Genomic DNA, 56,511 nt, shown 5'->3' on the forward strand with positions numbered 1-56,511 from the left:
CGGGCATCGACGTCGCGATTGTGCATCGCGTCGGCAGGCTGCTGCCGCTCGACCAGATCGTGATGGTCGCGACGGTCGCGTCGCACCGCGGCGATGCGTTCGCGTCATGCGAGTTCGTGATGGACTATCTGAAGACCGAAGCGCCGTTCTGGAAGAAGGAAACGACGCCGGACGGCGAGCGTTGGGTCGATGCGCGCAGTACCGACGACGCCGCGCTCGCGCGCTGGGGCGTCGAGTCGGGCAATACGCGGCGCTGAGTGCGGCGCGCGGACGATGCGGCGATGTACCGCAGGTGCGGCGTCGTCGCGCGTGACGGGTATTACGCGTCCGGGTCGACGCCGCGCCCGATGATCTTCGTCGGAAACGGCTCGCCGCGAGCGCGCGACGGCAACGCGTGCGGATCGTCGCCCGTGTCGCGACGGCGCGGCGCGACCGCGTCGAGCAGCGCCTGCTGTTCGGGCGGAATCCGGTAGTCCCAGCCGAACCGGCTCAACTGCAGGCTCTGCGCGATCCGCAGCGCGGGCTCCATGAAACGGATCGCTGCGGCCGGCGCGTAACGCGCTTCGACGGTGTTCAGGAACAGCGACAGCCAGCGGCTGAAATGGGCCGGCTCGATGCCGTCGAGCGGCTGGTGCGCCTGCTGCACGTTGCCGCGATAGCCCTTGGTGCCGAGCACGAGGCTCGACCAGAACATCACCATCTTCGGCAGATGATCGTCCCAGCGGCCGGCGAGCTTCGCGTCGAACACGGGCCCGAGCAGCGGATCGGCGCGCACGCGGTCGTAAAACGCGTAGACGAGAGCGCGGATGTTGTCTTCGGTCGGCTCGGCGTCGCGGGGGCGGGCCGGTACGGGTTCGGGCGAGGCAGGCAGGGCAGTCATGACAAAAAGGGCCGGTGGAGCAGGGCAGCGACAGGGCGCCGGCGCAGGCAACGAGCAGGACGCCGGCCGGATTTTGACGCAAAATAGCGTCCTGTAACCCCTGGAAAACGTGCGGATATCACGCATCTTATTGCGCGCACGCGATCCCGGCAACCCGGGGCCGCGCCGCGGGATCCTCGATCGGCCTTGCACGCGTCGCGATCGGCCCGGCTCACGTCGTTGGGGCACGATCGATCTTTTCCGTATTCGCTCATGAGACTCACCGACTACACCGACTATTCGCTGCGCGTGATGCTGTACCTCGCCGTGCGCGGCGAGGGACTCGCGACGATCCAGGAGATCTCGGACGCCTACGGCATCTCGAAGAACCATCTGATGAAAGTCGTCCAGCAGCTCGGCGAGCTGGGCTGGGTCGACACCGTTCGCGGCCGCAACGGCGGGCTGCGGCTGTTCGCCGATTCGCTGCAACTGACGGTCGGCCAGGTCGTGCGGGCGACCGAAAACGACTTCGCGCTGGTTGGCTGCTTTTCGTCGGATGGCGGCGAGTCGCGCGGCTGCGCGATCGAGCCGCAGTGCCGGCTGAAGGGCGTGCTGGCGGCCGCACGCGATGCGTTCTTCGCGGAACTCGATCGTCACACGCTCGGCGAACTGGCCGAGCCCGCGTCGCCGCTCGCGGCGCTGCTCGGCATCCGTCCGGTCGCGCTCGTGCGCGCCGCGCCGACGCCGGACGAAGCGCCGACGGCCGCCGAGCCGTCGTCCAACGCCCACTGACACGCGGGCGCCGCGGGCCCCTGCGTCCATCCGATCACACCGCCGGGTCGTTTTAAGGGTGTCCGGCATTTTTTGCGCTGAATCAACCCGAATTTCGCTTGAAAGCCGCATAACCATCCTCATCTTGGTGTTAATCGAAAATTGGAGGTCTCAACCAAATGAGAATCGACAAGCTCACCACCAAGTTCCAGGAAGCACTCGCGGACGCGCAAAGCCTCGCGGCCGGCCGCGACAATCAATACATCGAACCCGTTCACGTGCTCGCGGCACTGGTCGCGCAGCAGGACGGATCGGCCCGCTCGCTGATGTCGCGTGCGGGCGTGCACGTGCAGGCGCTGCAAGGCGCGCTGAACGAAGCCATTTCGCGCCTGCCGCAAGTGACGGGCACGGGCGGCGAGATCCAGATCGGCCGTGAGTTGGCCGGGCTGCTGAACCAGGCCGACAAGGAAGCGCAGAAGCTCAACGACACGTTCATCGCGAGCGAGATGTTCCTGCTCGCCGTGTCCGACGACAAGGGCGACGCCGGCAAGCTCGCGCGTCAGCACGGCCTCACGCGCAAGGCGCTCGAAGCCGCGATCGCCGCGGTGCGCGGCGGCTCGCAGGTGCACAGCCAGGACGCGGAAAGCCAGCGCGAGGCACTGAAGAAATACACGGTCGACCTGACCGAGCGCGCCCGTGCGGGCAAGCTCGATCCGGTGATCGGCCGCGACGACGAAATCCGCCGTTCGATCCAGATCCTGCAGCGCCGCACCAAGAACAACCCGGTGCTGATCGGCGAGCCGGGCGTCGGCAAGACCGCGATCGTCGAAGGGCTCGCGCAGCGGATCGTCAACGGCGAGGTGCCCGAGACGCTGAAGGGCAAGCGCGTGCTGTCGCTCGACATGGCCGCGCTGCTCGCCGGCGCGAAGTACCGCGGCGAGTTCGAGGAACGCCTGAAGGCGGTGCTCAACGACATCGCGAAGGACGAAGGCCGGACGATCGTCTTCATCGACGAGATCCACACGATGGTCGGCGCGGGCAAGGCCGAAGGCGCGATGGATGCGGGCAACATGCTGAAGCCGGCGCTGTCGCGCGGCGAGCTGCACTGCATCGGCGCGACCACGCTCGACGAATACCGCAAGTACATCGAGAAGGACGCCGCGCTCGAACGCCGCTTCCAGAAGGTGCTCGTCGACGAGCCGAGCGTCGAGGCGACGATCGCGATCCTGCGCGGGCTGCAGGAGAAGTACGAACTGCACCACGGTGTCGACATCACCGACCCGGCGATCGTCGCCGCGGCCGAGCTGTCGCATCGCTACATCACCGACCGCTTCCTGCCGGACAAGGCGATCGACCTGATCGACGAAGCCGCTTCGAAGATCAAGATGGAAATCGATTCGAAGCCCGAAGAGATGGACAAGCTCGACCGTCGTCTGATCCAGCTGAAGATCGAGCGCGAAGCCGTGAAGAAGGAGCAGGACGAAGCGTCGCAGAAGCGCCTGCAGCTGATCGAGGAAGAGATCGACCGCCTCGGCCGCGAGTATGCGGACCTGGAAGAGATCTGGACCGCCGAGAAGGCCGCGGTGCAGGGCAGCGCGCAACTGAAGGAAGAGATCGAGAAGGTGCGGGCGGATATCGCGCGCCTGCAGCGTGAAGGCAAGCTCGAGAAGGTCGCCGAGCTGCAGTACGGCAAGCTGCCGCAGCTCGAGTCACAGCTCAAGCAGGTCACGCAGGCCGAAGAGCAGGAGCAGCACAACCCGACGCGCCCGCGCCTGCTGCGCACGCAGGTCGGCGCCGAGGAAATCGCGGAAGTCGTGTCGCGTTCGACCGGGATTCCGGTGTCGCGGATGATGCAGGGCGAACGCGAGAAGCTGCTGCACATCGAGGAAAAGCTGCACGAGCGCGTGGTTGGCCAGGATGAGGCGATCAGTGCGGTGGCCGACGCGATCCGTCGTTCGCGCGCGGGTCTCGCCGATCCGAACCGTCCGTACGGCTCGTTCCTGTTCCTCGGCCCCACGGGGGTCGGCAAGACCGAGCTGTGCAAGGCGCTGGCGTCGTTCCTGTTCGATTCGGAAGAGCATCTGATCCGCATCGACATGAGCGAGTTCATGGAGAAGCACAGCGTCGCGCGGCTGATCGGCGCGCCGCCGGGCTATGTCGGCTACGAGGAAGGCGGCTATCTGACGGAAGCCGTGCGCCGCAAGCCGTACAGCGTGATCCTGCTCGACGAGATCGAGAAGGCGCATCCGGACGTATTCAACGTGCTGCTGCAGGTGCTCGACGACGGCCGCATGACCGACGGGCAGGGGCGCACGGTCGACTTCAAGAACACGGTGATCGTGATGACGTCGAACCTCGGCTCGCAGGTGATCCAGGCGATGACGGGCGCGCCGCAGGACGAGATCAAGGACGCGGTGTGGCTCGAGGTGAAGCAGCATTTCCGCCCCGAGTTCCTGAACCGGATCGACGACGTCGTCGTGTTCCATGCGCTCGACCGCAGCAACATCGAGTCGATCGCGAAGATCCAGCTCGCCCGCCTGCACGACCGGCTCGCGAAACTCGACATGGCGCTCGACGTGTCGCCGTCGGCGCTCGAGCAGATCGCGAAGGTCGGCTACGATCCGGTGTTCGGCGCGCGGCCGCTGAAGCGCGCGATCCAGCAGGAGATCGAGAACCCGGTCGCGAAGCTGATCCTCGCCGGCCGCTTCGGTCCGAAGGACGTGATCCCGGTCGACGTCAACGACGGCCAGTTCGTGTTCGACCGCGTCGTGCACTGATCGCCGGTAATCGGCGGTGCGCCCGGTTCGCACCGCCGGGCGCGCAAAAGCAAACACCCCGCTCAGGCGGGGTGTTTGCTTATGGAGCGGCCGAAACGTTCGAAGCGGCCGCCCGGGCTGTCAGGCGTGCGGGCTCAGGCCTTGTTGCCGCCGAACATGCCGGCGAGCTGCGTGAGCGTGCCGAGCACGTTCGACGTGTCGAGCTGGCCGCTGGCCGGCACTTCGCCGTTCGGCGTCGCGCCGTTGACGACGTGCGGCAGCACCTGCGCGAGGATCGACGACGCTTGCGACGGATCGATGCCGACCTTGCTCGCGAGCGAGCCGACGACGTCCGAGCCGAGCACGTTTTGCAGCGTATCCGGCGAGATCGGCTGGTTTTCGCCGGTGCCGACCCACGAACCGATGATCTCGCCGGCGCCGCCGGCCTTGAACTTCTCGATCAGCCCGTTCAGGCCGCCCGGCTGGTTGTTGATGAATTCGAGCGCGGTCGCGATGAGCGCGCTTTGCGAGTTGCCGCCGGCCTGGCCGCCGATCAGACCGCCAACGATGTCGAGGAGACCCATGGTTCTTCACCTTCACTGAAAAGGGCGCCGTGACGACGGCGCCCGTTGAACGAATGCCGCGCGCACGCCGTCGCGCGCGCGGCGCACATCAGGCGCCCGACGCCGCGGCGGCGGAGGCGGCCTTGTCCTTCTTGCTCTTCTTCTTCGAACCCTTCGTCGCCTTCGCGGACGACGCGGCGGCCGGTGCGCTCGCGCCGGCGTCGGCGGATGCCGCGGCAGCGGCTGCCGCTTTTTCCTTCTTCGACGCGCGCTTGGTCTTGGCCGGCTTGCTCGCCGCTTCCGGTGCGCTCGCCGACGGCGCGGGCACCGCGGTCGTCGTGCCGGCCGTCGCGGTCGTGGACGTCGAGGCGGTGCCCGCCGACGTCGTGGTCGACGTGCCCGCCGACGTCGTCGCGGCCGGCTTCGACAGCTTCACGCCCTTCGGCGGCGTCGACGCGCCGCCGATCGTCAGGCCGTTTTCCTCGAGATGCCCGACCGACTTCGTGCCGAGGCCCTTCACGCGGTTCGCGAGATCGTCGGCGTCCTTGAACGGGCCGTTCTTGGTGCGTTCGTCGATGATCGCCTTCGACTTCACGGGTCCGAGCCCCTTCACGGATTCGAGCGCGGCCTGGTCGGCCGTGTTGACTTCGACGGCCGCGGCAAGGCCGGCGGCGAGCGACAGCGACAGCGCGACAAACAGCATCAGCAGCTTTTTCAGCATGGCAAGGGCTCCCTGGTTCTGACGGATGAATGGCTGTTGCAACGGACGACGACGCGCGAGCTCGCCGGGCGTCGCCGTTAAGCATAGGACAAATGCGTGCCCTTTTTGAGACAGGCTGACCGAATCTTGCTGAAGGCTTGCGGCGCTGTAAAGGCCGAAACCGCTGCGGGGCGCCGATTTTGACCATTCTTTACGGTGTCGCCGGGTATCGCGAGCGTATCGCGGGTGAACGCCCCACTGGCCGTCAGACAATGCTTGACTTAGAGTGAACTCTAACTCCTAACCTTGTTCCTGCCATGTCGAAAACCGTATCCCAACCCTCCGCCGCCGGTCCGCTGACGATCGGGCAAGTCGCCGAACTGACGGGCGTGTCGACGCACACGCTGCGGTATTACGAGCAGGCCGGGCTGCTGCGCGCGATTTCGCGCACGGCGGCCGGGCACCGGCTCTATGCGCCGGCCGACCTTGACTGGCTGGCCTTTGTGATGCGCCTGAAGGCGACCGGCATGCCGATCGCGCAGATGCAGGCGTTCGCGGTGCTGCGCGAGCAGGGCGCGTCGACGTTCGGCGCGCGGCGCGACTTGCTGGTCGCGCATCGCGACGCGGTGCGTGCGCATATCGCGGAGTTGCAGGCGAGCCTCGACGCGATTGGCGACAAGATCGCGTACTACGAGGCGCAGGAACGGGAAACGGAACGACGGGCGAAACCTTCTCACTCTTTATCGGAACAGGACGGACACGATGGAACGACTCGTTGAGGATCGCTACACGCGCGGCTGGAACAAACTGAAGGAAATCGACGGCGAAGCGGGCGAACGCGTGATCGCGGCGCTTGCGCCGATTGCGCCGGACTTCGCGCGGCTCCTGGTCGAATTCAGCTTCGGCGACATCTACAGCCGGCCGCAGCTCGACCTGAAGGCGCGCGAAATCGCGACGATCGCGGCGCTGGCCGCGCTCGGCAACGCGCAGCCGCAACTGAAGGTGCATATCGAGGCCGCGCTGAACGTCGGCTGCACGCGCGACGAGATCGTCGAGGTGTTCATGCAGATGGCCGTGTATGCGGGGATGCCGGCCGCGCTGAACGCGCTGTTCGCCGCGCGCGAGGTGTTCGCGCGGCGCGACGAGGCGGCCGGCGTGACGGACGACGCGAACGAAGCGGCCGGACAGCCCGCATGACGGGGCGTGCGCCCGTGCGTCACGCGCGGTGCGGCGCGACGATCCGGTACTTCGCGATGCGCCGGTACAGCGTCGCGCGCGACATGCCGAGCGCCCGAGCGGTCGCGTCGGGCCGCCAGCGATGCGCGGTGAGCGCGGCGACGATGCGGCCGCGTTCGTCGTCGGGCAGCGCGCCCGGCGGCGCGCCGCCGAGTTGCGCGGCGAGGTCGGCCGGAAGGTCGCGGCGCGTCACGCGCGCGGCGTCGCACACCGCGCACGCATAGCGCAGCACGTTGCGCAGTTGCCGCACGTTGCCCGGCCATGCATACGCGGCGAGCTGTTCGGCGAGCGTCGCGTCGAGCGTGAGCACGTGGCCGGTCGCCTGCGCTTCCTCGGCGAACACGGCGGCGATCACGTCGCGCACGTCCGCGCGTTCGCGCAGCGGCGGCAGGTCGAACGTCGCGCCGCTCAACCGGTAGTACAGATCCTCGCGGAACGTGCCGTCGGCGACCATCCGCGCGAGATCGCGGTGCGTCGCGCAGATCACGTCGAGATCGACGCGCACGGGCGTATCGCTGCCGAGCGGCACGACCTCGCCGTCGGCGAGCACGCGCAACAGGCGCGTCTGTAGCGCGAGCGGCATGTCGCCGATTTCATCGAGAAACAGCGTGCCGCCGTCGGCGAGCGCGATCTTGCCGCGCGCGCCGTGCTTGCGTGCGCCGGTGAACGCGCCGGCCGCATAACCGAACAGTTCGCTCTCGATCAGCGCTTCCGGCAGCGCGCCGCAGTTGACGGCGACGAACGGCCGCGCGCGCCGCGCGCCGGCGTCGTGGATCGCGCGGGCGAACACTTCCTTGCCTGCGCCGGTTTCGCCGAGCACGAGGATCGGCAGCCGCTTGCTCGCGACGCGCAGCGCGAGTTCCGCTTGTTGCGCGATGCGCGCATCGCTGCTGTGCAGGAACGGCGTCAGCGCGCCGACGTGACGCGGCGCAGCGGTGCCCGGGCGGCGCGACGCCGCGCCGGGGTCGCGGCCGGCGCGTCGTAGCGGCGCACGCAGCCGCGCGTAGAGCGGGGCGCCGGTCGCGCGCACGCGCAGCGCGACGATCGTGTCGAGCCGCGCGGCGTCGCGCAGCGGCATCTCGGTCGCATCGAAGATCTCGTCGATATGGCGCGGCTCGCGCAGCGCCGGCAGCGCGTCGCGCGCCTGCCGGTTCGCGGCGACGATGTTGCCGCATTCGTCGAATGCGATCAGCCACTCGGGCTGCGCCTCGACGTAGTGACGGTTCGGATGCCCGAACAATATCCAGTGCTGCGCGGTGCTGTGCACGAAGTAGCCGTCCTCGATCAGCGCCGCGCTCTGCCGCACGAGCTGGTAGACGAGACGCTGGCTGTCGCGGCCGTCGGGCGAATGCACGGCCGACGCGTCGAGCACGCCGATCAGTTCGCCGCCCGGCGAGAAGATCGGCGCCGCGCTGCACGTGAGCGTCGTGAACGCCGCGCGAAAGTGATCGGTCTTGTGCACGGTGATCGGCGCGAGATCGGTCAGCACGCTCGCGACGCCGCACGTTCCTTCCTCGCTTTCCGACCAGCACGAGCCGATGTGCAGCCCCGCATGGCGGAAGTCGTTGCGGCGTTCGCGGTCGATCCGGTAGTCGATCGTCACGCCGTGCGCGTCGGTCAGCATCACGCAGTAGTCGGCGACACGAATCATGTCGTGCAGCCGCGTCAGGCACTGGCCCGACGCGCGCAGGAAGGCTTCCTCCTTGTCGCGCACCTCGCGCAGCTCCGCCGCGGTCAGCACGCGCGGGCCGATCGACGAAGCGGGGTCGAGACGGTAGCGCTCCAGCGACCGTTGCCACGACGACACGAGGCGCGCGGAATCCGCCGGCGCGGGCAGGCGTCCGGCGAGCGCGCCGAGTACACGGTCGGCGTGCTGGGCCTGGGGGACGGCGTAGGGCATGGTCGGCTCCGGTTCCGTACGGCGGGGATGTCGCTGTTCTTGTAGCACATCCGGTTCGGCGAATCACATTGCATCGCAGCACGCGGCGCGCATGAGACGGTCGTCTCACCGGTATCGCGCCGTGTCTCGCGCAGTTGAGACGGCCGCATGCGCGGCGCGCGGCGGCCGTGCGGCGGGGCGTCGCGTGCGCGGCGCGGCGCGAACGCAGGGTTGGCGGGCGGAACGCCGCGCATGCACGGGCGCCGCGGCAATCGCGTCGCCGTATCGGCGACGTGAGACGTCTGCGCGGATTCGACGCGCGCTGCGTCGTCACGGCCGCGCATCCGGAACCCGCGCATGCCCGCCGCGCCAGCGTCCACGCGGGTTTCGCGGCGATCGCACGCACGATGGCACGCCGCTTGCATTAATGACGGGCAAGCCGCCGCGATCGCGTCGGCGACGACGATCCGCCGCCCGTCGATGGCTGCGGACGAAACAGGCGGAGCCGGCGCGCGTCAATGCGCCGGCTCCGTCGACTGGATGGAGACAAACCCGTGACGACGCCCGTTACCGTCGGCGTGATCGCGAACCCCGCATCGGGGCGCGACATCCGCCGCCTTACGACGCATGCATCCGTGTTTCCGACCGCGGAGAAGGCGAACATGATCGTGCGCCTGCTGGCCGGCCTCGGCGCGATGGGCGTCGAGCGCGTGCTGACGCTGCGCGACCGCACGGGCATCGCGACGCTGCTGCTGCGCGCGATCGACACGCATCGCGCGGTCGCGCCGCACGAGCGCTGGCCCCAGGTCGAATTCGTCGACCTGCCGATCACCGACAGCGTCGCCGACACGCAGGCGGGCGCTGCCTATCTGCATCGGATGGAAGTGTCGCTGATCGTCGTGCTCGGCGGCGATGGCACCCATCGCGCGGTTGCCGCGCATTGCGGCGCGACGCCGCTCGTCGCGCTGTCCACCGGCACCAACAACGCGTTTCCCGAACATCGCGAGGCAACCGTCGCCGGCGTCGCCGCGGGGCTCGCCGCGACCGGCGCCGTGCCGGCCGAGGTCGCGTTCGTGCGCAACAAGCGGCTCGTCGTGCGCTGCGTCGCGGGCGCGCAGCCGGGGCGCGAGGAGATTGCGCTCGTCGACGTGTGCGCCGCGCGGCAGCGCTTCATCGGCGCGCGCGCGATTTCCGGCTCCGACGACATCGACTCGCTCTACCTGACGTTCGCGGAACCGGACGGTATCGGCCTGTCCGCGCTCGGCGGCGCGTGGGCGCCGCTCGAGCGCAGCGCGCCGCACGGGCTCTCGATGCGCTTCGCGCAAGCCGGCAACGCGGCCGGCACGCCGCTCGTCGCGCCGATCGCGCCGGGGCGCGTCGATCGTGTCGTGATGCGCAGTTGCGAGCGGCTCGAACCCGGCACGTGGCACGCGATTCCGTTCGAGCGCGGCACGCTCGCGTTCGACGGCGAGCGCGAGATCGAGGTCGCGCGCGGCGATCGCTACGAGATCGCGCTCGACTGGCGCGGGCCGTTGACGGTCGACGTCGGTCGCACGCTGCGCTACGCATCGTCGCGGCAGCTGCTGCGCGACGCCGGCGCGTGGCGCGACTGATACCCCGGTTTGACGAAGACGCTTCGCCATCCATAACGATCATCAAGGAGACATCGCATGACAGCCCCTCTCGAAGGACAGGTCGCCATCGTCACGGGCGGCGCGCGCGGCATCGGCCGCGGCATCGCGCTGACGCTTGCCGGCGCCGGCGCGGACATCCTGCTGGCCGACCTGCTCGACGACGCGCTCGACGCCACCGCGCGCGAGGTCCGCGCGCTCGGCCGCCGGGCCGCGATCGCGAAGGTCGACGTCACGCAGGCCGCGCAGGTCGACGCGATGGTCGCGCAGGCGCTCGCCGAACTCGGCCGGCTCGACATCCTCGTGAATTGCGCGGGCGTGATCAACATTCATCCGGTCGCCGAACTGACCGAGCGCGACTGGGATTTCGTGATGGACGTGAACGCGAAGGGCACGTTCCTCGGCTGCCGGGCGGCACTGGCCCACCTGAAGGCGCAGGGCCGCGGCCGGATCATCAACGTCGCGTCGATCGCGGGCAAGGAAGGCTTTCCGAATCTCGCGCATTACAGCGCATCGAAATTCGCGGTCGTCGGCTTCACCAATGCGCTGGCGAAGGAACTCGCGCGCGACGGCGTGACCGTCAACGCGATCTGTCCCGGCATCGTCCGCACTTACATGTGGGACCGGCTGTCCGACGAATGGAGGACCGATGGCGAATCGGTCGAGCAATCGTGGCAGCGGCACCAGTTGACGCTGATTCCGCAGGGCCGGGCGCAGACGCCGGAAGACATGGGCCGGCTCGCGCTGTTCTTCGCGACGATGGACAACGTGACGGGCCAGGCCGTGAACGTCGACGGCGGCTTCACGTTCCACTGACGGCCGCGAGGCCGTGCAATCCGCCGCCACGGCACGGCCGGGGCGGCATTCGCAGTCAGACCTAACCAGGAGACACACATGACCGCTTCGACACAGCTCGGCAGGGACAAGCTGCTGGACGCCTATCGGCTGATGCGCACGATCCGCGAATTCGAGGAACGCCTGCACGTCGAATTCGCGACCGGCGAGATTCCCGGCTTCGTTCACCTGTACGCGGGCGAGGAGGCGTCCGCCGTCGGCACGATCCTGCACCTCGGCCTCGACGACTACGTGGCCACCACGCACCGCGGCCACGGCCACTGCATTGCGAAGGGCGTCGACGTGCACGGGATGATGGCCGAGATCTACGGCAAGAAGACGGGCGTCTGCCGCGGCAAGGGCGGCTCGATGCACATCGCCGACCTGTCGATGGGGATGCTCGGCGCGAACGGGATCGTCGGCGCGGGCGGCCCGCTCGTGTGCGGCGCGGCGCTCGCGGCCAAGCACAAGAAGACGGGCGGCGTCGGCGTGTGCTTCTTCGGCGACGGCGCGTCGAACCAGGGCGTGATCTTCGAATCGATGAACCTCGCGTCGGTGTGGCGGCTGCCCGCGATCTTCGTCGCCGAAAACAACGGCTATGCGGAAGCGACGTCGTCGAGCTGGTCGGTCGCGACCGACAACATCGCCGATCGCGCGAACGGGTTCGGGATGCCGGGCGTGATCGTCGACGGCTTCGACTTCTTCGCGGTGCACGAGGCGCTCGGCGAGGCCGTCGAACGCGCGCGTAACGGCGGCGGCCCGACGCTCGTCGAGGTGAAGTTCACGCGCTATTTCGGCCACTTCGAGGGCGATGCGCAAACCTACCGCGCGCCGGGCGAGGTGCAGAAGCTGCGCGACGAGAAGGACTGCCTGAAGCATTTCGAAACGCGCGTCGTGCGCGCCGAGGCGCTGACGACCGACGACCTGCGCGCGATCGACGCGCAAGTGAAGGCGTTGATCGACGACGCGGTCGCGCAGGCGAAGGCCGCGCCGCTGCCGGATGCCGCCGACCTGCTGGCCGACGTCTACGTGTCGTATCCGTGAGCGCGGGCTGACCCGGCAGCCGGCACGGCAACCCAATATTCCAGGAGACAGACATGGCAAGGAAGATCACTTATTCGCAGGCGATCAACGAGGCGCTCGCGCAGGAAATGGCGCGCGACGACAGCGTGATCGTGATGGGCGAGGACAACGCGGGCGGCGCGGGTGCGCCGGGCGAGGACGACGCATGGGGCGGCGTGCTCGGCGTGACGAAGGGGCTGTTCCACAAGTTTCCGGGCCGCGTGCTCGATACGCCGCTGTCGGAGGGCGGCTACATCGGTGCGGCGGTCGGCGCGGCCGCGTGCGGGATGCGGCCCGTCGCGGAACTGATGTTCATCGATTTCATGGGCGTGTGTTTCGACCAGATCTTCAACCAGGCCGCGAAATTCCGCTACATGTTCGGCGGCAAGGCCGTGACGCCGGTCGTGATTCGCGCGATGTACGGCGCGGGCCTGCGCGCGGCTGCGCAGCACTCGCAGATGCTCACGTCGCTGTTCACGCACATCCCGGGGCTGAAGGTCGTGTGCCCGTCGACGCCGTACGACGCGAAGGGGCTCCTGATCCAGGCGATCCGCGACAACGATCCTGTGATCTTTCTCGAACACAAGCTGCTCTATACGCGCGAGGGCGACGTACCGGAGGAGTCCTATGCGATTCCGTTCGGCGAGGCGAGCGTGCTGCGCGACGGCGACGACGCGACGATCGTCACGTACGGCCGGATGGTGCATCTCGCGATGGACGCGGCCGCGACGCTCGCGAAGGACGGCATCCAGTGCGACGTGATCGACCTGCGCACGACGTCGCCGCTCGACGAGGAAACGATCCTCGAAAGCGCGGAACGCACCGGGCGCCTGGTGGTCGTCGACGAAGCGAACCCGCGCTGCTCGATCGCGACCGACATCGCCGCGCTCGTCGCGCAGCGTGCGTTCCATTCGCTGAAGGCGCCGATCGAGCTCGTGACCGCGCCGCATACGCCCGCGCCGTTCGCCGGCGTATTGGAAGACCTGTATATCCCGTCCGCCGATGCGATCGCGCAGGCGGTACTCAAGACGAGGAGCTGACACGATGTCGATTCACATGATCACGATGCCCAAGTGGGGGCTGTCGATGGAGCAGGGGCAGGTCAACGGCTGGCTGAAGGCGATCGGCGAACGCGTGGCGAAGGGCGACGAGGTGCTCGACGTCGAGACCGACAAGATCTCGTCGGGCGTCGAATGCGCGTTCGACGGCACGCTGCGCCGGCAGGTCGCGCAGGAGGGCGAGACGCTGCCCGTCGGCGCGCTGCTCGGCGTCGTCGCGGCGGCCGATGCGAGCGACGCCGACATCGACGCGGCGATCGCCGAGTTCCAGCGCGATTTCGTGCCGAGCGCGGCGTCCGACGAGGCGGCCGGCCCGCAGCCGGAGAAGGCGCAGATCGGCGGACGCACGATCCGTTTCCTGAAGCTCGGTGACGGTTCGGGCACGCCGGCCGTGCTGATCCACGGCTTCGGCGGCGACCTGAACAACTGGCTGTTCAATCACGCGGAGCTCGCCGCGCACCGGCCGGTGTGGGCGCTCGATCTGCCCGGCCACGGCGAATCGGGCAAGGCGGTCGAGAGCGGCACTCTCGACGAACTGGCCGACGCGGTGCTCGCGCTGCTCGATGCGCAGCACATCGAGCGCGCGCACCTGATCGGCCATTCGATGGGCGGCGCAGTGGCGATGACGTTGGCCGACAGCGCGCCGGCGCGCGTGGCGTCGCTCACGCTGATCGCGAGCGCCGGGCTCGGCGCCGACATCAACCGAGCGTACATCGACGGCTTCGTCGCCGGCAACAGCCGCAACACGCTGAAGCCGCACCTCGGCGCGCTGTTCGCGGACGACGCGCTGGTCACGCGGCAACTGGTCGACGATCTCGTCAAGTACAAGCGGCTCGAAGGCGTGCAGGCCGCGCTGGAGAAGATCGCGCATGCCGCGTTCGACGGCGCCGCGCAGCGGCGCGTGTTCCGCGACCGGCTCGCGTCGCTGGCGCCGCGCACGCTCGTGATCTGGGGCGAGCGCGACCAGGTGATTCCGGCGCAGCATGCGCAGGACTTGCCGGGCGGCGTGCGCGCCGAGGTGATCGCCGGCAGCGGGCACATGGTGCAGATGGAGTCGGCCGCCGACGTGAACCGCCTGATCGTCGCATTCCTCGGAGACTGACGATGGCCGCCGCGCTCGAACGACCCAGCCTCACGGCGCTCGGCCAGCCCGGCGCGAGAAGTCGCGACAAGCTTGCGCGCATTCCGGTGCGCATCGAGCCCGCGGCCGCCGCGGCGTTGCCGAAGCCGCCGTGGCTGCGCGCGCGGCCGATGATGAGCGCGGCGGTGGCCGACATGGCCGCCGTGCTGCGCGAGCATCGGCTGCATTCCGTATGCGAGGAGGCGATGTGTCCGAACATCGGCGAATGCTTCGCGCAGCGCACCGCGACCTTCATGATCATGGGCGGGCTGTGTACGCGGCGCTGTCCGTTCTGCGACGTCGCGCACGGCCGTCCCGAGCCGCTCGATCCCGCCGAGCCCGCGCGGCTGGCCGACGCGGCGGCGGCGCTCGGATTGCGCTACGTCGTGATCACGTCGGTCGACCGCGACGATCTGCGCGACGGCGGCGCCGCGCATTTCGCCGCTTGCATCGCGGCGGTGCGCGCGAGCGTGCCGGGCATCGGCGTCGAGGTGCTGACGCCGGACTTCCGCGGCCGCGCGGCGCGTGCGCTCGACGCGCTGTCGTCGGCGTGGCCCGACGTGTTCAACCACAACATCGAGACGGTGCCGTCGCTGTACCGGGCGGCGCGGCCGGGCGCCGACTATCGCGGCTCGCTCGAACTGCTCGCGCAGGCGAAGGCCGCGCGGCCGACGCTCGTGACGAAATCGGGATTGATGCTCGGGCTCGGCGAACGCGACGACGAGGTGCGCGACACGTTGCGCGACCTGCGCGCGCACGAGGTCGACGTGCTGACGCTCGGCCAGTATCTCGCGCCGTCGGCGCACCATTTGCCGGTGCGGCGCTACGTGAGCCCGGACGCGTTCGCCGCGTGGCGCGACGAGGCGCTCGCGCTCGGTTTCAGGGAAGTCGTCGCCGGCCCGCTCGTGCGGTCGTCATATCACGCAGCCGACGTGCTGGAGGACGCGTAGCGCACCCGCGCGTCAGGCGGCGGCCACGGCGGCGTGCGCGCGACTGATGCGGCGCAGGTACAGCACGAGCCCCGCGCCCGCCAGCATCAGGCTGACCGTGTTCGCGAACCAGAAGCCGCGCGCGCCCGTCAGCCACGCGGGCGCGATGCCGCCGACGTCGAAGCCGAGCACGTAGCCGCCGCTGAGGCCGACGCCCCACAGCGCGACCGCGTAGATCACGGTCGGCACGACCGCCACCTTGTACGCGCGCAGCACGAACGCCGACGTGACCTGCAGCGCATCGAACACGTGGTAGCACGCGACGATCGCGACGAGCGGCATCGCGGCCGCGGCGACGGCCGGGTTCGGCGTATAGCCGCCGATGATCAGCGGGCGCAGCGCGAACACGAGCACGCCGTACGCGGCGGCAACCCCGCACGCGAACATCACGCTGTGCCGGCCGAGCAGCCGGGCTTCGTCCGCGCGTCCGGCGCCGAGCGCGCGTGCGACCAGCGTCGACGCCGCTACGCCGATCGACAGCGGCGTCATGTACAGCACCGCGCCGATGTTGCCGGCGATCTGGTGGCCGGCGAGCGTCGTCGTGCCGAACTGCGCGATGAACAGCGCCATGCACGTGTACGACGTCACCTCGATCAGATACGACAGGCCCATCGGCACGCCGAGCTTCAGGATGGCCTTCTGCCGTTCCCACACGGGCCAGCAGAAGCGCGAGAAGATCGCGAGCGGCGCGAATACGTCGAGCTTCGCGAGCAGCGTGTAGCCGATCAGCGCGAGCGCCCAGTTGATCAGCGTGCTCGCGAGCCCGCAGCCGGGGCCGCCGAGCGCCGGTACGCCGAAGCCGCCGAAGATGAACCACACGTTCAGCGGAAACTTGAGCAGCAGCGCGCCGATCTGCAGGATCATCGCGAGCCGCGGCTTGCCGGCCGCGTTGGTCAGCGCGTTGTAGATCCGGAATACGAGGCTGGCGGGCAGCCCGTACGACAGGATGCGCAGGTAGTCGACGGTGCGCTCGTGCAGCGCGGCGGGTGCGTGCGCGACGCGCAGCAGCGGTTCCGGAAAATGCAGCAGCAGGAAGCCCGGAATCGAGAGCAGCAGCGCAAGCCACAGCGCCTGGCGCACTTCCTCGCCGATCTCCGCATAGCGCCGCGCGCCGTACAGTTGCCCGGTGATCGGCTGCAGCGCGGACAGGATGCCGGTCAGGCCGATATAGATCGATACGTAGATCGACGAGCCGAGCCCGAGCGCGGCGAGATCGACGGCCGAGTAGCGGCCGACCATCGCGGTGTCGATCACGCCGAACGCGATGATCGCGAGCTGGCCGACCAGCACCGGCCACGCGAGACCGACGATCCGGCGGATGTCGCCGAACATCGTCAATCGGCCGCCTGGCGGCGCGGCGGACGTCGCTTGACGGGCGTCTTCGGCCGTTCGATGCGCTCGTACAGGCGGAAGCGCTCGTCGCGGTCGGCGACGCGGCGGCCTTCCCAGACGAGACGCCACACGTATTGCGACATCGAACTCGGCTCGCCGAAGTCCGCGCGGTCCTGACGCAGGATCACGTCGCAGTCGCCGGAGAAATCGAAGTGCATGTTGCCGAAGTATGCGAAGGTCGCGATCTGCGCGTCGCCGAGCCGCACCGGCGAGATGCACTCGTAGTCGGACGGCAGGTGCACGGCGATCTGTTGCGCGACGTCGCGATAGGTCCGGCCGTAGTTGACGATCGGCAGCCACAGCGTCATCAGCAGCACCCACATCAGCGTGGTGCCCGCGCCCGACAGCACGACGCTGCGCCACAGCACCTTCGGCTGTCGCGACACGCGCCAGCGCACGATGAAGCACCAGCACACGGTGACGATCACCGCGCAGATGAACGACAGGATCTTGAAATGCGGCTCGTAGCCGGGCACGAGGCGCGCGAGGTTGCGCGCGAGCGGATGCGGGAAGCCGGTGAGCGACGCGAGCCACACCAGCCACACGAAGGTGCCGAGGATCGTGAAGCTCAGCACCGCGAACCAGTCGATCGCGTTGATCGCGCCGCGCTTGAGGGTCGGCAGCGCGAACGTCGCGAGCACCGCGAGCGGCGGCAGCAGCAGCATGTACATACGGTTCGACTGCTGGCTTTGCAGGATCACGAGCGCGACGAGCGGCACGGCGACCGACAGCGGAATCGCGATGTGCGCACGGCGGCGCATGCCGGCCCAGCTCCACCACGCCCAGATCGCGAGCGGCCACGCGGGCCACGTAAACAGCGGCAGGTTCTTCGCCGCATAGCCGAGCACGGCCGTCGGCGGGCCCGAAAAGCGCATCAGGCTGCCGTGGATCCACTGGTTGAAGAACCACGCGGCGTCGTCGGGCGCCGCGACGTACGCGGCGAGCGGCCACAGCGCGGAGATCGCGGCCGCGAGCGGCAGGCCGACCAGCGGCAGGCGCAGGTTGCGCATCTCGGGCGTGACGAGCCACAGCGCGGCCGTGCCGGCGAGCAGCGCGACGACCAGCACCGGATTGCCGGACAGCGCGACGAGGCCCATCGCGAGGCCCCACCACAGTGCGCCCTGCAGCGGCTTGTCGATGCCGCGCACGATCCCGTACACGAGCATCGCGATCCACGCGAACTGCGCGAGCTGCGGCGTCGTTTCGTGCCCGCGTTCCGCGAGACCGAAGCAGGCGACGAGCACCAGCAGCGCGCCGTCCGCGAGCGTGCGGCCGTAGTCGCGCGGCTCGGGTTCGCCGCCGAATGCGTATTTGAACGGTTGAACCTCGGCGCGCCGGCCGAGCAGGTAGGCCGCGTACCAGACGAACGCGCACGCGACGCAGAACAGCACGCCGGTATCGACGCGCGACGCGTTGCTCGCGTCGACCCACGGGCCGAGGCCGCGGATCGACAGCGCGCCGAGCCAGTAGCCGAGCGGCCCGTCGGTCGTGATGAACTTGCCGACCAGGTTCGGCAGCAGCCAGTCGTGCCAGCCGCCCTTGGCCATCGTCCACATCACGCCGAAGCCCGCCGCGTCCTCGTTTTTCCACGGGTCGCGGCCGAACAGGCCGAACGCCGCGTAGACGAAGCAGAGCGTGAGCAGCAGCCAGCGCGGCAGCGCACGCGTGGCGGAGGCGGTGAGACGGACGACAGGCTTCATGCAGATGAGCGATTTGTTATGGGCGGGCAGCCGGCGCGATCGCGCGCGGCCGAGCCGGTTTCGAGCATCCGGCATTGTAGTCGCGCCCGCTGTTGTGCGTCAGGTCGTTTCCCGGGCGCCGGCCGGTGTCTTCCGGGCGAGCAGAGACAAAAAAGGGCAGCCTGGGCTGCCCTTTCGTGCGGTACCGGTGCGTTGCCGCCGCCGGATCGGTGCAAGGCTTACTTTGCTGCAGCCTTGCCGTTGGCGCGTGCGCCGAACTTGTTCTTGAACTTCTCGACACGGCCTGCCGTGTCCATGATCTTTTGCTGACCCGTGTAGAACGAGTGCGATTCCGACGACACTTCGATCTTGGCGAGCGGGTAGGTCTTGCCGTCGAGTTCGATGTTTTCGCGCGTCTGGATCGTCGAGCGCGTGATGAACTTGAAGCCGTTCGACATGTCTTGGAAGACGACTTCGCGGTAATTCGGGTGGATGCCTTCTTTCATGGTCTTTCCTTGGTGAGAGCGGTAGCCAACCCGCCGCTTGCCGTGCCGGGTACGCCCATTTGCGTATCACCAGACGACGCCAAGCCCGGCGCGAGCCACTTGCCTAAGGTCGAAAAACGGCGATTATGCCAGAAAATCAGACGGTTGACGAATAATTTTCACGGTGCATCGAGCGCGCCGGTGCCGGCCGGATCCTGCCGATAGTAGCGCGCGAGCAGCCGGTACAGCTCCGGAAATTCGGACTCGAACGCCTTCGGCCGCACGAACAGCGCCTCGCTGCACACCGCGAAGAATTCCGACGGGTGATCGGCCGCATAGGGATCGATCAGCGAATCCCGCTCGAAGCGCGCCCACGCGCGGTCCGGCACCGCGTCGACGCGCGCGCAGAACCGGTCGTAGGCGGGTTCGAACACGTCGGCCCACGCCTGTGCGTCCAGGTGCGGCGCATGCCAGCGGCGAAAAAGGGGGGGATAGCCGTCGGCCGCGCCGTTGACCATGTCGATCTTGTGCGCGAACTCGTGGATCACGACGTTGTACGCGTCGCGGCCGTCCGTCATCTGCGCGTCTTCCCACGACAGGATCACCGGGCCGCCTTCCCATGCCTCGCCGCTCGCGTCCTGCTCGACTTCGTGGACGACGCCGTCCTCGTCCTGCACGGTCTTGCGGATCAAGAATTCGCCCGGATACACGACGACGCCGACCCAGCCGTCGTACAGCGACAGGTCGAGATTCAGCACGGGCAGGCAGGCCTGCGCGGCGATCGCGACGATCATCGCGTCGGTCAGCTCGAGCCCGTGCGCGGTCGAAAACGATTTTTTCGCGACGAACAGGCTCGTCAGTTCGCGCAGCCGGCCGAGCGCGTCGGGCGGCAGGGCGGCGAGGAACGGCAGGCGCTCGACGGTTTCTTGCCACAGCGCGTCCGGAATCGGATGGCTGCGCAGCGCGCGGTCGCGGCGGCGGTCGTCGAACCAGCGGGTCAGTTTCGAGAGCATGGAGGCTTCGGACGAAAATCCAAAGCCTGTCTTTTAACTCAATCGATCTGTTTTTGCCATGCCGCGAAGAGGCCGCCGACGAGCGCGACGCCCGCGAGGAAGTAAAAACCGTCGAGCGATGCGAGGAACGACGCCTGTTGCGCGACCATCCGCGCGATCGACGCGATCGCGAGGCCATGCGCGTCGTTCAGCGCGTGGCCCGCAGCCGCATAGCCGCGCGTCAGTGCGTCGGCGGTCTGCTGGAACAGCGGATCGAACACGTTCGCGCGCTCGACGAGCCGCGTCTGATGCATGGCCAGCCGGTGCTGCTCGACGATGATCACCGAGGACGTCGCGAACGAGATCGTCAGTTGCCGCACGATGTTCTTCACCCGATAGCCATGCGAGTATTCGTCGATCGCGAAGATCCGGAACGTGAGGTTCGCGACCGGCAGCACGATGAACAGCAGCAACAATCCGCGCAGCAGCAGCGGGACGACCAGCGCCGCTTCGCCGACCTGCGGCGTCATCCGCGTCATCGATAGCGCGGCCGTGACGGCGATCGCGAACCCCGGTACGACGAACCACTTCTTGTGCGTGACGAATTTCGCGTAGCGCAGGTAGGCGAACAGCGCGGTGGCCGAAAGCAGCGACGTCGTGCCGACCAGGCGCCCGGCATTCTCGACCGGATAGCCGAGGCCGCCCTCGAGCAACCGCGCCGTCAGGTAGCTGAAGCCCGTCGTCTCGTAGTAATAGAACATGTAGAGCAGCAGCCCGACCTGGAACGTCCGCTCGCGAAACGCATGCAGCCGCACGAGCGGCGTCGGATGATGCCATTGGTGATACGCGAACCATGCGAGCGCGCCGAGCCCCGCGATCGTCAGCACGATCAGCATCGGCGAGCCGCTGTAGAGCTGGTAATGCACCTGCTGCAGCACGATCTGCAGCGCGCCTTGCGCGAGTGCGAACACGACGTACGGCCAGAAATGGCCGGAGCCGCGTTCGTCGTCCGGCGTGCGGCCCGAATCGGGCAGCGTGAGCAACGCGAGGATCGCGAACGCGATGCCGGCCGGCGCCGTGCACGCGAACAGTGCGCGCCACGTCGAATGCGCGACCAGCAGCCCGCCGACGATCGGCGCGAGCGCGCTGCCGAGCAGGATCATGATCAGGAACGCGCGCGTCGCGGGCGGCCGTGCCGGCGGCTTGAAGCTGATCTGGATCAGGATCCGGCACGCGCCCATCATCGGGCCGATGAAATAGCCCTGGAAGCCGCGCGCGAACGCCAGCGTCAGCGACGTGTCGGCCAGTGCCGCCGCGATCGCGCCGAACGAGAACATCAGCATGCAGCCCGCGACGTAGCGGCGATGGCCGAGCCGGTCGACCCACCATTGCTGCTGCAGGATGCCGAGCACGGCCGTGACCGCGTAGGCGCTCGACGACCACACGAGTTCGTCGGGCGACGCGTTGATGCCGCCCGCGATGTAGCTCGCGAAGAACGAGAAGACGGCGTTGTCGAAGTAGTCGATGCCGGTGACGAGCGCGAGCGCCCATGGAAACAGGTCCGCGCGCAGGTTCGCGCGGCTCCACAGCGGCCGGCCCGGCACCGTGTTCATTCGTGATCCTTGCGTGCGCGCCGCGTGCCGGCCTCGGCCCGCCGCTGCGCGATCAGCGCATCGGCGTTCTCGCCGGCGAGGCGCCGCTCGACGTAGTCGATATCGTGCTGCAGTTCCTTGCGCAGCGAAACGGCTTCCTTCAGCTCGCGCTGGACGGCCGCGATCCGCCGATCGAGCGTGTCGATCTGCTCGGCGAGGCCGGCGCGGATGTCGCGCAGCGACGCATCCGAATAGCGGCGCCGGCCGTCGCCGGTTTCTTCCAGCGGGCGCTTGAGCATTTCGGTGATGCCGTGCAGCGAGAAGCCGAGCGCGCGCAGCCGCAGGATTCGCGCGAAGCGCTCGAGGTCGGCTTCGTCGTAGAGGCGGTAGCGGCCTTCGCTGCGCGATGGCGTGACGAGCCCGCGCTCTTCGTAGTATTTGAGCGTGCGTGGCGTCACCCCGAGCCGCGACGCGGCGTCGCCGACGGTCAATAGCGGGGTGGCGGCGTCGTTCGGCATCGGAGGTGGGGAATTCGGCGGGACAATGACGCGATTATAGATCAACCTGTACGTTCACGTTCAGGTTGGGATCGAAAAACGGCCGCCGGGCAGGATGCGCGGGCGGCCGTGTTGCGGAGCGGGACGGCGATCAGCCGCCGCGGCGCATCAGGTCGAAGAACTCGGAATTGCTCTTCGTCTGGCGGATCTTGTCGAGCAGGAATTCCATCGCCTCGACTTCGTCCATGTCGTGGATGAACTTGCGCAGCACCCAGATCTTCTGAAGGATCTCGGGCTTGATCAGCATTTCCTCGCGACGCGTGCCCGATTTGTTCAGGTTGATCGACGGGTACACGCGCTTTTCCGCGAGACGGCGCTCGAGGTGCACTTCCATGTTGCCGGTGCCCTTGAACTCTTCGTAGATCACGTCGTCCATGCGGCTGCCGGTTTCGATCAGCGCGGTGCCGATGATCGTCAGCGAGCCGCCTTCCTCGATGTTGCGCGCCGCGCCGAAGAAGCGCTTCGGACGCTGCAGCGCGTTCGCGTCGACACCGCCCGTCAGCACCTTGCCCGACGCCGGGATCACGGTGTTGTACGCACGCGCGAGACGCGTGATCGAGTCGAGCAGAATCACGACGTCGTGCTTCATTTCGACGAGGCGCTTCGCCTTCTCGATCACCATTTCGGCGACCTGGACGTGGCGCGTGGCCGGTTCGTCGAACGTCGACGCGATCACTTCGCCGGCGACCGAGCGCTGCATTTCGGTCACTTCTTCCGGACGCTCGTCGATCAGCAGCACGAACAGGATCACGTCCGGGTGGTTCTGCTTGATCGCGTGCGCGATGTGCTGGAGCATCACGGTCTTGCCTGACTTCGGCGACGCGACGAGCAGGCCGCGCTGGCCCTTGCCGATCGGCGCGATCATGTCGATGATGCGGCCCGTGACGTTTTCCTCGCCGCGCATTTCGCGTTCGAGCGACAGCGGCTTGTTCGGGTGCAGCGGCGTGAGGTTCTCGAACATGATCTTGTGTTTCGAGGCCTCGGGCGGCTGCCCGTTGACTTTGTCGACCTTCACCAGCGCGAAGTAGCGCTCGCCGTCCTTCGGCGTGCGGACTTCACCTTCGATGGTGTCGCCGGTGTGCAGGTTGAAGCGGCGGATCTGCGACGGGCTGATATAAATGTCGTCGGTGCTCGCGAGGTACGACATTTCCGGCGAGCGCAGGAAGCCGAAGCCGTCCGGCAGCACTTCGAGCGTGCCGTCGCCGAAGATCGTCTCTCCCGTCTTGGCGCGCTTTTTGAGAATGGCGAACATCAGCTCCTGCTTGCGCAGGCGGTTCGCGTTTTCGATCTCCAGGCCATTGGCCATTTCGATCAGTTCGGAGACGTGCAGAGACTTGAGCTCGGATAAATGCATACGGAGAACCCGCCAGGGAGGAGATGCGACGAAAGAAAATAAGGGAGGAGGGCGAGCGGAAGCGCTCAGAGACTTAAATGCGTCTTGTCGACGTTTTTTAATTCTAGCATAGCCCGATTCGCGCTTGAGCGAGCGATCGGCGGCTTGACAACGGACGTGTTGCCGACTGACAACACGTCCGCGGAACTGCCGGTATTACAGGTGGCTGTCCAGGAACGCGGTGAGCTGCGACTTCGACAGCGCGCCGACCTTCTGTGCGGCGGCCGCGCCGTTCTTGAACAGGATCAGCGTCGGGATGCCGCGCACGCCGAACTTCGCGGGCGTGGCCTGGTTGTCGTCGACGTTGATTTTCGCGATCTGCAGCTTGTCGCCGTAGTCCTTCGCGACTTCGTCGAGGATCGGGGCGATCATCTTGCACGGGCCGCACCATTCGGCCCAGAAATCGACGAGCACGGGCTTGTCGGACTTGACGACGTCCTGTTCGAACGATGCGTCGCTGATGTGTTTGATCTGTTCGCTCATTGGGTCAATACCTCTTACGGTTCGGGGACTGCCTGCTTGCGCGTTGCAGCGTACCGGCCGCCGCAGGCTGCCGGCCGCTGCGGCAGGGCACTCCGCCTTCCGGGAAGGAGGGACGTAAGCGCTGCATGCCGCGGCTCGCGGGTCGTTCGGGCGTCATATTAGCCTAAATTGCTATCTGCTGCGGGCGGCGATAGTAGCCGCTACGCGAGTAGGGGTACGACGCGACGTTCGACCGTTGTGTCACGCAGGTGGAGGCCGGTTCGCCGATTACAAGGGGCGGCCGCATGCAACGTGTCTGAATGAGTGATGCGCCGGTTTGCCCGGCGAGATTCGCATTGATGCGAACAAACGGTCGCATTCGTCCGGAAGCGGTGATAGAATATGCCGTGACGGGCCTCCTCGCATGGTGGGGCGGTGAACCTGGTCAGGTCGGGAACGAAGCAGCCACAATCGTTTTCCGCCAGTGCCGAGGGTTGGGCTCGTCACCTTCCTTCTCGCCCCGTTCGCAGGGCGTTTTTTATTTCTGCGCCACACTCCGTTCGACCTGCGCCTTGCCCGTGTTCCGCACCGTTTCGCGTGTCGGCGCGACGCAGCGTTACTGATACAATTTCCCGATGACCTATCAAGTTCTCGCACGCAAGTGGCGTCCGAAGGATTTCGCTTCGCTCGTCGGCCAGGAGCACGTCGTCAGGGCGCTCACGCACGCGCTCGACGGCGGGCGTCTCCATCACGCCTATCTGTTTACCGGAACCCGCGGTGTCGGCAAGACGACGCTGTCGCGGATCTTCGCGAAGGCGCTCAACTGTGAAACCGGCGTCACGTCGCAGCCGTGCGGCGTGTGTCGCGCCTGTCGCGAGATCGACGAGGGCCGTTTCGTCGATTACGTCGAGATGGACGCGGCGAGCAACCGCGGCGTCGACGAGATGGCCGCGCTGCTCGAGCGCGCGGTGTACGCGCCCGTCGATGCGCGCTTCAAGGTCTACATGATCGACGAAGTGCACATGCTGACGAACCACGCGTTCAACGCGATGCTGAAGACGCTCGAAGAGCCGCCGCCGCACGTCAAGTTCATCCTCGCGACGACCGATCCGCAGAAAATCCCCGTCACCGTGCTGTCGCGCTGCCTGCAGTTCAACCTGAAGCAGATGCCGGCCGGGCACATCGTGTCGCATCTCGAGCGGATCCTCGGCGAAGAGCAGATCACGTTCGAGCCGCAGGCGCTGCGCCTGCTCGCGCGCGCCGCGCAGGGCAGCATGCGCGACGCGCTGTCGCTGACCGACCAGGCGATCGCCTATTCGGCGAACGAGGTGACCGAGTCGGCGGTGTCGGGCATGCTTGGCGCGCTCGACCAGACTTACATGGTGCGCCTGCTCGACGCGCTCGCGGCCGGCAACGGCCCGGAAATCCTCGCGATTGCCGACGAGATGTCGCTGCGCAGCCTGTCGTTCTCGACCGCGCTGCAGGATCTCGCGAGCCTGCTGCACCGGGTCGCGTGGGCGCAGTTCGCGCCGGGCTCGGTGCTCGACGAATGGCCGGAAGCGGCCGACCTGCGCCGTTTCGCGGAGACGCTGAGCCCCGAGCAGGTGCAATTGTTCTATCAGATCGCGACGGTCGGGCGCGCCGAGCTCGGCCTGGCGCCGGACGAATACGCCGGCTTCACGATGACGCTGCTGCGGATGCTCGCGTTCGAGCCGGCCGCTGGCGCCGGCAGTGCGCCGGCCGGTCAGCCGTCCGTGCCGCCGCGTGCGGTGCCGGCTCCGCGCGCTGCTGCGGCGAAGCCGGTAGCTGCCGCAGCACGGCCGCAAGCCGCGGCGCCGGCTGCGCCTGTTGCGCCGGTCGCGCGTTCGGCGCCGGCGCAGTCCAGTGACGAAGCCGCCCGGCCGGTCGCCAAGCCGGCGGTCGTTTCGGCGCCGGCGGAAGCACCCGTTTCGGCGCCCGAAAAGGCAGCTCCGGCACCGGTCGCGGCCGACGTTCAAGCGATCGAGCCGCCGCAGCCGGAGGAGAAGGCTGCGCCCGCCGGCGACGCGCCGCCTCCCGCCCGCAAGGAACCCGAGCCGCCTGCCGTTGCCGCCGCGCAGCGAAACGACGAACCGGTGCCGCAGCCCGCATCGGCGCCGCGCGCCGCGTCGCCCGAGCCGGCCGCCGCCCGTCCGGCGGCGCGCGCGGGCGGTGCCGCCGCCGCGCTCGACGTGCTGCGCAATGCAGGGATGCGCGTGTCGTCGGACCGCGGGCGCGCAGGCGCGGCAGCGAAGCCGGCGGCGGCCCAGCCGGCCGCCGAAAAACCGGCCGCGCCGCGTCCCGCCGTTCAGGTGCCGACGCCGCGTGCCGCTGCGCGTGCGCCGCAAGCAGCCGATTCGCGCCAGCCGTCGCCGCCGTGGGAAGACATCCCGCCGGACGACTACGTACCGCTCAGCGCCGACGAGATGTTCGGCGGTTCCGACGACGGCTTCGTGCCGGTGTTCGACAGCGGTCCCGACGATGTGCGCGTGACGCCGAAGCCGGCGGAAGCCCGTCCGGCCGCGCCGATCGACACGCGCCCGTTGCCGCCGGCGATCGCGCTCGATGCGATCGGCTTCGACGGCGAATGGCCGGCGCTCGCCGCGCGGCTGCCGCTGAAGGGCGTCGCGTACCAGCTTGCGTTCAACAGCGAACTGACGGCCGTCGATGCGAGCGCATTGAAATTGTCGGTGCCGGTGCCGCAGTATGCGGACGCCGCGCAGGTGGCGAAGCTGAAGGCCGCACTGGCCGATGCGCTCGGCAAGCCGGTCGAGGTGAGCGTCGAGGTCGGGCCCGCCCGGCGCACCGCGGCGGCGCTCGATGCGGCCGCGCGCGCGGCACGCCAGCGCGAAGCCGAGCAGGAGATTCACGGCGATCCGTTCGTCCAGCAGCTCGTGCGCGACTTCGGTGCGCGCATCGTCGAGGGCTCGGTGCGCCCGCTCGCCGATTCGGCGCCGGACGGCGCGCCGCCTACGCTGCATTGAACTGACCGCCCCGCGACAGGCACAATCACGCCCCGCACACATTGGCCGGCACGCGCCGCGTGCCGGTTTTCACACGATCAAGAAGGAGTATTCCCATGTTGAAAGGCAACCTCGCCGGACTGATGAAGCAAGCGCAGCAAATGCAGGAAAACATGAAGAAGATGCAGGAGCAGCTTGCGCTGATCGAGGTCGAAGGGCAGTCGGGCGCCGGCCTCGTCAAGGTGACGATGACGTGCCGCAACGAAGTGCGCCGCGTGTCGATCGACCCGAGCCTGCTCGCGGACGACAAGGACATGCTCGAGGATCTCGTCGCCGCTGCGTTCAACGACGCGGTGCGCAAGGCCGAAGCCACGTCGCAGGAAAAGATGAGCGGCATGACGTCGGGCCTGCCGCTGCCCCCGGGCTTCAAGCTGCCGTTCTGAGCGCCGCGTCCTTGCCACCGTTTGCCGCCGTATGAAACAGCCGTCCGCCTTGTCCGCTCTCGTCGAAGCGTTGCGCGTGCTGCCCGGCGTCGGGCCGAAATCCGCGCAGCGCATGGCGGTTCACCTGATGCAGCACGACCGCGAGGGCGCGGAGCGGCTCGGCCGGTCACTGCTGTTCGCAACCGAGCACCTGCAGCACTGCGAGAAGTGCAACACGTTCACCGAAGCGCAGATCTGCGAGGTCTGCAGCGACGAGGAGCGTGATCCGACGCTGCTGTGCGTCGTCGAGACGCCTGCCGACCAGATCATGCTCGAGCAGACGATGACCTACCGCGGGCTGTATTTCGTGCTGATGGGGCGACTGAGCCCGCTCGACGGAATCGGCCCGAAGGAAATCCATTTCGACCGCCTCGTGCGGCGCGCATCCGACGGCGTCGTCAAGGAAGTCGTGCTCGCGACCAACTTCACGAACGAAGGCGAAGCCACCGCCCACTACCTCGGCCAGACGCTCAAGGCGCGCGGGCTGGCCGTCACGCGCCTTGCGCGCGGCGTGCCGGTGGGCGGCGAGCTCGAGTACGTCGACGCGGGCACCATCGCCCGCGCGATGCTCGACCGCCGCACGATGTAAGCCGGGCGCCGCCTGCCGGCGGCGCCGTTTCTTGTGGCAACGCATGCTGTGCCATATGTAAACAGACCCTAGGAGACACATGAGCACCAGCCAGGGCCCGCTCGCGGGCGTCAAAGTGCTCGAATTCGGAACGCTGATCGCGGGACCGTTCGCGTCGCGGCTGTTCGCCGAATTCGGCGCGGAAGTGATCAAGATCGAGGATCCGAACGGCGGCGACCCGCTGCGCAAGTGGCGCAAGCTCCATCCGGAGCAGGGCGGCACGTCGCTGTGGTGGTCGGTGCAGGCGCGCAACAAGAAATCGGTCACGCTCAATCTGAAAGCCGACGCCGGCAAGGCGATCGCGCGGCAGCTCGCGAGCGAGGCCGACATCGTGATCGAGAATTTCCGTCCGGGCCTGCTCGAAAAGCTCGGGCTCGGCTACGACGTGCTGTCGGCCGACAATCCGGGCCTCGTGATGGTGCGCCTGTCCGGCTATGGGCAGACGGGCCCGTACCGCGACCGCCCCGGCTTCGGCGCGATAGCCGAATCGATGGGCGGGCTGCGCCACATCACCGGCTATCCGGATCTGCCGCCGCCGCGCATCGGGATCTCGATCGGCGATTCGATCGCCGCGCTGCACGGCGTGATCGGCGCGCTGATGGCGCTCCATCACCGCAAGGTCAACGGCGGCGCGGGGCAGGTGGTCGACGTTGCACTCTATGAAGCCGTCTTCAACATGATGGAAAGCGTGGTGCCCGAGTACGGCGTGTACGGGATGGTGCGCGAGCGCACCGGCGCGTCGCTGCCGGGCATCGTGCCGTCGAATACGTACGCGTGCCGCGACGGCAGCATCGTGATCGGCGGCAACAGCGATCCGATCTTCAAGCGGCTGATGAAGGCGATCGAGCGCGACGACCTCGCCGACGATCCCGCGCTCGCGCAAAACGACGGGCGGGTGCCGCGCACGCAGGAAATCGACGACGCGATCGCCGCGTGGCTCGCGCCGCGCACGATCGACGAGGCGCTCGTCGTGCTCAATGCGGCCGACGTGCCGGCCGGGCGCATCTACAGCGCGGCCGACATGTTCACCGATCCGCAGTTCGTCGCGCGCCAGATGATCCAGCGTTTCAAGCTGGCCGACGGTACGGACATTCCGCTGCCGAACATCACGCCGAAGCTGTCGGACACGCCGGGCGAAACGCGCTGGCTCGGTCCCGAGCTGGGCGAGCATACCGACGAGGTGCTGCGCGGCCTCGGCTACGACGCGCACGCGATTGCCGCGCTGCGCGAGGCGGGCGCGATCTGAGCGCAGCCGGCGTAGCGCTTTGCGCCGGGCCGCTCGACGAAGGGTTCCCCGACGAGATTTTCGGCGGGCGGAAAACCCGGCGGCCCGGTGTTTTCCCCAACGCGCGGAACGCCGCCGCGCAGTGCGGCGGCGCATCGCGTGCCCATGCGTATACCCGCCCGTCCACGGCGGCCGGACTGTCGCTCTCGCGCCATCTTTCCTCGGTTACAATCGCCGGATGCGAATCCTACTCAGCAACGACGACGGCTATCTCGCCCCCGGTCTCGCCGCGCTCAGCGAAGCGCTGCAGCCGCTGGCCGAGCTTACGGTGATCGCGCCCGAGCAGAACTGCAGCGGCGCGTCGAATTCCCTCACGTTGTCGCGGCCGCTGTCGGTGCAGCGCGCAGCGGGTACGGGTTTCTTCTACGTGAACGGCACGCCGACTGATTCGGTGCACGTCGCGCTGACGGGGATGGCCGACGCGCGGCCGGACATCGTCGTGTCCGGCATCAACAATGGCCAGAACATGGGCGAAGACACGCTCTATTCGGGGACAGTTGCGGCCGCCACCGAAGGCATCATGTTCGGCGTGCCGGCCATCGCGTTCTCGCTGGTCGACAAGGGCTGGGCCCATCTGGCCGACGCCGCGCGCGTCGCCGCGGAAATCGTCGAGCACTACCTCGCGCATCCGCTGCCGGGCAACCCGTTGCTGAACGTCAATATTCCGAACCTGCCGTACGACCAACTGAAGGGCTGGCAGGTCACGCGCCTCGGCAAGCGTCATCCGTCGCAGCCGGTGATTCGCCAGACCGACCCGCGCGGCGAGCCGATCTACTGGATCGGCGCCGCGGGCGACGCGCTGGACGCCAGCGAAGGCACCGATTTTCACGCCGTCGCAAACGGTTTCGTATCGATCACGCCGCTGCAGCTCGATCTCACGCATACGCAGATGCTGCCCGCGACGCGCGAATGGGCGCGCGCCGGAGGGCGGGCTTCATGAGCGGCGAGCGCGCGAAGCGGTTCCCGCTCGCGCTCGAAGATCTCAAACGAGCGCCACGCAAATCGGAAGGTCGGCCCGGCGAACGCCAAGCGGCGGGTGCGGTGCCTAAGGCCGCCGACAAACCCGCAGCCGTACTGAAACCGGTTGCGGTGAAGCCGGCCGCCGCGCGGGCGCCGCTGCCGGGTATCGCCGCCGCGAAGCCGGCGACCGCACCGAAGCCGACCGCGCTGAAACCCGCGCTGCCGAAGCCGGCTGCGCCGAGCATCGCGCCGGCCGGCGCGTTCGCGCTCACGTCGGAACGTGTGCGCGAGCGGATGGTCGAACGGCTGCGCGCGAACGGCGTGACCGATGCGCGCGTGCTGGACGCGATGGCCGCGGTGCCGCGCCACCTGTTCGTGGATCCCGGGCTCGCGACGCAGGCCTACGAGGATTCGGCGTTGCCGATCGGCCACCAGCAGACCATTTCAAAGCCGTCGGTCGTCGCGCGCATGATCGAGCTCGCGATGGCCGGCCGCACGCTCGAGCGCGTGCTCGAGATCGGCACGGGTTGCGGCTATCAGGCCGCCGTGCTGAGCCACGTGGCACGCGACGTGTATTCGATTGAACGCATCAAGCCGCTCTACGAGCGCGCGAAGCTGAACCTGCGGCCGCTGCGCGTGCCGAACATCCGTCTGCATTACGGCGACGGGCGTGTCGGCCTGCCGTCCGCGGCCCCGTTCGACGCGATCGTGATCGCGGCGGCCGGGCTCGACGTGCCGCAGGCGCTGCTCGAGCAGCTCGCGATCGGCGGGCGGCTCGTCGCGCCGGTCGGCGCGCAGAGCGGACAGCACCAGGTGCTCACGCTCGTCGAGCGCGTCGCGCACGCGCAATGGCGAGAGTCCCGGCTTGATCGCGTTTTCTTTGTCCCTTTAAAATCCGGAGTGATTTGAAACCGATGAGTATGTTGCGCGCGATGCAAAACAACCGATCCAGGGAACCGCTCACGCTCGCCCAGCGCGCGATCTGTGTGGCTGCGTTCTCTACGCTACTGGCCGCCTGTGCGACGCGGCTCGACAACGCGCCCGTCGTCGACCGCTCCGGGTCGCTCGGTACGACCGCCGCCGCGCAGCCCGCGGCGCCGCTTCCGCCGGCGCCGCCGGGTTACTACCGGGTGAAGCCGGGCGACACGCTGTACCGGATCGCACTCGAAAACGGGCAGAACTATCGCGACATTGCGGCGTGGAACAATCTGGCGAACCCGAATCAGATCGAAGTCGACCAACTGCTGCGCGTGTCGCCGCAGGCCGGTGCCGCGGTCGCGGGTACGCAGGTCGCCGCGCCGATCGGAGGCGCCGCCGTTGCGACAGCGCCGCTCAGCAGCGGCCCCGCGACGCCGGCTGCCGGTACGTCGTCGTCGAGCGCGACGGCGCCTGCCGCGGCAGCCGCGTCGAGCGATACGGCGGCTGCTCCGAGCGGCCCCGTGACGTTCGCGTGGCCCGCGCGCGGCCCCGTGCTGAACGGGTTCGACGATGCGAAGAACAAGGGTGTCAATATCGGCGGGACGGCCGGCGAGGCCGTGAAGGCGGCGGCGGACGGCCGCGTCGTTTACTCCGGCAACGGTCTGCGTGGCTACGGCAACCTCATTATCATCAAACACGATGCAACTTACCTCACGGCGTATGCACACAATCGCGCTTTGATGGTAAAAGAGGGGGACGCGGTAACGAAGGGGCAGAAGATCGCCGAGATGGGTAACAGCGATGCCGACCGCGTGATGCTGCATTTCGAGGTTCGCCGGCAGGGTAAGCCTGTCGATCCGCTGAAGTATTTGCCGCCTCAATAACCGAGACGACCATGCCGAAATCGAAGCGCCACGAGCCGCAAGCCGAGTCTGAGAAGATCAGTCGTGCCACGCAAGCATCGGTGGGGCGAGTAGGTGCTTCGACGGACGACGAGGACGATGTCGCGGAAAACGAACGCGATCTCGAGACGCGCGACGCCGACACGGACGGCGGCGACGACGAGCGCGAAGGCCGCCAGGAAGCCGCGCCCGACGTCGACGATTTCCGCACGCTGCTGCAGGCCGAGCTCACGGCCGACACGATCCAGCATTACCTGAACCGCATCAGCGTGAAGCCGCTGCTGACGGTCGAGGAAGAGCAGCGCTATTCTCGTCTGGCGAAGGCCGGCGAATTCGAGGCGCGGCAGGTGATGATCGAGCGCAACCTGCGTCTCGTCGTCAGTATCGCGAAGGGGTACCTGAACCGCGGCGTGCCGCTGCTCGACCTGATCGAGGAAGGCAATCTCGGCCTGATGCACGCGATCGAGAAATTCGACCCGACGCGCGGTTTCCGCTTCTCGACCTACGCGACGTGGTGGATCCGGCAGAGCATCGAGCGGGCGATCATGAACCAGGCCCGCACGGTGCGCCTGCCCGTGCACGTGATCCGCGAACTGAACCAGGTGCTGCGCGCGAAGCGCCATCTCGAAAAGAATTCGATGTCGACGGGCGAGGCGGCCGAGCGCCGCGAAGCCAGCATCGACGACATCGCCTATCTCACCGGCAAGACCGCCGAGGAAGTCACCGATATCCTCGCGCTCAACGAACACACGGCGTCGCTCGACGCGCCGCTCGATCTTGATCCCGCGAGCAGCCTGCTCGACCTGCTGCCCGACGACCAGAGCCAGTCGCCCGACGCCGAAGTGCAGCACCGCGAGCTCGAAACGCTGACGCGCGCGTGGCTGTCGCGGCTGTCCGACAAGCACCGGCATGTGATCGAGCGCCGCTTCGGCCTGAACCACATCGAACCGGCGACGCTCGAGGAGCTCGCCGACGAGATGGGGCTCACGCGCGAGCGCGTGCGGCAGATCCAGCAGGAGGCGCTGGTGCGCCTCAAGCGGTTCTTCGCCTCCAACGGCGTGCGCAAGGACGCCGTTCTGTAACCGATGACCCCAATCCTTGTTTTTGACATCGAGACGATTCCCGATGTCGACGGCATTCGCCGTCTGGAAGACCTGCCCGCGACGCTCGACGATGCGGCGGTGGCCGAACATGCGTTTGCCGCACGCCGCGAGAAGACCGGCGGCGATTTCCTGCCGCATCATCTGCAGCGAATCGCGGCGATCTCGTGCGTGTTTCGCGACAACAACGGTTTTCGCGTGCGCTCGCTCGGGACGCCGCAGGACAACGAAGCGACGTTGATCCAGTCGTTCTACCGCGTGATCGAGAAATACACGCCGCAGCTCGTGTCGTGGAACGGCGGCGGTTTCGATCTGCCGGTCCTCCATTACCGCGCGCTCGTGCATGGCATTCCCGCCACCCGCTACTGGGATCTCGGCGAGGACGACCGCGAATTCAAGTGGAACAACTACATCGCGCGCTATCACTCGCGGCATACCGACCTGATGGACGTGCTCGCGATGTATCAGGCGCGCGCGAACGCGCCGCTCGACGCGCTGGCGAAGCTGTGCGGTTTCCCGGGCAAGCTCGGGATGGACGGCAGCCAGGTATGGCCGGCGTTCCGCGACGGCCGGATCGACGAAATCCGCAACTATTGCGAAACCGACGTCGTCAATACGTACCTGCTGTATTGCCGGTTCCAGTTGATGCGCGGCGGCCTGACGCCGAGCGAGTACGCGGACGAGATCCTGCTCGTGAAGAACGCGCTCGCGCTGGAGCCGGCGCCGCACTGGGCCGAATACCTGGCCGGCTTCGACGCGTAGTGCGGGCAGGCCGCGCCGTAGCCGGCGCGATCAGCCGAGTTCGAGCAGCACCGGCTGGTGATCGGACGCGCGTACGTCGCCGTCGATCTCGCAGCGGATGACGCGCGGCAACAGCGTGTCGGTCACGAACACGAAGTCGCACGCGAGCGGGCCGTCCGACCATTGCACAGTGTCGTAGACGCCAGCGGTCGGCGGCGGCGTACGACCGGGATGCCGTGCGACCCACGCGTCGACGAAACCCGGTGCGTTGGCAATCGGCTCCAGGAAGCGCCGGTACGCATCGGCGCCGAATGCACTGTTGAAATCGCCGCAGACGATCGCACCGCGCGGTTGTCCGGTCGCGCTGAACGGCCCGTCGGCGGTTTCGGCGGGAGCGGGATGGTCAGCATGCGCGCAGGCTTCGCGATGCCGGTCGCGTAGCGCATCGACCTGCGCCAGCCGCTGGCGCGCCGAGTAATACTCCAGATGCGTGGTGACCACGCGCAACCACCCGAGGGGCGCCCGCAACTCGATATCGAGCGCGACGCGCGGCATCGACGGCGCGCCGGCGTCGGCTGGCCACGGCAGCGATTGGCGCAGCACGCGCCCGACCGGCAGCCGCGTCGCGATCGCGTTGCCGAACTGGCGGCGCGGTGCGCCCGGCCGGATGGCCGGCAGATCGGCGCCGATGGCGTCGACGATCGTATAGCCAGGCAGCAGCGCCGCGAGTTCGGCGAACTGGTCCGGCCCTGGCCGGCCGGGCAGTGCGTCGAAGCCGCGCGTGACTTCCTGCACGCACAGCACGTCGAAATCGCTCAACTGCCGGGCGGCGGCGATCGTGCGCGGGAGGTCGACGATGCCGTCCGCATCCCGACCCCATTGGATGTTCCAGTCGATCAATCGCATGGTCGAGTCTCCTTGGCTCGGTGCTGCGAGCAGAACCCGTGCCGCGGTGGGGCCGCGCCACGCATTGCGCGCGGCAGGTCGGCGCGCAACGGGCGCGCGGTTGTCAGCCGCTCACGCGCCACGCATCGCGCCACGTGCATCGGCGCTTGCGTGACGAAAGCGCGCGACGGGAGCCTTCGTCGTCTACAATCTCGCCTTCTTCAACGTTTGTCAGGAAAAGCTGGTGTCCGAAGCCGTCCCCACTTCTGCGCGCAAATCGAAAAACGCGCCCGTCGCGCCCGGGCCCGCCCCGGTTCTCGAGATCGAATCGCTCGACATGGAAGCGCGCGGTGTCGGCCGCACGATGACCGAGGACGGTCAGCCGGGCAAGGTGATCTTCGTCGAAGGCGCGCTGCCGGGCGAGCGCGTGACCTATTCGAGCTATCGCCGCAAGCCGAGCTACGAGCAGGCGACGGTTGTCGACATTCTGCGCCCGAGCGTGATGCGCACGCAGCCGAAGTGCGCATTCTTCGGCACCTGCGGCGGCTGCTCGATGCAGCATCTCGACATGCGTGCGCAGGTGGCGGTCAAGCAACGCGTGCTGGAAGACAATCTGTGGCACCTGGCGAAGCTGCGCGCGGAAACGATGTTCGCGCCGATCCACGGCCCGTCGTGGGGCTATCGCTACCGCGCGCGCCTGACTGTGCGCAACGTCGCGAAGAAAGGCGGCGTGCTCGTCGGCTTCCATGAGAAGAAGAGCAGCTACGTCGCCGACATGACGAGCTGCGAAGTGCTGCCGCCGCACGTGTCGGCGATGCTCGTGCCGCTGCGCCGGCTCGTCGAAGGGCTGTCGATTCGCGACCGGATGCCGCAGATCGAACTCGCGGTCGGCTCGGCCGTCACCGCGCTCGTGCTGCGCGTGCTGGAGCCGATCAACGCGGACGACGAAGCGCTGCTGCGCGCGTTCGCGGACGAGCACAACGTGCAGTTCTGGCTGCAGCCGAAGGGGCCGGACACGGTGACGCCGTTCTACCCGCTCGACGTATCGCTCGATTACACGCTGCCGGAATTCGGCATCCGCATGCCGTTCAAGCCGACCGACTTCACGCAGGTCAATCACCAGATCAACCGTGTGCTGGTGGGTCGTGCGCTGCGTCTGCTCGCGCCGTCGCGCGACGATCGCGTGCTCGACCTGTTCTGCGGGATCGGCAACTTCACGCTGCCGCTCGCGCGGCTGTCGCGCGAAGTGATGGGCATCGAGGGCAGCGACACGCTGACCACGCGTGCGCTCGCGAACGCCCGCGAGAACGGTGTCGACGGCCACACGACGTTCGCGTGCCGGAACCTGTTCGAGGTGACGGGCGACGATCTGCGCGCGCTCGGCGCATTCGACAAGTTCCTGATCGACCCGCCGCGCGAAGGCGCGCTCGCGGTGTCGAAGGCGCTGGCCGAGATCGCGCAGAGCGGTGAAGGTCCGCTGCCGAAGCGCATCGTCTACGTGTCGTGCAACCCGTCGACGCTCGCGCGCGATGCGGGGCTGCTCGTGCACGAAGCCGGCTATCGGCTGAAGGGCGCCGGGGTCGTGAACATGTTCCCGAATACGTCGCACGTCGAATCGATCGCGCTGTTCGAGCGCGACTGAGCCGGGCGGCGGACGTAAAAAAACCGGCCCGCGGGCCGGTTTTTCATGGTGCGTGCCGAACGTCAGTTGCGGTTGCCGCCGAAGATGCCGAGCAGCGCGAGCAGGTTCGTGAACACGTTGTACAGGTCGAGGTAGATCGCGAGCGTGGCCGAGATGTAGTTCGTCTCGCCGCCGTTCACGACGCGCTGGACGTCGAACAGCATGTAGGCCGAGAAGATCGCGATCGCGAGCACCGACACGGTGAGCATCAGCGCCGGCAGTTGCAGGAAGATGTTCGCGACCGACGCGAGCAGGATCACGATCACGCCCATGAACAGCCACTTGCCGAGCCCGGAAAAGTCGCGCTTGCTGACGGTGGCGATCGTCGCCATCGTGGCGAAGATGATGCCGGTGCCGCCGAACGCGAGCATGATCAGCGACGGGCCGTTCGAGAAGCCGAGGATGAAGCTCAGCAGCCGCGACAGCATCAGGCCCATGAAGAACGTGAAGCCGAGCAGCACGAACACGCCGGCCGCGCTGTTCTTGGTCCGCTCGATCGCGAACATGAAGCCGAACGCGATCGCGAAGAACGCGAGCAGGCTCATCATCGGGCTCGTGGCCGCGAACAGCGAGAAGCCCGTCGCGACGCCGACCCAGGCGCCCAGCACGGTCGGCACCATCGACAGCGCGAGCAGCCAGTACGTGTTCCGCAGCACGCGGTTGCGAACCTCGGCGGTGCTGACGGAACCGCCGCGGCCGAAATTGTACGGATAGTCGTTCATGGTTTCTCCTAACATTGAACGCGTGGGCGTCCGGGGCCGGTTCGGCGCACGCGATGTGCGGCGCAGCAAACCGGGGCAGCTATGGCTAAGATACGTTCCGTGCCCGGAGGTTTCAATGGCCCGGCGGAACAAAACATACGGATTCTGAACCTTTCATGCGTGTAAGGGTTCAATCGCAATGATACACGGGATCGTGCTACAATAGCGGATTCATTTGAACCTGTAACTTCTTAATTTTTTGGAGTTTTTATGGCAATCGAGCGCACCCTGTCGATCATCAAGCCGGATGCGGTGGCAAAGAACGTGATCGGCCAGATCTACAGCCGTTTCGAAGGCGCCGGCCTGAAGATCGTCGCATCGCGCATGGCGCACCTGTCGCGTGCTGACGCAGAGAAGTTCTACGCAGTTCACGCAGCGCGTCCGTTCTTCAAGGATCTCGTCGATTTCATGATCTCGGGCCCGGTGATGATCCAGGTTCTGGAAGGCGAAGGCGCGATCCTGAAGAACCGCGACCTGATGGGCGCGACGGATCCGAAGAAGGCGGAAAAGGGCACGATCCGCGCCGACTTCGCCGACAGCATCGACGCGAACGCCGTGCACGGCTCGGACGCTGCGGAAACGGCAGCGGTCGAAATCGCGTTCTTCTTCCCGGAAATGAACGTTTACTCGCGTTAAGCCCTGGCTGACAGCAAGTAGGCAGGATTCAGCGCACGCGGCAAGGCAGCACATCATGACGAGCGAAACTTCCGTCAATCTTCTCGACTTCGACGCCGAGGGTCTTGTCGCGTACTGCGGCAGCCTGGGCGAGAAGCCGTTCCGCGCCAAGCAGTTGCAGCGCTGGATCCACCAATACAACGCCGGCGATTTCGACGGCATGACCGATCTCGCGAAGTCCCTGAGGGAAAAACTCAAGGGCCGCGCATCGATCGTGATGCCGGACATCGCCAGCGATCACGTTTCCGCCGACGGCACGCGCAAGTGGCTGATCGACGTCGGAAACGGCAATGCGGTCGAAACCGTGTTCATCCCGGAAGAGACGCGCGGCACGCTGTGCGTGTCGTCGCAGGCCGGGTGCGCGGTGAACTGCCGCTTCTGTTCGACGGGCAAGCAGGGCTTCTCCCGCAACCTGTCGACAGCCGAAATCATCGGCCAGCTCCGGATGGCCGAATTTGCATTGCGAGCGTCGCTGGGCCGCGCGCCCGGACCGAACGGCAAGGCCGAACGGGTCGTCACCAACGTGGTGATGATGGGCATGGGCGAGCCGCTGCTGAATTACAGCGCGGTCGTGCCCGCGATGCGGCTGATGCTCGACGACAACGCATACGGCCTGTCGCGCCGTCGCGTCACGCTGTCGACGTCCGGCGTGGTGCCGATGATGGACCGCCTCGGCGCCGAGTTGCCTGTCGCGCTGGCCGTTTCGCTGCACGCGCCGAACGATGCGCTGCGCGACGAGCTGGTGCCGCTCAACAAGAAGTATCCGCTGCGCGAGCTGATGGCCGCGTGCCAGCGTTATCTGAAAGTGGCGCCGCGCGACTTCATTACATTCGAATACTGCATGCTCGACGGCGTCAACGACACCGAAGCGCATGCGCGCGAACTGCTGGCCGTCACGCGCGACGTGCCGTGCAAGTTCAACCTGATCCCGTTCAATCCGTTTCCGGAGTCGGGCCTCATCCGCTCGAAGCCAGAGCAGATCAAGCGCTTCGCGCAGATCCTCATCGATGCGGGTGTCGTCACGACCGTGCGCAAGACGCGCGGCGACGACATCGATGCCGCGTGCGGACAGCTGGCCGGCGCGGTGAAGGATCGCACGCGCCTCGCGGAGCGGACGGGCGCAGCAGGAAAAATCATCGAAGTTCGGGCAGTTTGACGGGGACGCCAAGTCGGGGACGCCGAGTCGGGGACGCCAAGTCGGGGGCAGTTGGCCGGGGTGCCCGAACCCTTTGGCGGTGCAACACGCGAATAGCGATCGGTCGCGGCGCCTCGGCGCCGCGCATGGTATGAACCGTAGCGGGTGCCGGCCGGCAGGAGCCGGCGGCAGCCGCCAGTGAAGAAGAATCGACGCGAGGACAAGGATGAGTGAGCCGCAGCCGTCTAACGGCGCAGAGACGAATGCCGCGAAGCCGGCACCGGCGGGACTGGAAACGCTGGCCGCGGTCGGCAGCCGCCTGGCGCAGCTTCGGGAGACGAAGGGCTGGTCGGTCGACGACGTGTCGGCGCGACTCAAGGTCGCACCGCAAAAGCTCCGGGCGCTCGAGGCCGGCGACATCAGCCATTTGCCCGGCGTGACGTTCGCGCTCGGTGTCGTGCGCAGCTACGCGAAGATGCTCGGCGTCGATCCGGAACCGTTCGCGCAGGCGCTGCGCCGCGAGCGCGGGGTGCCGGAAGTCGACCTGTCGATGCCGGCGTCGTCGGGCACGGATCTGCCGCGCGGCCGCGTGTCGATTCCGCTCGGCGGTTCGTCGCGCCACCATCCGTGGCTGTGGGGAACGGGGATCGTCATCGTCGCGGTGGTCGCCGTACTGATGTGGCACACTGGCGGCGATTCGTCGAGCCTGCTCGCGCGCTTCAAGGGCGGCGACGCCGAACATGCGTCGGCGGCGAGCGCGGCGGCATCGTCGTCCGCCGAAGAAGCGGCGACGAACGGCGCGTCGGCGGCGGTTGCGAATGAGGTTCCGGCCCCGGCCGCTGCGCCGGCGCAGGCGATCGCGTCGGCCGTTCCGGCGCCCGCGGCCCCGGTCGCGACGGCGGCTGCGTCGCAGCCCGTTGCGGCAACGGCGGCGGCAAGCACGGCCGCGCCGGCCCAGCCGGCGAGCGTCGTGGTGGCGGCAGGCCAGTCGATGATCGAACTGAAGGTCAAGCAGGATTGCTGGTTCAGCGTGCGCGACAAGAATGGCAAGGAGCTGTTCTCGGCGCTCGTGCGCGCCGGCGAGACGAAGCAGGTGGCCGGCGACGGGCCGTTCAAGGTCACGATCGGCAACAAGGCCGGCCTCGACGCGGTTGCGTTCGACGGAAAACCGGTCGATCCGGCAAAATATTCGGCAGCGCGGGGTAACGTGGCGCGGTTCACGTTGCCCTGACGTCAAGCGCCGTGGCGAAGGCTTGCCGTCGATACCGGCAGGCCGTGAGGGCACGGCGCTTTTTCAATTCATGCGCCGCGTCGCGGCGCATTCCGCGTAAATGGATCTATCGATGCAATCCGAAGCTCAATCCCCACGCAGCAGTCAGATTTGTTCAACCGAGCCGGTGTTCGGCGGGCATCAGCCGCGCCGCGTATCGCATGCGGTGGATGTCCGCTGGGGCGGGCAACTCGTGACGATCGGCGGCGACGCGCCGGTGCGCGTGCAGTCGATGACGAATACCGATACGGCCGATGCGATCGGCACGGCGATCCAGATCAAGGAACTCGCGAACGCGGGCTCCGAACTGGTGCGCATCACGGTCAACACGCCCGAAGCCGCGGCCGCCGTGCCGGCGATTCGCGAGCAGCTCGACCGGATGGGCGTGACCGTGCCGCTCGTCGGCGATTTCCACTACAACGGCCACCTGCTGCTGCGCGACTACCCGGGCTGCGCGGAGTCGCTGTCGAAGTACCGGATCAACCCCGGTAACGTCGGCCAGGGCGCGAAGCGCGACACGCAGTTCGCGCAGATGATCGAGGCCGCGGCGAAGTACGACAAGCCGGTGCGGATCGGCGTGAACTGGGGCAGCCTCGACCAGGACCTGCTCGCGCGCATGATGGACGAGAACGGCGCGCGTGCGCAGCCGTGGGACGCGCAGAGCGTGATGTACGAGGCGCTGATTCAGTCGGCGATCGGCTCGGCGGAACGCGCGGTCGAGCTGGGCCTCGGCCGCGACCGCATCGTGCTGTCGTGCAAGGTCAGCGGCGTGCAGGACCTGATCGCCGTGTATCGCGAACTCGGCCGCCGCTGCGGCTTCGCGCTGCACCTCGGGCTGACCGAGGCCGGCATGGGCTCGAAGGGCATCGTCGCGTCGACGGCGGCGCTTGGCGTGCTGCTGCAGGAAGGGATCGGCGACACGATCCGCATCTCGCTGACGCCGGAACCGGGCGCGTCGCGCACGGGCGAGGTGATCGTCGGCCAGGAAATCCTGCAGACGATGGGCCTGCGCTCGTTCGCGCCGATGGTGATCGCGTGCCCGGGCTGCGGCCGCACGACGAGCACGCTGTTCCAGGAACTCGCGATGCAGATCCAGACGTATCTGCGCGAGCAGATGCCGGCGTGGCGCAAGGAATATCCGGGCGTCGAGAAGATGAACGTCGCGGTGATGGGCTGCATCGTCAACGGCCCGGGCGAATCGAAGCACGCGAACATCGGCATCAGCCTGCCGGGTTCGGGCGAGAACCCGGCCGCACCCGTCTTCATCGACGGCGAGAAGGTCAAGACGCTGCGCGGCGAGCGGATCGCCGAGGAATTCCAGCAGATCGTCAGCGACTACGTCGCACGCAATTACGGCCGCACCGAGGCCCTGAACTAATTCGTCCACACACACGAACGATGACTGAACAGAAACGCAAGATCGAGAAGCTCACCGGCGTCAAAGGTATGAACGACATCCTTCCGCAGGATGCCGGCCTGTGGGAATTCTTCGAAGCTACCGTGAAATCGCTGCTGCGCGCGTACGGCTACCAGAACATCCGCACGCCGATCGTCGAACACACGCAGCTGTTCACGCGCGGCATCGGCGAAGTCACGGACATCGTCGAGAAGGAGATGTACAGCTTCACCGACGCGCTGAACGGCGAGAACCTGACGATGCGTCCGGAAAACACCGCGGCCGTCGTGCGTGCGTCGATCGAGCACAACATGCTGTACGACGGCCCGAAGCGCCTGTGGTACATCGGCCCGATGTTCCGTCACGAGCGTCCGCAGCGCGGCCGCTATCGCCAGTTCCACCAGGTCGGCGTCGAGGCGCTCGGCTTCGCGGGCCCCGATGCGGATGCCGAGATCATCATGATGTGCCAGCGCCTGTGGGACGACCTCGGCCTGACCGGCATCAAGCTCGAGATCAACTCGCTCGGCCTCGCCGAGGAGCGCGCCGCGCACCGCGTCGAGCTGATCAAGTACCTCGAGCAGTTCGCCGACGTGCTCGACGAGGACGCGAAGCGCCGCCTGTATACGAACCCGCTGCGCGTGCTCGACACGAAGAATCCCGCGCTGCAGGACATCGCGCAGAACGCACCGAAGCTGATCGACTTCCTCGGCGACGAATCGCGCGCGCACTTCGAAGGGCTGCAGCGCCTGCTGCTCGCGAACAACATTCCGTTCAAGATCAATCCGCGTCTCGTGCGCGGCCTCGATTACTACAACCTGACCGTGTTCGAGTGGGTGACCGACAAGCTCGGCGCGCAGGGCACGGTCGCGGCCGGCGGCCGCTACGATCCGCTGATCGAGCAGCTCGGCGGCAAGCCGACCGCCGCGTGCGGCTGGGCGATGGGCATCGAGCGGATCCTCGAACTGCTGAAGGAAGAAGACCTCGCGCCCGAGCAGGAAGGCGTCGACGTGTACGTCGTGCACCAGGGCGAGACCGCGCGCGAACAGGCGTTCATCGCGGCCGAGCGCCTGCGCGACACGGGCCTCGACGTGATCTTCCACTGCAGCGCCGACGGCGCGCCGGCGAGCTTCAAGTCGCAGATGAAGCGGGCCGATGCGAGCGGCGCCGCGTTCGCGGTGATCTTCGGCGAAGAAGAGGTCGCGAACGGCACGGTGGGCGTGAAAGCGTTGCGCGGCGTGGGTGCGGAAGGGGAAAAGAACGTTCAGCAGACCGTACCGGTCGAAAGCTTGACCGAATTCCTAATCAATGCGATGGTTGCATCCGCCGAAGACGGCGACGACTGATCGCGCTGGCATCCGCTCGACAAGAAAAGCCTGAACAGGAAGAAGGAATCGCTCGCCGATGAGTTATCACGACGAACAAGAATCGATTGAAAGTCTCAAGGCGTGGTGGGCCCGCTGGGGCAACCTCACCACGTGGATCGTGCTCGCGGCGCTCGTCGTCGCGGCCGGTTTCAACGGCTGGAACTACTGGCAGCGCCGTCAGGCTGCCGAGGCGTCCGGGCTGTACGAGCAGGTCCAGAAGGCCGCCGCCGCGAACGACAAGGCGACGATGGCCCGCGCGGCCGCCGACATGGAAGACAAGTTCGGCAGCACGCCGTATGCGCAGATGACGGCGCTCGCGGCCGCGAAGACGCTGTACGCGGCCGGCGACGCGGCAGGCGCGAAGGCGCAGCTGCAATGGGCCGTCGATCACGCCAAGGACGACGAGTACAAGCAGATCGCGAAGCTGCGTCTCGCGTCGCTGCTGCTCGACGAGAAGGCGTACGATGCGGGCCTCGCGCTGCTGTCGGGTACGCCGGTCGATGCATTCAAGGGCCTCGTGGCCGATCGTCGCGGCGATCTGCTTGCCGCGCAAGGCAAGACCGACGATGCGCGCGCGGCTTACAAGCTCGCGCTCGGCGGCCTGTCGAAGGACGACCAGTCCGCGCGCCAGCTCGTGCAGTTCAAGCTGGACGCGCTCGGCGGCTGAATCCCGGTCCCCTCAACCTCTTAACTCTGCTTCGCTAACCGATGAATTTGCTGAAACGTTACGCTGTGCCCGTTGCCTGCGCGGCGGCTGTCCTCGCTTTGGCGGCTTGCTCGTCGTCGAAGGACGCGCGCCGCGTGCCGACGCCGCTCACCGAGTTCAAGCCCGTCATGGACGTGCAACAGGTCTGGAAGGCGAGCGTCGGCAAGGGCGGACGCTACCTGTTCTCGCCGGTGGCCGTGGGCGACGCCGTCTATGCGGCGGGCGAAAACGGTTCGGTCGAGAAGATCGACGCGAAGACGGGCCAGACGCTGTGGCGTTCGAAGGTCGGTTCCGATCTGTCGGCCGGTGTCGGCAGCGACGGCAACCTGACCGCGGTCGGTGCGCTGAAGGGCGGCGTGTTCGTGCTGGGCCCGGACGGCAAGCAGCTGTGGAAGACCAGCGTGCAGGGCGAGATCTTCTCGCCGCCGCTCGTCGGCAACGGCCTCGTGGTCGTCCGCACGATCGACGGCCAGGTGATCGCGTTCAACGCGCAGACGGGCGAGCAGAAGTGGAACTACCGCAACCGTGCGGTGCCGCTGAACCTGCGCGTGTCGGCCGGCATGACGTTCGCGGGCGACGCGGCCGTGCTCGCGGGCTTCCCGGGCGGCGGTCTGGTCGCGATCAACCTGCAGACGGGCGAGCCGTTCTGGCAGACCCCGGTGTCGTTCCCGAAGGGCGTGACCGAAGTCGAGCGCATCAACGACGTCAGCGGTCCGCCGACGCTCGTGGGCGCGCAAGCCTGCGCGGTGACGTTCCAGGGTCAGCTCGGCTGCTTCGATGCGAACTCGGGCCGGCCGCTGTGGGAAAAGCCGTTCTCGAGCCGCAGCGGCCTCGCGCAGGACGATTCGGTGGTCGCCGGCGGTGACGACTGGTCGGTCGTCACCGCGTACGACGCGGCCACGGGCAACCAGCTCTGGCGCAACGACAAGCTGAAGAGCCGTGACGTCGGCGTGCCGTACCTGCTCGGGCACGCGGTCGTGATGGGCGATTACCAGGGCTTCGTGCACTTCCTGTCGCGCGAAGACGGCAGCTTCATCGCGCGGATGAAGACCGACGGCAGCGCGATCACGGCGGCGCCGGTCCTCGCGGGCAATACGCTCGTCGTGCAGACGAAGGACGGCGGCCTGTACGGGTTCCGCCCGCGCTGACACGCAGGAAACCGGTGCGGCCGTGGCGCGGCGGGCAGGTCCCGCGCGCCGCGGCCGCGCGACTTGAAGGCGGCCGGCGTTCCCGGCCGCTCGGTATTTGAAAGGCAGTTCGAGACGAAAGACGACGGCGCGCAACGCGCGCCAGGCGCGCGCATCCGGCGCGGCGCGAATTCGTGATATTTTCATTCAGCGCAGCCGCCCGCAGCAGCGGGCCTCCCGCTGCTGCGCATCACCGTAGAAAACACAGATGAAACCGGTCATTGCCCTCGTTGGGCGCCCCAATGTGGGGAAATCCACGCTGTTCAACCGGCTCACGCGCTCGCGCGATGCGCTGGTCGCCGACTTGCCGGGCCTCACGCGCGATCGCCATTACGGCGAAGGGCGCGTCGGCGAACGACCGTACCTGGTCGTCGATACCGGCGGCTTCGAGCCCGTCGCGAAGGACGGCATCCTGCACGAAATGGCGCGCCAGACGCGGCAGGCCGTCGAGGAAGCCGACGTCGTCGTGTTCATCGTCGACGGCCGTAACGGACTCGCGCCGCAGGACAAGTCGATCGCCGACTACCTGCGCAAGACCGGCCGGCCGATCTTCCTCGTCGTCAACAAGGCCGAGGGGATGAAGTACACCGCGGTCGCGACGGATTTCTACGAGCTCGGGCTCGGCGACCCGCGCGCGATCTCGGCCGCGCACGGCGACGGCGTGACCGACATGATCAACGAGGCGCTGGAAGTCGCGTATGCGGGCCAGCCCGAGGAAGCGGACGAGGACGATCCGTCGCGCGGCATCAAGATCGCGATTGTCGGCCGCCCGAACGTCGGCAAGTCGACGCTCGTCAACGCGCTGATCGGCGAGGACCGCGTGATCGCGTTCGACATGCCGGGCACGACGCGCGACTCGATCTACGTCGACTTCGAGCGTAACGGCAAGAAATACACGCTGATCGACACGGCCGGCCTGCGACGCCGCGGCAAGGTGTTCGAGGCGATCGAGAAGTTCTCGGTCGTGAAGACGCTGCAGTCGATCTCCGACGCGAACGTCGTCATTCTTCTGCTGGATGCGCAGCAGGACATTTCCGACCAGGACGCGCACATCGCCGGCTTCGTCGTCGAGCAGGGCCGCGCGCTCGTGATCGGCGTCAACAAGTGGGACGGCCTCGACGATCACGCGCGCGACCGTGCGAAAGCGGATTTGACCCGCAAGCTGAAATTCCTCGACTTCGCGAAATCGCACTTCATTTCGGCCGCGAAGAAAACGGGTATCGGCACGCTGATGCGCTCGGTCGACGACGCGTACGCGGCGGCGATGGCGAAGCTGCCGACGCCGAAGCTCACGCGCGCGCTGATCGACGCCGTCGAATTCCAGCAGCCGCGCCGTCGCGGCCCGGTGCGTCCGAAGCTGCGCTATGCGCACCAGGGCGGCCAGAATCCGCCGATCATCGTGATCCACGGCAACGCGCTCGACGCGGTGACGGAAACCTACAAGCGTTACCTCGAAAACCGATTCCGCGAAACTTTCTCGCTGACCGGGACTCCATTGCGCATAGAGTTCCGTTCGTCGAACAACCCGTACGCGGACAAGGGCTGAAGCACGCCGCGCAAGGCATCGGCCGCATGGCCAGTGGCCGGGCGGGGCAGGCAAAATCAGCTATAGTGTAGCGATTGGCGCCGGATCTCTTTTTCTTCGCCGCCAATCCAGATCAACCTGCAAAAAAAGATGGAGTACGCCATGAGCAACAAAGGGCAATTGTTACAAGACCCGTTTTTGAACGCACTGCGCAAAGAGCACGTTCCCGTTTCGATCTACCTCGTCAACGGCATCAAGCTTCAAGGGAACATTGAATCGTTCGACCAGTACGTCGTGTTGCTCCGTAATACGGTGACCCAGATGGTTTACAAGCACGCCATCTCGACGGTCGTGCCGGCGCGCCCGGTGAATTTCCACCCGGACGCGGAAGCCTCGTCCTAACCTATCGCAGCGGCCGGCATCCGGTCGCCGCGAGCGACCGATGCCAGCCGCCTTATCTTGACACCCGATAATTTGATCAACGCAGCGCTCGTCGGCATCGATTTCGGCAAGACCGATTTCGAAGCCAGTCTCGAAGAACTCAGTCTTCTCGCCTCCAGTGCGGGGGCCCGTCCCGCCGTCACCCTCACCGGTCGTCGCGCCAGTCCCGATGCCAAGATGTTCATCGGCAGCGGCAAAGCCGAAGAACTGCGGCTTGCCTGCGACGCGCACAACGTCGAAATCGTCATCTTCAACCACGCGTTGGCGCCCGCCCAGCAACGTAATCTGGAGCAGGCACTTAACAGGCGCGTGGTCGATCGCACGAGCCTCATCCTCGACATCTTCGCGCAGCGCGCCCGCAGCCACGAAGGCAAGCTGCAGGTCGAGCTCGCGCAGCTTCAATACCTGTCGACCCGGCTCATTCGCGCGTGGACCCACCTCGAGCGGCAAAAGGGCGGTATCGGCCTGCGCGGCCCCGGCGAAACCCAGCTCGAAACCGACCGCCGGCTGATCGGCGAACGCATCAAGATGCTGAAGTCGCGGCTCGACCGGCTGCGTCGCCAGCACAGCACGCAGCGCCGGCAGCGCGCGCGCAGCGGCACGATGTCGGTGTCGCTCGTCGGCTATACGAACGCGGGCAAGTCGACGCTGTTCAATGCGCTGACGAAAGCGCAGGCGTACGCGGCCGACCAGCTGTTCGCGACGCTCGATACGACGTCGCGGCGCGTGTACCTCGGCGACGAGGTCGGCCAGATCGTCGTGTCCGATACGGTCGGGTTCATTCGTGAGCTGCCTCACCAGCTCGTCGCGGCGTTCCGCGCGACCCTCGAGGAAACGATCCACGCGGATCTGCTGCTGCATGTGGTCGATGCGTCGAGCGCGGTCCGGCTCGAGCAGATCGAGCAGGTCAACGGCGTGCTGCACGAGATCGGCGCGGACACGATCCGCCAGGTGCTGGTGTTCAACAAGATCGACGCCGTGCCCGAGCTGGCGGCCCGCGGCGACGCGGTCGAGCGGGACGAGTATGGTAATATTTCGCGCGTCTTTTTGAGCGCGCGCACCGGTCAGGGTCTCGATACGTTGCGTGCCGCCATCGCCGAAATCGCCTCCGCGGAACATCTCTCCAGCGCGACGTTGTCCGACGCGCTCGATGGCACGTCCGCTGAACCGCACGAAGACCACACGATTTCCGAACACGGGCGCTAACCGGTCCCGGCCGGTTCGCCGGCGTCCAATCTGGTGAACAAACTCTGGTGAACGAATACAACGAGCGGAGTACCTGGCGGCGGATGCGCGCCTTGCTGTCGATCAACGATCCCCGCTGGGGACGCGGCGAAGGCAATGGCAAGGACGGATCCCGCCCCCGCGCGAACGAATCGAAGCGTCCGCAAGGCGGCGACGGCGACGGTCCGCCCGATCTCGACGAGATGTGGCGCAACTTCAACCGGCGCCTGAGCGGCTTGTTCGGCGGCAAGGGCGGCAACGGCTTCCGTCCCGACAACGGCCGGGCCGCCCGGGTCGGCGTCGGCATCGTGATCGGCGTGCTGGTCGCGGTGTATGCGGGCAGCGGGCTGTTCGTCGTGCAGGACGGCCAGACGGGCGTCGTGCTGCAGTTCGGCAAGCTGTCGGGCACGGTCGGCCAGGGCGTGCACTGGCGCGCGCCGTATCCGTTCGCGTCGCATGAGATCGTCGACACGTCGCAGGTCCGCTCGATCGAGATCGGCCGCAACAACGTCGTGCGCCTCGCGAACGTGAAGGAAGCCGCGATGCTGACGCGCGATGCCGATATCGTCGACGTGCGCTTCATCGTCCAGTACCGGATCCGTTCCGCCACCGATTACCTGTTCCGCAGCGTCGATCCCGAGCGCAGCGTGTCGCAGGCCGCGCAGGCCGCGGTGCGCGCGATCGTCGGCACGCGCAGCGCGGCCGACATGCTGAATCAGGATCGCGATGCGCTGCGCGAGCAGCTGTCCACCGCGATCCAGCGCGATCTCGACCGCTACCAGTCGGGGCTCGAGGTGACGGCCGTCACGATGCAGAGCGTCGCGGCGCCCGAGCAGACCCAGGCCGCGTACGCCGAAGTCGCGAAGGCGCGCGACGAGCGCGAGGCCGCGAAGCGCGCCGCGCAGGCGTATGCGAGCGACCTGCTGCCGAAGGCGCAGGGCGATGCGGCGAAGCTCGTCGACGAAGCGAAGGCGTATGCCGATCGCGTGGTCACGGAAGCTGAGGGCGACGCGGACCGCTTCAAGCAGGTCTATGCGCAGTACTCGAAGGCGCCCGCGGTCATCCGCGAGCGGATGTACCTCGAGACGATGCAGGAAATCTATTCGAACGCGACGAAGGTGTTCGTCGGCAACAAGGGCGGCAACAGCGTCGTGTACCTGCCGCTCGACAAGCTCGTCGAGCAGGGGCGGCAAAACGCCGCGGCGTCGACCGGCGCGTCCGCGCCCGATGCGGCGTCGGCACCGGCGGCCACGGCGCCGGCCGCAGCCGCGCCGGCGAGCGCCGCACCGGCCGCCACGGCGTCGGGTGTCGACGTGCTGCGATCGCGTGAAGCGTTTCGCAGCCGGTCGCGTGAAGACGATACGAAGTAACGGGGAGCGCAGAACATGAACCGAATCATTGCGCTCGTCGTCGCGATCGTGATCGTTGCCTTCGCGGCGTCGTCGACGGTCCTCACCGTCGATCCGCGCCATGCGGCCGTGCTGTCGGGTCGCGACGGCGCGCAGCCCGAGCTCGCGGGCCCCGGCGTCCATTTCAAGCTGCCGCCGCCGTTGCAGACGGCCACGCTGATCGACACGCGCGTGCAGTCGCTCGAGTCGTCCGATCCGCTGCAGCTGGCGACCGAGGACAAGCACGACCTGCTCGTCGCGTATGCGGTGAAGTACCGGATCAGCGATCCGATGAAATATTTCACCGCGACGGGCGGCGATCCGGCGGCGGCGGCCGACCGGCTGTCCGGCGCGCTGAAGGGCGCGCTCGGCGACGCATTCGGCAAGCGCGCGCTCGACGACGCCCTCGGCGGTCAGCGCGCGATCGCCGATGCGGCGCGCGATGCGGCGAAGGCGCAAGCGTCCGGTTTCGGCGTCGACGTGGTCGACGTGCAGCTGACACGTGTCGACCTGCCGGCCGCGCAGACGGACGCCGTCTATCAGCGGATGATCGGCGCGTTGCGCGATCAGGCGGCCCAGGTGCGTGCGCAAGGCGCGGCCGACGTCGAGCAGATCAAGGCCGACGCCGAACGCGAGCAGCAGGCCGTGCTCGCGAACGCGTACAAGTCCGCGCAGACGATCAAGGGCGAGGGCGATGCGAAGGCCGCGACGATCGCCGCCGACGCGTTCGGCCGCGATCCGCAGTTCTATCAGTTCTACGCGAGCCTGCAGGCGTACCGGAACACGTTCAAGCGCAACGACATCATCGTCGTCGATCCCGACAGCGAGTTCTTCCGCTTCATGCGCAGCCCGACGGGCGGTGCCGCACCGGCGGCGCCTGCTCCCCGCAAACATTGACCTTGGGGCGCCGCGTCGAGCGGCGCCGTCGCTCGCATGGACCTGGCTGGCTCGTTGTTGCTCGCAGTAGCGCTGATGCTGATTATCGAGGGTGCATTCCCCTTCGTGTTTCCGTCCGCATGGCGCGACACGTTTCGTAGAATAGCGGAGCGACCGCCGCATCATATCCGGATCGGCGGGCTGATCGTGATGGTGCTCGGGCTCGTGCTGCTGTTGCTCGCGACCTGACCGGCACCCTGATCCGGACGGCGCATCCGCCGTTCGTTCCGCCCGATTTCGAAGTTCCGATTCAACTCGCGGCGCGCGTGACGCGCGCCGTTTCCCGTCGTAGGACCGTACCGATGTCGACCTGGTTACTTCCCGAGAATATCGCCGACGTACTGCCGTCGGAAGCGCGCAAGATCGAGGAGCTGCGCCGCAGGCTGCTCGACCGCTTCCGTTCGTACGGCTACGAAATGGTGATGCCGCCGCTGCTCGAATATCTCGAGTCGCTGCTGACGAGCGGCGGCGCCGATCTGCGCCTGCGCACCTTCAAGCTGGTCGATCAGCTGTCGGGTCGCACGCTCGGCCTGCGCGCGGACATCACGCCGCAGGTCGCGCGGATCGACGCGCACCTGTTGAACCGTCAGGGCGTGACGCGCCTCTGCTACGCGGGCCACGTGATGCATACGCGTCCGCGCGGCCTGCACGCGACGCGCGAGCAGATCCAGATCGGCGCCGAAATCTACGGGCACGCCGGGCTCGAAGCCGATCTCGAGATCCAGCAACTGATGCTCGATGCGCTGCATCTGGCGGGCCTGTCGCGCATCCGTCTCGACCTCGGTCACGCGGGCGTGCTCGCGGCGCTGCTGGCGCGCGACGCGCAGGCTGCCGAGCGCGGCGAGTCGCTGTACGACGCGCTGTCGGGCAAGGACGTGCCGCTGCTGAACGAACTCACCGACGATCTCGGCGCCGATACGCGCGCCGCGCTGCGCGCGCTGCCGAATCTGTACGGCGACGCGAGCGTGCTCGCCGAGGCGCGCACGCGCCTGCCGGTGCTGCCCGAAATCACGCGGGCGCTCGACGATCTCGCGCAGCTTGCGTCGCAGGCGAAGGGCGTCGAAGTCGCGATCGATCTCGCCGACCTGCGCGGCTACGCGTACCACAGCGGCGCGATGTTCAGCGCCTACGTCGACGGCGTGCCGAACGCGATCGCGCGCGGCGGCCGTTACGACCACGTGGGGCAGGCCTATGGTCGTGCCCGTCCGGCGACCGGCTTCTCGCTGGACCTGCGCGAGCTCGCGCGGATCTCGCCGGTCGAGGCGCGCGGCACCGCGATTCTCGCGCCGTGGGCGCAGGACGACGCACTGGGCGCGGCCGTCGCGGCGCTGCGCGATGCGGGCGAGGTCGTGATCCAGGCGCTGCCGGGCCATGACCACGTACTCGACGAGTTCGCGTGCGATCGCTCGCTCGTCGAGCGTAACGGCGCATGGGTGGTCGAACCCCGATAAAGAGGTGTTCGCGGGCCGTGCTTCGGCGTGCATATCGTTGAAGCGAAACGGAAAAATTCGGAAACGCCCGCGAACATAGGTAGAATACGTTTTTAACCAGCTAACGAATCAACATGTCTGCCAGCGCAGTGAACGTGACTCCCGGGCGCAATGTCGTCGTCGTGGGAACGCAATGGGGTGATGAAGGCAAGGGCAAGATCGTCGACTGGCTGACGGACCACGCTCAGGGCGTCGTGCGTTTCCAGGGCGGTCACAACGCCGGCCACACCCTCATCATCGGCGGCAAGAAAACGATCTTGCGCCTCATTCCGTCGGGCATCATGCGTGAAGGCGTCGCCTGCTACATCGGCAACGGCGTCGTGCTGTCCCCCGAAGCACTGTTCAAGGAAATCGGCGAGCTTGAAGAAGCCGGCGTGAACGTGCGCGACCGTCTGTTCATCTCCGAAGCCACGACGCTGATCCTGCCGTACCACATCGCGATCGACCAGGCGCGCGAAGCGCGCAAGGGCGCGGGCAAGATCGGCACGACTGGCCGCGGCATCGGCCCCGCGTACGAAGACAAGGTCGGCCGCCGCGCACTGCGCGTGCAGGACCTGTTCGACGCGAAGACGTTCGCCGATCGCCTGCGCGAAAATCTCGATTTCCACAATTTCGTGCTGACCCAGTATCTGGGCGGCGCGGCCGTCGATTTTCAGGCCACGCTCGACACGATGCTCGGCTATGCCGACCGCCTGAAGCCGATGGTGGCCGATGTGTCGCGCCGTCTGTACGACGCGAACAACGCGGGCCAGAACCTGCTGTTCGAAGGCGCGCAAGGCACGCTGCTCGACATCGACCACGGCACCTATCCGTTCGTCACGTCGAGCAACTGCGTCGCGGGTGCGGCGTCGGCCGGCGCGGGCGTCGGTCCGCAGAAGCTCAACTACATCCTCGGCATCACGAAGGCGTATTGCACGCGCGTCGGCTCGGGCCCGTTCCCGAGCGAGCTGTACGATGCGGACAACCCGCAGCGTCAGGACCAGATCGGCGTCACGCTCGCGAACGTCGGCAAGGAATTCGGGTCGGTCACCGGCCGTCCGCGCCGCACCGGCTGGCTCGATGCGGCTGCGCTGCGTCGCTCGATCCAGATCAACGGCGTGTCGGGCCTGTGCATGACGAAGCTCGACGTGCTCGACGGCCTCGACGAAGTGAAGCTGTGCGTCGGCTACCGGGTCGACGGCAAGGACGTGGACATCCTGCCGCGCGGCGCGGTTGACGTCGCGCGTTGCGAGCCGGTGTACGAGACGTTCCCCGGCTGGAAGGAAAGCACCGTCGGGATCAATACGTGGGACGCGCTCCCGGCGAATGCGCAGGCCTACCTCGCCCGCGTCCAGGAAGTGGCTGGCGTGCCGGTCGACATGGTGTCGACGGGCCCGGACCGCGACGAAACGATCCTGCTTCGCCATCCGTTCAAGGTGTAATTGCCAGATGACGCAGCAAATCACGATGACGGCGGCAGACTTGATGACCGATCCGCGCAACGACGACAAGAATCTGTGGGTAGGCTGGGACGAGTATCACCGTCTGATCGAGCTGCTCGCGCTCCAGGTGCATGCGTCGGGCTGGAAGTTCGACCAGATCCTGTGCCTCGCGCGCGGCGGCCTGCGCGTCGGCGACCAGCTGTCGCGTATCTATGACGTGCCGCTCGCGATCCTCGCGACGAGCTCGTACCGGGAAGCGGCCGGCACCGAGCAGGGCGAGCTCGACATCGCGCAGTACATCACGATGACGCGCGGCCATCTCGCGGGCAACGTGCTGCTGGTCGACGATCTCGTCGATTCGGGCGTCACGCTCGCGCGCGTGCAGGAGCACCTGAAGGAGCGCTATCCGGCGGTCACGGCCGTGCGTTCGGCTGTGCTCTGGTACAAGGGTTGCTCGAAGGTCAAGCCGGACTATCACACGCAGTTCCTGCCGACGAATCCGTGGATTCATCAGCCGTTCGAGGAGTGGGACACGGTGCGTCCGCACAACCTCGAGGCGTGGATTAAGCGCGGTCGCGCGCAGCGCGACGGTTCGGGCGCGTAAGCGGCCGGCCGATCGAAGGAAAGCCTTGTACGGCGCCGCTTGCGGCGCCGTTTTTTCGTTGGCGCGCGCGGTGCGTCACGCGGTGCGTACCCGATAGGCAGGCGGCGCGGCCCCGGCTATGATGGCAGCCCTGCCACAGCTCGCGCCGGATTGCATGCGCAGCGTGGATCGCGTGGTTCCACGGCAACACGGCAGGGCGGTGTTTCACGGGGGCGCGAGTAGAATAGCGCTCGTTTTGTCCGACCCGGACCCGATTATTACGCTTCATATGAACGACACGACTCACGCGACCGACGCCGCACACGCGCCGCATTCGACGCAACAACACTCGATGCGGGCGCTAGCGATAGCAGCCATCGGCGTCGTGTTCGGCGACATCGGCACCAGCCCGTTGTATTCGCTCAAGGAGGCGTTCAGCCCCGCGCACGGCATCCCGCTGACCGAAGGGTCGATTCTCGGCGTGATCTCGCTGCTGTTCTGGGCGATCGTGCTGGTGGTCGGCGTCAAGTACCTGCTATTCGTGATGCGGGCGGACAACAACGGCGAAGGTGGCGTGCTCGCGCTGATGGCGCTGTCGCTGCGGCCGCTCGATTCCAAAACCCGGGTCGCGGGCGCGCTGATGGCGCTCGGGATATTCGGCGCGTGCATGTTCTACGGGGACGCGGTGATCACGCCGGCGATCTCGGTGATGTCGGCCGTCGAAGGTCTGGAGATCGCGACACCGCACCTGTCCCATCTCGTGCTGCCGATCACGATCGTGATCCTGATCGCGCTGTTCTGGATCCAGCGGCACGGCACCGCGCTGGTCGGCAAGCTGTTCGGCCCGATCATGGTGCTGTGGTTCGTCGTGATCGCGGCGCTCGGCGTGTACCACATCGTGCGCGTGCCGGGCATCATCGCGGCAATCAATCCGTATTACGCGGCGTCGTTCATGGCCGACCACCTGCTGCAGGCGTACGTCGTGCTCGGCTCGGTCGTGCTGGTGCTGACCGGCGCGGAAGCGCTCTACGCGGACATGGGGCACTTCGGCGCAAAGCCGATCCGGTACGCCGCGTACGGGCTCGTGATGCCGTCGCTCGTGCTGAACTACTTCGGTCAGGGCGCGCTGCTGATCCAGAATCCGAAGGCGATCGAAAACCCGTTCTTCCTGCTGGCGCCCGAATGGGGGCTGCTGCCGCTCGTCGTGCTGTCGACGGTCGCGACCGTGATCGCGTCGCAAGCGGTGATCTCGGGCGCGTATTCGCTGACGTCGCAGGCGATCCAGCTCGGCTACGTGCCGCGCATGAAGGTACTGCATACGTCCGAGCTCGCGATCGGCCAGATCTACGTGCCGGTCGTGAACTGGCTGCTGCTGGCCGTGATCCTCTGTATCGTCGTCGGCTTCAAGAGCTCCGACAACCTCGCGGCCGCGTACGGCATCGCGGTGACGGCGACGATGGTGATCACGACCGTGCTCGCGTGCGTCGTGATGGTCAAGGTGTGGAACTGGAACCGGCTGCTGGTCGGTGCGATCATCACCGTGTTCCTCGCGATCGACCTCGGCTTTTTCGGCGCGAACCTGCTGAAGGTCGCGCAGGGCGGCTGGCTGCCGCTCGGCATCGGCGCCTTGCTGTTCTTCCTGTTGATGACCTGGTACAAAGGGCGTCACATCGTCAAGGAACGCACGGCGGCCGACGGTATCCCGCTCGAGCCGTTCCTGCAGGGGCTGCTCGCGCATCCGCCGCACCGCGTGTCGGGCACCGCGATCTACCTGACCGGCAACGACAAGCTCGTGCCCGTCAGCCTGCTGCACAACCTGAAGCACAACAAGGTGCTGCACGAGCGGACCATTTTCCTGACGTTCGTCACGCGCGACATTCCGTACGTGCGCGACGACAAGCGCCTGAGTTCGCGCGATGCGAGCGGCGGGCTGTACATCGTCAAGGCCGAGTACGGCTTCAACGAGACGCCGGACGTGAAGGCCGTGCTCGAGGAATTCGGCCGCACGCACGACATGACGTTCGAACTGATGGACACGTCGTTCTTCCTCGCGCGCGAAACGGTGGTGCCGACGCATCTGCCGGGGATGTCGATCTGGCGCGAGCGCGTGTTCGCGTGGATGCATCAGAACGCGGCGAAGCCGACCGACTTCTTCTCGATTCCGGCGAACCGCGTCGTCGAGCTCGGCACCAAGATCGAGATCTGACGGGCGCGATGGGGCCGCCCATGCGGCGGACCATGCCGAGCAGGCGGCGCGTGTCGCCGAAGCAATAAAAAACCCGCCTTTCGGCGGGTTTTTTATTGCTTCGACGCTTCGCGTGCTCAGCGCTTCAGCTTCGCGAATGCAGCGGCCATCGCGCCGGCCGGTTCCGGCTCGCGCGAACGCTGCGGGCGGGCGGCGCCGCGGCCCGCGTTGCCGCGATCCTGGCCGCCGCG

53 protein-coding genes and 1 other RNA gene (2 of these 54 only partly in view) are annotated in these 56,511 nt (G+C 67.4%); 39 read left to right on the forward strand and 15 right to left on the reverse strand.

What is annotated here, in order from left to right; genetic code table 11:
• Positions 1-257: the 3' portion of a molybdenum cofactor biosynthesis protein MoaE gene (locus J8I35_RS21665; RefSeq protein WP_050013333.1), read on the forward strand. It extends 220 nt beyond the left edge of the window; 257 of the gene's 477 nt are visible here — the last part of the coding sequence; its start codon lies off the left edge, out of view; the stop codon is at positions 255-257.
• 62 nt (positions 258-319) lie between these two features.
• On the opposite strand, the gene J8I35_RS21670 is transcribed toward J8I35_RS21665, so the two are convergent.
• Positions 320-880: a group III truncated hemoglobin gene (locus tag J8I35_RS21670; protein ID WP_089488503.1), complete on the reverse strand. Its 561-nt coding sequence runs from the start codon at positions 878-880 to the stop codon at positions 320-322.
• Positions 881-1,132: 252 nt separating this feature from the next.
• Between J8I35_RS21670 and J8I35_RS21675 the strand changes: the two genes are divergently transcribed.
• Together J8I35_RS21675 and clpB are read left to right on the forward strand one after the other, a co-directional pair.
• Entirely contained in the window at positions 1,133-1,651 is a 519-nt protein-coding gene (locus J8I35_RS21675) for an Rrf2 family transcriptional regulator (RefSeq protein WP_050013223.1), read from the forward strand.
• A gap of 158 nt (positions 1,652-1,809) precedes the next feature.
• Entirely contained in the window at positions 1,810-4,407 is a 2,598-nt protein-coding gene (gene clpB / locus J8I35_RS21680) for an ATP-dependent chaperone ClpB (protein WP_209926864.1), read from the forward strand.
• Between the two features lie 134 nt (positions 4,408-4,541).
• On the opposite strand, the gene J8I35_RS21685 is transcribed toward clpB, so the two are convergent.
• Entirely contained in the window at positions 4,542-4,970 is a 429-nt protein-coding gene (locus tag J8I35_RS21685) for a YidB family protein (protein WP_050013221.1), read from the reverse strand.
• Between the two features lie 88 nt (positions 4,971-5,058).
• Positions 5,059-5,670, reverse strand: a complete 612-nt coding sequence (locus tag J8I35_RS21690) for a helix-hairpin-helix domain-containing protein (protein ID WP_124554575.1) — start codon at positions 5,668-5,670, stop codon at positions 5,059-5,061.
• A gap of 296 nt (positions 5,671-5,966) precedes the next feature.
• On the opposite strand from J8I35_RS21690, the gene J8I35_RS21695 reads away from it, so the two are divergent.
• A complete protein-coding gene (locus J8I35_RS21695; RefSeq protein ID WP_124554574.1) occupies positions 5,967-6,428 on the forward strand; it encodes a MerR family transcriptional regulator in 462 nt (153 codons plus the stop codon).
• Entirely contained in the window at positions 6,412-6,846 is a 435-nt protein-coding gene (locus J8I35_RS21700; RefSeq protein WP_050013218.1) for a carboxymuconolactone decarboxylase family protein, read from the forward strand. Before J8I35_RS21695 ends, J8I35_RS21700 begins: the two co-directional genes overlap by 17 nt.
• A 19-nt stretch (positions 6,847-6,865) precedes the next feature.
• On the opposite strand, the gene J8I35_RS21705 is transcribed toward J8I35_RS21700, so the two are convergent.
• The gene (locus tag J8I35_RS21705) at positions 6,866-8,785 is read right to left on the reverse strand and encodes a sigma-54-dependent Fis family transcriptional regulator (protein WP_089488501.1); all 1,920 of its coding nucleotides are present in this window, start codon (positions 8,783-8,785) and stop codon (positions 6,866-6,868) included.
• Between the two features lie 533 nt (positions 8,786-9,318).
• Between J8I35_RS21705 and J8I35_RS21710 the strand changes: the two genes are divergently transcribed.
• From J8I35_RS21710 to lipA, 6 genes are all read left to right on the forward strand, one after another.
• Complete coding sequence (locus J8I35_RS21710) at positions 9,319-10,377, forward strand: NAD(+)/NADH kinase (RefSeq protein WP_209926865.1); 1,059 nt, start codon at positions 9,319-9,321, stop codon at positions 10,375-10,377.
• Between the two features lie 57 nt (positions 10,378-10,434).
• On the forward strand, positions 10,435-11,211 hold the full coding sequence (locus tag J8I35_RS21715; protein WP_209926866.1) for an SDR family NAD(P)-dependent oxidoreductase: 777 nt from the start codon (positions 10,435-10,437) through the stop codon (positions 11,209-11,211).
• Positions 11,212-11,289: 78 nt separating this feature from the next.
• Positions 11,290-12,273 (forward strand): thiamine pyrophosphate-dependent dehydrogenase E1 component subunit alpha, encoded by a 984-nt coding sequence (locus J8I35_RS21720; protein WP_050013214.1) that lies wholly within the window; start codon positions 11,290-11,292, stop codon positions 12,271-12,273.
• 53 nt (positions 12,274-12,326) lie between these two features.
• Positions 12,327-13,331 carry an alpha-ketoacid dehydrogenase subunit beta gene (locus tag J8I35_RS21725; RefSeq protein ID WP_124554572.1) on the forward strand — a complete coding sequence of 335 codons (1,005 nt, stop codon included), beginning with the start codon at positions 12,327-12,329 and terminating at the stop codon, positions 13,329-13,331.
• A gap of 4 nt (positions 13,332-13,335) precedes the next feature.
• Positions 13,336-14,451, forward strand: coding sequence for an acetoin dehydrogenase dihydrolipoyllysine-residue acetyltransferase subunit (locus J8I35_RS21730; RefSeq protein ID WP_209926867.1), 1,116 nt, complete (start codon positions 13,336-13,338; stop codon positions 14,449-14,451).
• Between the two features lie 2 nt (positions 14,452-14,453).
• Positions 14,454-15,419 (forward strand): lipoyl synthase, encoded by a 966-nt coding sequence (gene lipA / locus J8I35_RS21735; protein ID WP_050013211.1) that lies wholly within the window; start codon positions 14,454-14,456, stop codon positions 15,417-15,419.
• A gap of 12 nt (positions 15,420-15,431) precedes the next feature.
• Here lipA and J8I35_RS21740 read toward each other — a convergent pair whose 3' ends face one another.
• From J8I35_RS21740 to trxA, 8 genes are all read right to left on the reverse strand, one after another.
• The gene (locus tag J8I35_RS21740; RefSeq protein ID WP_124554569.1) at positions 15,432-16,790 is read right to left on the reverse strand and encodes an MATE family efflux transporter; all 1,359 of its coding nucleotides are present in this window, start codon (positions 16,788-16,790) and stop codon (positions 15,432-15,434) included.
• Positions 16,791-16,792: 2 nt separating this feature from the next.
• Positions 16,793-18,625, reverse strand: coding sequence for a UDP phosphate-alpha-4-amino-4-deoxy-L-arabinose arabinosyl transferase (locus tag J8I35_RS21745; protein ID WP_089488498.1), 1,833 nt, complete (start codon positions 18,623-18,625; stop codon positions 16,793-16,795).
• A 143-nt stretch (positions 18,626-18,768) separates the two neighbouring features.
• Positions 18,769-19,035 carry a type B 50S ribosomal protein L31 gene (locus tag J8I35_RS21750; RefSeq protein ID WP_050013208.1) on the reverse strand — a complete coding sequence of 89 codons (267 nt, stop codon included), beginning with the start codon at positions 19,033-19,035 and terminating at the stop codon, positions 18,769-18,771.
• 158 nt (positions 19,036-19,193) lie between these two features.
• Positions 19,194-20,027 carry a M90 family metallopeptidase gene (locus tag J8I35_RS21755; protein WP_209926869.1) on the reverse strand — a complete coding sequence of 278 codons (834 nt, stop codon included), beginning with the start codon at positions 20,025-20,027 and terminating at the stop codon, positions 19,194-19,196.
• Positions 20,028-20,065: 38 nt separating this feature from the next.
• Positions 20,066-21,619, reverse strand: coding sequence for an MFS transporter (locus J8I35_RS21760; RefSeq protein ID WP_209926871.1), 1,554 nt, complete (start codon positions 21,617-21,619; stop codon positions 20,066-20,068).
• On the reverse strand, positions 21,616-22,116 hold the full coding sequence (locus J8I35_RS21765; RefSeq protein ID WP_209926872.1) for a MerR family transcriptional regulator: 501 nt from the start codon (positions 22,114-22,116) through the stop codon (positions 21,616-21,618). The genes J8I35_RS21760 and J8I35_RS21765 overlap by 4 nt, the downstream gene beginning before the upstream one ends.
• A gap of 130 nt (positions 22,117-22,246) precedes the next feature.
• Entirely contained in the window at positions 22,247-23,509 is a 1,263-nt protein-coding gene (gene rho, locus J8I35_RS21770) for a transcription termination factor Rho (RefSeq protein WP_006478662.1), read from the reverse strand.
• Between the two features lie 195 nt (positions 23,510-23,704).
• A complete protein-coding gene (gene trxA / locus J8I35_RS21775) occupies positions 23,705-24,031 on the reverse strand; it encodes a thioredoxin TrxA (RefSeq protein WP_006402348.1) in 327 nt (108 codons plus the stop codon).
• A gap of 388 nt (positions 24,032-24,419) precedes the next feature.
• Here trxA and ffs point away from each other — a divergent pair.
• From ffs to J8I35_RS21825, 10 genes are all read left to right on the forward strand, one after another.
• Positions 24,420-24,518: signal recognition particle sRNA small type (gene ffs / locus J8I35_RS21780), an RNA gene on the forward strand.
• A gap of 127 nt (positions 24,519-24,645) precedes the next feature.
• On the forward strand, positions 24,646-27,012 hold the full coding sequence (locus tag J8I35_RS21785) for a DNA polymerase III subunit gamma/tau (protein ID WP_209926873.1): 2,367 nt from the start codon (positions 24,646-24,648) through the stop codon (positions 27,010-27,012).
• A gap of 95 nt (positions 27,013-27,107) precedes the next feature.
• Positions 27,108-27,434 (forward strand): YbaB/EbfC family nucleoid-associated protein, encoded by a 327-nt coding sequence (locus J8I35_RS21790; RefSeq protein ID WP_006482124.1) that lies wholly within the window; start codon positions 27,108-27,110, stop codon positions 27,432-27,434.
• A gap of 31 nt (positions 27,435-27,465) precedes the next feature.
• Positions 27,466-28,062: a recombination mediator RecR gene (recR, locus tag J8I35_RS21795; protein ID WP_006478665.1), complete on the forward strand. Its 597-nt coding sequence runs from the start codon at positions 27,466-27,468 to the stop codon at positions 28,060-28,062.
• 79 nt (positions 28,063-28,141) lie between these two features.
• On the forward strand, positions 28,142-29,347 hold the full coding sequence (locus tag J8I35_RS21800) for a CaiB/BaiF CoA-transferase family protein (RefSeq protein WP_050013203.1): 1,206 nt from the start codon (positions 28,142-28,144) through the stop codon (positions 29,345-29,347).
• A gap of 217 nt (positions 29,348-29,564) precedes the next feature.
• Positions 29,565-30,326 carry a 5'/3'-nucleotidase SurE gene (gene surE / locus J8I35_RS21805; RefSeq protein WP_050013202.1) on the forward strand — a complete coding sequence of 254 codons (762 nt, stop codon included), beginning with the start codon at positions 29,565-29,567 and terminating at the stop codon, positions 30,324-30,326.
• The gene (locus J8I35_RS21810) at positions 30,323-31,255 is read left to right on the forward strand and encodes a protein-L-isoaspartate(D-aspartate) O-methyltransferase (RefSeq protein WP_050013201.1); all 933 of its coding nucleotides are present in this window, start codon (positions 30,323-30,325) and stop codon (positions 31,253-31,255) included. The genes surE and J8I35_RS21810 overlap by 4 nt, the downstream gene beginning before the upstream one ends.
• A 5-nt stretch (positions 31,256-31,260) precedes the next feature.
• Entirely contained in the window at positions 31,261-32,148 is an 888-nt protein-coding gene (locus J8I35_RS21815) for a peptidoglycan DD-metalloendopeptidase family protein (RefSeq protein WP_050013200.1), read from the forward strand.
• 11 nt (positions 32,149-32,159) lie between these two features.
• Entirely contained in the window at positions 32,160-33,248 is a 1,089-nt protein-coding gene (gene rpoS, locus J8I35_RS21820) for an RNA polymerase sigma factor RpoS (RefSeq protein ID WP_209926875.1), read from the forward strand.
• A gap of 3 nt (positions 33,249-33,251) precedes the next feature.
• The gene (locus tag J8I35_RS21825) at positions 33,252-34,028 is read left to right on the forward strand and encodes a 3'-5' exonuclease (RefSeq protein WP_050013198.1); all 777 of its coding nucleotides are present in this window, start codon (positions 33,252-33,254) and stop codon (positions 34,026-34,028) included.
• A 30-nt stretch (positions 34,029-34,058) separates the two neighbouring features.
• Here the strand turns inward: J8I35_RS21825 and J8I35_RS21830 are convergent, their stop codons facing one another.
• The gene (locus J8I35_RS21830) at positions 34,059-34,913 is read right to left on the reverse strand and encodes an endonuclease/exonuclease/phosphatase family protein (RefSeq protein ID WP_209926882.1); all 855 of its coding nucleotides are present in this window, start codon (positions 34,911-34,913) and stop codon (positions 34,059-34,061) included.
• A 316-nt stretch (positions 34,914-35,229) separates the two neighbouring features.
• Here J8I35_RS21830 and rlmD point away from each other — a divergent pair, with 316 nt between their 5' ends.
• Positions 35,230-36,534: a 23S rRNA (uracil(1939)-C(5))-methyltransferase RlmD gene (gene rlmD / locus J8I35_RS21835; RefSeq protein WP_245170362.1), complete on the forward strand. Its 1,305-nt coding sequence runs from the start codon at positions 35,230-35,232 to the stop codon at positions 36,532-36,534.
• Positions 36,535-36,596: 62 nt separating this feature from the next.
• Here rlmD and J8I35_RS21840 read toward each other — a convergent pair whose 3' ends face one another.
• The gene (locus tag J8I35_RS21840) at positions 36,597-37,295 is read right to left on the reverse strand and encodes a Bax inhibitor-1/YccA family protein (RefSeq protein ID WP_006484459.1); all 699 of its coding nucleotides are present in this window, start codon (positions 37,293-37,295) and stop codon (positions 36,597-36,599) included.
• A 249-nt stretch (positions 37,296-37,544) separates the two neighbouring features.
• Here J8I35_RS21840 and ndk point away from each other — a divergent pair, with 249 nt between their 5' ends.
• From ndk to J8I35_RS21925, 17 genes are all read left to right on the forward strand, one after another.
• The gene (ndk, locus tag J8I35_RS21845) at positions 37,545-37,970 is read left to right on the forward strand and encodes a nucleoside-diphosphate kinase (RefSeq protein ID WP_006478674.1); all 426 of its coding nucleotides are present in this window, start codon (positions 37,545-37,547) and stop codon (positions 37,968-37,970) included.
• Between the two features lie 55 nt (positions 37,971-38,025).
• The gene (gene rlmN, locus J8I35_RS21850; protein ID WP_050013195.1) at positions 38,026-39,165 is read left to right on the forward strand and encodes a 23S rRNA (adenine(2503)-C(2))-methyltransferase RlmN; all 1,140 of its coding nucleotides are present in this window, start codon (positions 38,026-38,028) and stop codon (positions 39,163-39,165) included.
• A 205-nt stretch (positions 39,166-39,370) separates the two neighbouring features.
• On the forward strand, positions 39,371-40,375 hold the full coding sequence (locus tag J8I35_RS21855; RefSeq protein ID WP_209926883.1) for a helix-turn-helix domain-containing protein: 1,005 nt from the start codon (positions 39,371-39,373) through the stop codon (positions 40,373-40,375).
• A gap of 112 nt (positions 40,376-40,487) precedes the next feature.
• Positions 40,488-41,792 carry a flavodoxin-dependent (E)-4-hydroxy-3-methylbut-2-enyl-diphosphate synthase gene (gene ispG / locus J8I35_RS21860; protein WP_027806072.1) on the forward strand — a complete coding sequence of 435 codons (1,305 nt, stop codon included), beginning with the start codon at positions 40,488-40,490 and terminating at the stop codon, positions 41,790-41,792.
• A 20-nt stretch (positions 41,793-41,812) separates the two neighbouring features.
• The gene (gene hisS / locus J8I35_RS21865; protein ID WP_089488490.1) at positions 41,813-43,153 is read left to right on the forward strand and encodes a histidine--tRNA ligase; all 1,341 of its coding nucleotides are present in this window, start codon (positions 41,813-41,815) and stop codon (positions 43,151-43,153) included.
• 58 nt (positions 43,154-43,211) lie between these two features.
• A complete protein-coding gene (locus J8I35_RS21870) occupies positions 43,212-43,841 on the forward strand; it encodes a tetratricopeptide repeat protein (protein ID WP_209926885.1) in 630 nt (209 codons plus the stop codon).
• Positions 43,842-43,882: 41 nt separating this feature from the next.
• Entirely contained in the window at positions 43,883-45,028 is a 1,146-nt protein-coding gene (bamB, locus tag J8I35_RS21875; protein WP_050013192.1) for an outer membrane protein assembly factor BamB, read from the forward strand.
• Positions 45,029-45,275: 247 nt separating this feature from the next.
• The gene (gene der / locus J8I35_RS21880) at positions 45,276-46,613 is read left to right on the forward strand and encodes a ribosome biogenesis GTPase Der (protein WP_050013191.1); all 1,338 of its coding nucleotides are present in this window, start codon (positions 45,276-45,278) and stop codon (positions 46,611-46,613) included.
• A 141-nt stretch (positions 46,614-46,754) separates the two neighbouring features.
• Positions 46,755-46,994, forward strand: coding sequence for an RNA chaperone Hfq (hfq, locus tag J8I35_RS21885; RefSeq protein WP_006399927.1), 240 nt, complete (start codon positions 46,755-46,757; stop codon positions 46,992-46,994).
• A 72-nt stretch (positions 46,995-47,066) separates the two neighbouring features.
• Entirely contained in the window at positions 47,067-48,239 is a 1,173-nt protein-coding gene (gene hflX / locus J8I35_RS21890; RefSeq protein WP_175975584.1) for a GTPase HflX, read from the forward strand.
• A gap of 47 nt (positions 48,240-48,286) precedes the next feature.
• On the forward strand, positions 48,287-49,627 hold the full coding sequence (hflK, locus tag J8I35_RS21895) for an FtsH protease activity modulator HflK (protein WP_089488489.1): 1,341 nt from the start codon (positions 48,287-48,289) through the stop codon (positions 49,625-49,627).
• A gap of 15 nt (positions 49,628-49,642) precedes the next feature.
• Positions 49,643-50,542 (forward strand): protease modulator HflC, encoded by a 900-nt coding sequence (gene hflC, locus J8I35_RS21900; RefSeq protein WP_050013188.1) that lies wholly within the window; start codon positions 49,643-49,645, stop codon positions 50,540-50,542.
• A gap of 36 nt (positions 50,543-50,578) precedes the next feature.
• Entirely contained in the window at positions 50,579-50,770 is a 192-nt protein-coding gene (locus J8I35_RS21905; protein WP_012328623.1) for a DUF2065 domain-containing protein, read from the forward strand.
• A 113-nt stretch (positions 50,771-50,883) separates the two neighbouring features.
• Positions 50,884-52,032, forward strand: a complete 1,149-nt coding sequence (locus J8I35_RS21910; RefSeq protein WP_069620837.1) for an ATP phosphoribosyltransferase regulatory subunit — start codon at positions 50,884-50,886, stop codon at positions 52,030-52,032.
• 113 nt (positions 52,033-52,145) lie between these two features.
• A complete protein-coding gene (locus tag J8I35_RS21915) occupies positions 52,146-53,492 on the forward strand; it encodes an adenylosuccinate synthase (RefSeq protein ID WP_050013186.1) in 1,347 nt (448 codons plus the stop codon).
• Positions 53,493-53,499: 7 nt separating this feature from the next.
• On the forward strand, positions 53,500-54,096 hold the full coding sequence (locus J8I35_RS21920; RefSeq protein WP_006478688.1) for a phosphoribosyltransferase: 597 nt from the start codon (positions 53,500-53,502) through the stop codon (positions 54,094-54,096).
• A gap of 268 nt (positions 54,097-54,364) precedes the next feature.
• Positions 54,365-56,281 carry a potassium transporter Kup gene (locus J8I35_RS21925; protein ID WP_050013185.1) on the forward strand — a complete coding sequence of 639 codons (1,917 nt, stop codon included), beginning with the start codon at positions 54,365-54,367 and terminating at the stop codon, positions 56,279-56,281.
• Positions 56,282-56,397: 116 nt separating this feature from the next.
• Here J8I35_RS21925 and J8I35_RS21930 read toward each other — a convergent pair whose 3' ends face one another.
• Positions 56,398-56,511: the 3' end of a Tex family protein gene (locus tag J8I35_RS21930; RefSeq protein ID WP_124637690.1), read on the reverse strand. Its footprint extends 2,211 nt past the window's final position; 114 of the gene's 2,325 nt are visible here — the last part of the coding sequence; its start codon lies beyond the right edge, outside the window — the gene reads right to left on this strand; it ends in the stop codon at positions 56,398-56,400.

Source organism: Burkholderia sp. CpTa8-5 (assembly GCF_017815045.1).
GTDB classification, from domain to species: Bacteria; Pseudomonadota; Gammaproteobacteria; order Burkholderiales; family Burkholderiaceae; genus Burkholderia; species Burkholderia sola.

What these genes read in the sequence shown, in the direction of transcription:
- J8I35_RS21705 (WP_089488501.1), bottom strand. Translation starts at nt 8,785, where the DNA reads ATGCCCTACGCCGTCCCCCAGGCCCAGCACGCCGACCGTGTACTCGGC.
- rlmN (WP_050013195.1), top strand. Translation starts at nt 38,026, where the DNA reads ATGACGAGCGAAACTTCCGTCAATCTTCTCGACTTCGACGCCGAGGGT.
- surE (WP_050013202.1), top strand. Translation starts at nt 29,565, where the DNA reads ATGCGAATCCTACTCAGCAACGACGACGGCTATCTCGCCCCCGGTCTC.
- J8I35_RS21905 (WP_012328623.1), top strand. Translation starts at nt 50,579, where the DNA reads ATGGACCTGGCTGGCTCGTTGTTGCTCGCAGTAGCGCTGATGCTGATT.
- clpB (WP_209926864.1), top strand. Translation starts at nt 1,810, where the DNA reads ATGAGAATCGACAAGCTCACCACCAAGTTCCAGGAAGCACTCGCGGAC.
- bamB (WP_050013192.1), top strand. Translation starts at nt 43,883, where the DNA reads ATGAATTTGCTGAAACGTTACGCTGTGCCCGTTGCCTGCGCGGCGGCT.
- ispG (WP_027806072.1), top strand. Translation starts at nt 40,488, where the DNA reads ATGCAATCCGAAGCTCAATCCCCACGCAGCAGTCAGATTTGTTCAACC.
- J8I35_RS21700 (WP_050013218.1), top strand. Translation starts at nt 6,412, where the DNA reads ATGGAACGACTCGTTGAGGATCGCTACACGCGCGGCTGGAACAAACTG.
- J8I35_RS21790 (WP_006482124.1), top strand. Translation starts at nt 27,108, where the DNA reads ATGTTGAAAGGCAACCTCGCCGGACTGATGAAGCAAGCGCAGCAAATG.
- J8I35_RS21715 (WP_209926866.1), top strand. Translation starts at nt 10,435, where the DNA reads ATGACAGCCCCTCTCGAAGGACAGGTCGCCATCGTCACGGGCGGCGCG.
- J8I35_RS21830 (WP_209926882.1), bottom strand. Translation starts at nt 34,913, where the DNA reads ATGCGATTGATCGACTGGAACATCCAATGGGGTCGGGATGCGGACGGC.
- J8I35_RS21800 (WP_050013203.1), top strand. Translation starts at nt 28,142, where the DNA reads ATGAGCACCAGCCAGGGCCCGCTCGCGGGCGTCAAAGTGCTCGAATTC.
- J8I35_RS21785 (WP_209926873.1), top strand. Translation starts at nt 24,646, where the DNA reads ATGACCTATCAAGTTCTCGCACGCAAGTGGCGTCCGAAGGATTTCGCT.
- J8I35_RS21720 (WP_050013214.1), top strand. Translation starts at nt 11,290, where the DNA reads ATGACCGCTTCGACACAGCTCGGCAGGGACAAGCTGCTGGACGCCTAT.
- recR (WP_006478665.1), top strand. Translation starts at nt 27,466, where the DNA reads ATGAAACAGCCGTCCGCCTTGTCCGCTCTCGTCGAAGCGTTGCGCGTG.
- J8I35_RS21750 (WP_050013208.1), bottom strand. Translation starts at nt 19,035, where the DNA reads ATGAAAGAAGGCATCCACCCGAATTACCGCGAAGTCGTCTTCCAAGAC.
- J8I35_RS21840 (WP_006484459.1), bottom strand. Translation starts at nt 37,295, where the DNA reads ATGAACGACTATCCGTACAATTTCGGCCGCGGCGGTTCCGTCAGCACC.
- J8I35_RS21755 (WP_209926869.1), bottom strand. Translation starts at nt 20,027, where the DNA reads ATGCTCTCGAAACTGACCCGCTGGTTCGACGACCGCCGCCGCGACCGC.
- rlmD (WP_245170362.1), top strand. Translation starts at nt 35,230, where the DNA reads ATGGAAGCGCGCGGTGTCGGCCGCACGATGACCGAGGACGGTCAGCCG.
- J8I35_RS21685 (WP_050013221.1), bottom strand. Translation starts at nt 4,970, where the DNA reads ATGGGTCTCCTCGACATCGTTGGCGGTCTGATCGGCGGCCAGGCCGGC.
- J8I35_RS21920 (WP_006478688.1), top strand. Translation starts at nt 53,500, where the DNA reads ATGACGCAGCAAATCACGATGACGGCGGCAGACTTGATGACCGATCCG.
- J8I35_RS21745 (WP_089488498.1), bottom strand. Translation starts at nt 18,625, where the DNA reads ATGCCGGATGCTCGAAACCGGCTCGGCCGCGCGCGATCGCGCCGGCTG.
- hisS (WP_089488490.1), top strand. Translation starts at nt 41,813, where the DNA reads ATGACTGAACAGAAACGCAAGATCGAGAAGCTCACCGGCGTCAAAGGT.
- J8I35_RS21695 (WP_124554574.1), top strand. Translation starts at nt 5,967, where the DNA reads ATGTCGAAAACCGTATCCCAACCCTCCGCCGCCGGTCCGCTGACGATC.
- J8I35_RS21730 (WP_209926867.1), top strand. Translation starts at nt 13,336, where the DNA reads ATGTCGATTCACATGATCACGATGCCCAAGTGGGGGCTGTCGATGGAG.
- lipA (WP_050013211.1), top strand. Translation starts at nt 14,454, where the DNA reads ATGGCCGCCGCGCTCGAACGACCCAGCCTCACGGCGCTCGGCCAGCCC.
- J8I35_RS21810 (WP_050013201.1), top strand. Translation starts at nt 30,323, where the DNA reads ATGAGCGGCGAGCGCGCGAAGCGGTTCCCGCTCGCGCTCGAAGATCTC.
- J8I35_RS21855 (WP_209926883.1), top strand. Translation starts at nt 39,371, where the DNA reads ATGAGTGAGCCGCAGCCGTCTAACGGCGCAGAGACGAATGCCGCGAAG.
- J8I35_RS21690 (WP_124554575.1), bottom strand. Translation starts at nt 5,670, where the DNA reads ATGCTGAAAAAGCTGCTGATGCTGTTTGTCGCGCTGTCGCTGTCGCTC.
- J8I35_RS21675 (WP_050013223.1), top strand. Translation starts at nt 1,133, where the DNA reads ATGAGACTCACCGACTACACCGACTATTCGCTGCGCGTGATGCTGTAC.
- J8I35_RS21670 (WP_089488503.1), bottom strand. Translation starts at nt 880, where the DNA reads ATGACTGCCCTGCCTGCCTCGCCCGAACCCGTACCGGCCCGCCCCCGC.
- J8I35_RS21740 (WP_124554569.1), bottom strand. Translation starts at nt 16,790, where the DNA reads ATGTTCGGCGACATCCGCCGGATCGTCGGTCTCGCGTGGCCGGTGCTG.
- J8I35_RS21725 (WP_124554572.1), top strand. Translation starts at nt 12,327, where the DNA reads ATGGCAAGGAAGATCACTTATTCGCAGGCGATCAACGAGGCGCTCGCG.
- hfq (WP_006399927.1), top strand. Translation starts at nt 46,755, where the DNA reads ATGAGCAACAAAGGGCAATTGTTACAAGACCCGTTTTTGAACGCACTG.
- J8I35_RS21815 (WP_050013200.1), top strand. Translation starts at nt 31,261, where the DNA reads ATGAGTATGTTGCGCGCGATGCAAAACAACCGATCCAGGGAACCGCTC.
- J8I35_RS21915 (WP_050013186.1), top strand. Translation starts at nt 52,146, where the DNA reads ATGTCTGCCAGCGCAGTGAACGTGACTCCCGGGCGCAATGTCGTCGTC.
- hflC (WP_050013188.1), top strand. Translation starts at nt 49,643, where the DNA reads ATGAACCGAATCATTGCGCTCGTCGTCGCGATCGTGATCGTTGCCTTC.
- J8I35_RS21760 (WP_209926871.1), bottom strand. Translation starts at nt 21,619, where the DNA reads ATGAACACGGTGCCGGGCCGGCCGCTGTGGAGCCGCGCGAACCTGCGC.
- J8I35_RS21925 (WP_050013185.1), top strand. Translation starts at nt 54,365, where the DNA reads ATGAACGACACGACTCACGCGACCGACGCCGCACACGCGCCGCATTCG.
- rpoS (WP_209926875.1), top strand. Translation starts at nt 32,160, where the DNA reads ATGCCGAAATCGAAGCGCCACGAGCCGCAAGCCGAGTCTGAGAAGATC.
- trxA (WP_006402348.1), bottom strand. Translation starts at nt 24,031, where the DNA reads ATGAGCGAACAGATCAAACACATCAGCGACGCATCGTTCGAACAGGAC.
- J8I35_RS21825 (WP_050013198.1), top strand. Translation starts at nt 33,252, where the DNA reads ATGACCCCAATCCTTGTTTTTGACATCGAGACGATTCCCGATGTCGAC.
- der (WP_050013191.1), top strand. Translation starts at nt 45,276, where the DNA reads ATGAAACCGGTCATTGCCCTCGTTGGGCGCCCCAATGTGGGGAAATCC.
- J8I35_RS21910 (WP_069620837.1), top strand. Translation starts at nt 50,884, where the DNA reads ATGTCGACCTGGTTACTTCCCGAGAATATCGCCGACGTACTGCCGTCG.
- J8I35_RS21870 (WP_209926885.1), top strand. Translation starts at nt 43,212, where the DNA reads ATGAGTTATCACGACGAACAAGAATCGATTGAAAGTCTCAAGGCGTGG.
- J8I35_RS21765 (WP_209926872.1), bottom strand. Translation starts at nt 22,116, where the DNA reads ATGCCGAACGACGCCGCCACCCCGCTATTGACCGTCGGCGACGCCGCG.
- rho (WP_006478662.1), bottom strand. Translation starts at nt 23,509, where the DNA reads ATGCATTTATCCGAGCTCAAGTCTCTGCACGTCTCCGAACTGATCGAA.
- ndk (WP_006478674.1), top strand. Translation starts at nt 37,545, where the DNA reads ATGGCAATCGAGCGCACCCTGTCGATCATCAAGCCGGATGCGGTGGCA.